This is a genomic window from Evansella vedderi, from assembly GCF_030813435.1.
GTDB lineage: Bacteria > Bacillota > Bacilli > Bacillales > Salisediminibacteriaceae > Evansella > Evansella vedderi.
The window spans coordinates 1-57671 of sequence record NZ_JAUSUG010000002.1 but is presented as its reverse complement, the minus strand read 5'-3'; the positions used below and the strand labels follow the sequence as shown (position 1 = coordinate 57671).

Below are 57671 nucleotides of genomic sequence, written 5' to 3'. Positions count from 1 at the left end.
TTCTCCATCTCTTCACATGCACAAGAAAAGGAAGCGGCGGCACTTTTCATTGATTTCTTTACAAATAGCTTAGAAGCTAATGAAATTTTAATGGCAGACCGAGGCGTTCCAGTTTCTCAGGCGGTTCGTGATCATTTAGCTCCACTAGTTGATGGACCTGTTCTAGAGACATTTGAATTCCTGGAGCTTGTTGCTGAATATTCACGTGAAGCAGACCCACTTTCTCCTCCAGGGGAAACGGAAGTTCGAGGTTCCTTCCTGCGAGTTGTTGAAATGCTTAAATACGATAGACTTACACCAGAAGAAGCAGCGCAGCAATTTATCCAGGAAGCTTCAGCAGTATTAAACTAAATAAAATTAAACATAACAGGCCATTTTCTAAAAATGGCCTGTTATAAAAAATAGGAGGCATACTCTTATGGCGAAACTAGAGGAAGTGGATAGCTCAACAAATTTACAAGCAATTCACGATAGAAATTTAAAGAAAAAAAGGATGAAAGAAAACTTAACAGGTTATGCTATCATTTCCCCTTGGTTAATTGGTTTTTTAGCTTTAGTTATTGGCCCTATGATAGCGTCATTTTATTTATCCTTTACGAACTATAACTTGCTTTCAAGTGCCCAATGGACTGGTATAGATAACTATGTTAATATCCTAACAAATGATGGACGTTTTCGTCAGGCGTTAACGGTAACCTTAATCTTTGTGTTCGTTTCTACACCGTTGAAGCTACTATTTGCCCTGTTTTTAGCAATGCTATTTAACACCGGACGAAAGGGTACTTCTGTATTTACAACTATATATTACATTCCATCAATTATTGGAGGAAGTGTAGCCATTGCTGTTGTTTGGAGAATATTATTTGGACGAAATGGAGCAGTTAATGAGTTTGTCCAGGCACTGGGATTTTCAGGTGTAAACTGGATTGGAAACCCTGATACAGCTTTATCCGTCTTAATCCTCCTTGTTGTATGGCAATTTGGCTCGCCTATGATCATCTTCTTAGCTGGGTTAAGACAAATACCACAAGAATTATATGAAGCTGCAGCAGTGGACGGTGCTTCTGCATTCACTAAATTTATGAAAATTACAATTCCACTATTAACACCAGTTATTTTCTTTAACTTAGTAATGCAAACGATTGGTGCATTCATGACGTTTACACAGGCCTATTTAATAACAGGTGGAGGACCGATGGACTCGACTCTATTCTATGCCCTGTATTTATACGAGGTAGCCTTCGAATATTTACGAATGGGCTATGCTTCTGCAATGGCTTGGATCCTTCTCGTATTGATTGCCGGTATTACACTCGTGTTTTTCCTATCTTCAAAATATTGGGTTTACTATGAATCTGAAGGAGGGCGTTAACAAATGAATAAGAATAATCAACGTCTTCTAAGAGATGTAATCTATTATGTTTTTGTTACTGCATTTGGGTTTCTGATGATTTATCCTATTTTATGGATGTTTGCTAGCTCAGTTAAGCCTGCAACAGAAATCTTCAATAATGCAATCTCGTTAATTCCAAGTGTAGTCATGTGGGAAAACTATCCCATTGGCTGGCAAGGATTCGGTCGAACAGGTTTCGATGTTTTCTTTAGAAACTCCGCAATTGTAACAACATTAGTTGTAATTGGTACAGTCTTTTCTGCAAGTATTGTTGCTTACGGCTTTGCAAGAATCAATTTCAAATTTAAAAAAATATTGTTTGCGTGTTTAATGGCTACGGTTATGTTACCCGTTCAAATTACACTTATCCCACAATACATTTTGTTTCATAACATAGGTTGGGTGAACACGTTTTATCCACTAATTGTTCCCGCCTTTTTAGGTGGAGCACCATTCTTCGTCTTTCTATTAATACAGTTTATCCGTGGGATACCAAGAGAGTTGGATGAAGCAGCGATTGTTGATGGCTGTTCTACTATTGGAGTATTTTGGAGAATTATTTTACCTTTACTAAAGCCTGCTTTAGTTACTGTGGCATTGTTTTCTTTTATGTGGACTTGGGATGACTTTCTTGGCCCACTCATTTATTTAAATAGTGCCAATCTCCATACAGTAACCATTGGATTAAGAAACTTTATGGATGCAGATGGTGGAACTAATTGGGGACCATTACTTGCTATGTCATCGTTGTCACTAGTACCGCAATTTATCCTATTTGCCTTCTTCCAAAAGTACTTAGTACAAGGAATCGCAACAACCGGTTTAAAATAATATCAAAAGCGACGAATGGACTGCCTATCCAATCTTAGGCAGTCACCTTGCTAATTTAAATTTGTGCGTTGTCTTCGCCTATTGCTTTTCCCGCTGGAGTCACCGCCATCCACTCCTTCGAGAGTGCAAACGACAACACGGAATTTGTATTTTAAGGGTAGACCTCCATGGAAATGATAAATCCCACCATGGAAAATGAAAATTTTAGTCTTCATTGGAATGAGCGAAGGTCCACGACACTCCTGCGGAAGAACGAGCAAGCCAAGACCACACAGGGCAAATCCCGTGGGGGCTTGACAGGTCGTCCGCGGAAAGGGAGTGAAAGCATTTTGCGACGAGTAATCGCAGGAGCAGACCGTAGCGAATGGCACTAGATTCGTATTTTCATAGTTATATGGGAAAAATGTGTGAGATAGCTTGAACTATTTTTATGATATAATAAAGTAATGAATTTTTAGAAAATTTCATTGGAGTTGACAACAATGAATGCTAACAGCTTTTCAGGTTTTATTTATAACGGTACTTCATGGTTAATGAATCTAGCATTTTATAATATACTATGGTTTTTGTTTACCATTGTTGGACTCGGTATTTTTGGTTGGGGACCAGCCACAGCAGCATTATTTGCTGTAATTAGAAAGAAATTAACAACCGACAAAGAGTTTTCAGCATTTAAAGAATTCCTTTCTTTTTATAAAAAAAGTTTCATACAGGCAAATATATTTGGTTTACTACTAATCATAGGTGCTAGTTCTATTTTCTATAGTATAAATACGCTTCTCCATCTCGAACAAGGAATGAAGATATTTTTAGGAACGATATTTTTCATGACTTTAATATTATTTACTATCGTTGCTATCTTTATTTTCCCGGTGTATTCCCATTACAACACAACGTTTCAAAACTATATTCGTTACTCGTTAATGATAGGATTAGCAAATTTACATTATGGACTGTATATTATCATTCTTCTTAGCTTGGGTGTATTTTTAATTAATATTTTTCCAGGACTATTACTGTTTTATTCCGTCAGCATCCCCGCTTTTTTAATCATGCAAATATCCCTTAAGATATTTGACTCTCTTCCGGACAATACAAATGCTACGGAAAGGACATCTTTTAGTTCTTAACCGAAATACTTTAACAATGGAGGCTCTAAAATGAATGTTTTTAAGAAATATAAAATAAAACATATCTTTTTTGGAGCTTTTTCTATTTTTATGACAGTTGTTTTTCTTGTCATTACACTCGTTACTTATCATATTTCGGCAAATGAAATGGTAAAGACAACAACAGAGTACCAGCAGAGAAGTTTGCAGTTATTAAGTGCTGACTTAAATAGTAGATTAAAATCTATTGAAGATTATTCCATCGTCCTAGCAAGACAACAAAATTTCAGAGAAGTGATAAGGGGAAATGTAGAACATTCACAACAACAATCCTTAACAAATGATTTTTCAAACATCGTTTATAGCGTTCCTGCACTACACTCTATAGAGGTATACACCTGGTACCCACCATTAGATAATATCAATTATCCCGTTCGTTACAATATACTTTCGATGGTAAGAGAAAAAGAATGGTTTCCAAACTTAGACAGTGTTTTATATGAATGGATTGGGGAGAGAAAGGTAGATACCATTGCAGGTGAACAAACAGTAATTAGTTATGGAAGAATTATTAATACCACAAGAGGGAATCTTCAAGCAATCCTTATACTAAATTTAGACCCTGTCATTTTACAAGGGTGGTTATTTCAATATAGTACATCTGCCGATTTAGTACTTTTAGATAGTGAGGGAATCATTCTATCAAGTACTGGTTCTCAAGAAATTGGTGATGATTATTATCAGGATATTTTAGAATTAGTAAGAAATAATGAGACGAATAATTATGTAGAAGACGAAGGAGATTTAATCGTTGCTTCTACCCTTCCAACGAACGACTGGGTAGTCATGGAGATTACACCGTATGAAGATATTATAGAAGGTAGTAGATTGATGGCTGTAACCCTTATCATAATAGGATTAATAGCTTTCATGTTTGCTTTAATTGTTAATTACTTATTAACAAAGCGATTTACTGACCCGATATTACAGCTTGTTCACGCAATGAAAAATTATCGTTTAAATGACAAAAAAGATACATTACCTTCTGATTATAAAAATGAATTTGGACAGCTATTTAAGGGGTATAGAGATTTGATCACAAGAAGTGAGTCTCTGCATAATTCCTTAATGGAACAAAGTAAACGGAAAAGGGAAGCTGAAATAAAAGCCCTGCAAGCTAATATAAATCCGCATTTTTTATATAATACGCTAGATCAATTAAACTGGAGTGCCATTGAACACGGGTATCAAGATATGAGTCATATGCTTGAGCTTTTAGGGAAGATGCTTCGTATCGGCCTGTCAAAAGGAGAGAGTATTATCACTTTAGGTGATGAAATCAAGTATCTACATTATTATTTACAATTACAAAAAATTGAAAAGGGTGAGTTCTTTGAATACGAGATTGATGTACCAGAGCATTTGCTAATCTTTTATATACCAAAGCTCACCTTTCAACCCTTTGTTGAAAACTCTATTATTCATGGTTTCCGGGGGAGAAGAAAAGGAAAGGTACAATTAAAGGTAAGGGATGAAAAAGAACATCTACTAATCGAGATTAATGATAATGGTGTTGGGTTTCAATCATTAACGAAAAATAGTTCGCAGGATACTGGGGGCTATGGTATTACAAATGTAATTGAAAGATTTAATGCATACTTTGGGAATCATGCCAGTATTAACATTACCAATAGAGAAGAAGGGGGAACGGCGGTATTATTAAGAATTCCTAAAGTTCTAGATAGGGAAAATATCGAAAAATATACAGATTAACAAAGGAGAGTTTTACATGAAGCCATTAGAATATAATGAGGAGCAAATCGTAGAAGTAATAGATAAAATCGTAAATAGAACATTTGAAATGGATCATACGTGGGATTGGCCGGCTGGAGTTGCCTTTTATGGTGTGGGAGCTGCTTACCGTGCTACAAAGAACGAAAGATATTTAACTTTACTAAAAGAATGGATTGACGAGTACATAGAGTATGGTTTACCACCTATGTCTGTTAATATCGTATCCATGGGGCATACGTTATTAACCCTCTATCAGGATACAGGAGAAGAGAAATATTTAGAGTTAGCCAAGGAAAAAGCAGATTACTTGATTAATGATGCGCCTAGATTTGCTGAAGGAGTATTGCAGCATACCGTAGGTGGGGGAGTATCTGTTTTCCCTGAGCAGGCTTGGATCGATACCTTGTTTATGGCTGGATACTTTCTCATTCGTATGGGAGACGAATTAGATAATGATGAATATACAAATGATGGGTTAAGACAATTCCATGGACATGAGAAATATTTACAAGATAAAGTAACGAATCTATATTATCACGGTTGGGATAATTTGGCGGGAAATAATATGTCAGGCATCTTTTGGGCACGTGGAAATGCTTGGGCAGCGTATACGATGGCAGCAGTTCTGCGTAAGATTGACGTTCAAGAGCCGTCCTTTATGGAAATTCACGGGTCTTTGCGTGATCAGTTAAGTGCACTCATTCGTCTTCAATCAGAAAATGGATTATGGCATACCGTTTTAACAGATCCTAGCACATACGAAGAAACTTCGGGATCAGCAGGTATTGCGGCAGCACTCGTTTTAAATGGAGCGAATACTCCTAGGTCGCATAAGGCAGTGCAAATGGCTTTAGATGGTCTACTAAAAAAGGTGGACGAAAGAGGGACAGTGCTAGATGTTTCCACTGGAACAGCAGTAATGAATACGGTGGATGGTTATATAAATACATCAAAGAAAAGAATTGAAGGTTGGGGGCAAGGGCTTGCATTAGCATTTTTCTCCCATGTGTTAACTTCCAAGAAATAATAGAAGCCTAAATATAATTTTCCCATGCTCATACTATGTTTTTAAAAATAGTATGGGCTTTTTTTCTTATTATATATATACAAGACTTATGGTAGAATAAAAACTACATCACATTAAATACAGAATTTTTGAATTTGTATGCGCTTTAATAGGGAGAGGTGAATAGTTTTGTGGCAGGTTGTCATTATAGATGATGAGGATAAGGTTTTACGAGGTATGAAAAATGCTATTCCCTGGGATGATTTAAACTGTGAATGGGTCGGAGAAGCGTTAAATGGAGAAGAAGGCTTACAATTAGTTCAAGAGCAAAATCCAGATATTGTTATAACGGATATTTATATGCCAGTAATGAATGGCTTAGAAATGATAGAAAAGCTAAAAAATAATGGTTTTGATGGGAAAGTAATTATACTAAGTGGTTACGAAGATTTTGAATATGCCAGGCGTGCCATGCGGTTGCAAATTGACGATTATTTATCCAAACCAGCATCCCTTGATACGATAAAAACAACATTAACTAATGTAGTGAAAAAACTAGAAGATGAAACTAATGAGAAACTAAAATATGCAGAGCTTATTGATAAAGTTAAGCTCTATGAACCATTTATTATAAAGGAATGGATCAAATCCCTATTAATGGGTACTCCTAGTCTTTCGAGGTTACCAAATGCATCCAAATCAATTATTGAGAAATGGGAAGGTAAGAAACACGTAGTCTTGTCGATTTTATATGATCATTCGATAGAAAGTTCAGCCCTTTATCAATCAGATTGGTATTTATTTAGATTTTCCACAAGTAATGTGATAAAAGAAATGACAAAGAAATATTTCGAAGATTTTAACTACGTGGAATTGCATAGCTATCTAGGTACTCTGTGTATTCATTTTGATGAATTAGATGATGAAAAAACATATAATAAATTGCAGGAATTATGTAACTCCATACAATCAAGCATACAAACGTATTTAGGGGTAAAGGCAATAGTGAATATTGGGAAAATAAAAGAGAATTGGACAGAAATGGCCGATTCCATGAAAGAGGCTATTCAATCCAATGTAAATGATGATAATAATGTAAATTGTAGTATTTTCGGATTGGACAACACGAAAACATTATCATCGGAATCCATTGAAACGAGTCGAAAGTTATCTGAGGCGATTCGCTATGCGGACAATCAAACGGCATGTGATGAGATTGATAAACTATTTTCTATTGTGAGCGGTCATGAATACAATAATGCTATTGGAGTTAAGGTAGGTATTGAGATATGGACAGTCATGACCTATTCGTTATACGACATTGGAATTCGAATTCAAGACATGGTTCCAGAGAATTTTGATTTATACAAAGAACTGTTAACCATCTATTCTTGGGAAGAACTTGCTGAATTCTTGAAAGGGCATATTAAAGAGTTCTGCCATCACCAGCAATGGGATGAAAATTTAAAACACCGTCAACTAGTAGAGCAGTTAATTGATTATGTACAGGAAAATTTAGGTGAGAATGTTACCCTTCAAGATATTGCTAATAAACTATATATTTCAAGAAACTATTTAGGGCGTATTTTTAAAGACGTTACAGGAGAATCTTTTAAAAATTATATTACAAGAGTTCGGGTAGAAAAAGCTAAAAAGATGATACAAGAAGGTAATCATCTGATTTATGAAGTGGCAGAAAAAGTAGGGTTTGGTAATCCTGCATATTTTACAACAACATTCAAAAAATATACTGGTTATCCCCCGACAAATTTAATTAATAAAAGCTTAAATACTACGAATAAATAATTTTGTACTTGATTTTTTAATATATTGTAAGCGTTATCGATATTACTATGAAAGTAGAAGTTGGTTACTTCCAAATGGAGAAACCAGCTTCTTTTATTTTTTCTGAAACTTTATGTGATTTATGCTGATATATATTGGATATTCTTTGTTAATTTATTTCTATAATAGGAAAAAACTGATATTTTATCAAGTTTGTTTTTGGATTTTTCTTAAGATTTGTTATTTTTAGAAGGATATTTAACATTTTTAGTATTAAAAAAATGTGTTTGACTATCTATAATGAACTGTAAATAAACATAAAAACTTCATTTATAAATACGTTCTGCTTATTGTACACCTATTTTTGTAACCGCTTTCCTTGTTTTGTCTAGTCTCAAATATAATATGACTTTTTACTTCCTATATAAAAATTTTAACTTACTTATCCTGTTCTTTTCATTTGTATACAAACAGTAAATAGAGTTTTAGCTTATTTTCGTTTCTATTTATTGTTTTTTGTATAATAACTATTTTGTTTGGAGGCGGTAGTTGAATAATATGAAGCAATTATGTAAGCGTTGTCGTGGTAAAGGGTATGAATAAAAAGCATAGGAGGAGTTTTATGGTGCGGAAGAAGTTATCCATATTTATGGTCTTTGTAATGATATTTTCATTGTTTTCTACTAGTGGTGCTTTAGCGATTACTAATTCAACAGAGGACAAGGATGAATCACTCCATTTGAAATTTGATTTTGGTAGTGCATCGAGTCCAGTTGCGGATGGATATTTACAAGTAACGAATACGATGGTTTATAACGAAGATAGGGGTTATGGGCTTGATAGAGAAGTGGATTCTCGTAATCGCACAGGCCCAGACGATGTAAGAAGAGATTTTACGATTTCAGGTAGCAACTACGAATTTAAAGTAGACCTTCCAAATGGTAATTATGAATTATTGATTATTTCAGGCGACGATATAGCACAAAATCGTACTGGCTTTATTATTGAAGGTGAAGATAAAGGAAATTTCCATGTAGGATCAGGAGATTTCATTGAATACAAAGAAATAGTTACAGTGGAAGATGAGCAACTAAATATCGTTGTTACAAATGATAGAAGGATCAATGGAATTGAAATTGTTCAAGTGACTGACGGTGGAACGGAACCAACAGAACCAGATGCACCTCCTTTTCTATTGTTTGACTTTGGTAATGGTCCTGTAGCAGAAGGCTATTTACAAGTTACAAATAATATGATCTATAATTCAGAGAGAGGCTATGGGATTAATAAAACAGTAGCGGAAAGGGACCGTGGAGCTCCGGATGATTTAAGAAGAGACTTCCTTATAGATGGTAATTTTGAGTTTATGGTAGACCTTCCTAATGGTGATTACTTTATACGAATTTTTGCTGGGGACAATATTGCCTTTAACCGCTCTAGTTTTATTGTAGAAGGAGAGCATCTTGGAAGCTTTACTTCTAACTCTGGTCAATTTGCTACTATCACTCATACTACGACGGTTTCCGATGGACAGTTAAACATTCGAATGGGTGACAATGGACGAATTAACGGATTACAAATTATGCCTGTAGCACAGATAGATAGTTTAGAAGTGTCAAAATTATCTTTTTCCCCGGAGACATATGTTGGATTGAGTTGGGATCCTGAAAAGTCTGCTGTAAGCTATAATGTGCACCGAAAAGAGGAAGGACAGGGTAGTTTTACTCTTCTAGGTAATACTTCTGAAACTAGCTTTATCGATGATACAGTGGAATTAGGTACTACGTACACATATGTAGTAACATTTCTAACTGACCTTGGTATCGAATCAGCTTTTAGCAATGAAGTAGTGGTATCTGTGAGTGATGATACCGTTCCTGCTCCGGTTAGCCCAAGTGAGTTAACAATTGAAGAGTTATTAGTAGAAGAGCAAGTAACATTTTCATGGAATGAAAGCGATGATGCCTTACTTTACTATGTCTATCGAACTCGCTATAACCCAGAACACTTTTCAAATGGGGAAGTTTTCGAAAGGGTAGGCGTAACAAGAGAAACAACGTTTACAGATGAAGATATTTTCTCTACTAATCCTTACTATTATATTGTAAGAGCGGTGAATGAAGGTGGAATTTCGGAAGCATCAGAAGTTTTAGTAGTGCAAGAAAGGGAGAAGTCAGAGAAATTTTATGGTAAAGGTCCATTTCATGCACAAGTCCTCCAAACTGGTGATAAGTGGAGAGTGATTAACCGTGGGGTTGTGTATGTTGGTGACAATATGCTTGATGCCATGCAAGCAGCGGTGGACAGCTTAACGCCTGGACGTACGACACAAGAGAAAGTAATTGTTCGTGGTTCTGGTACTATTCCAGCCAATAGATCACTTGATCTACCGAGCCATACTTCGTTCGAAGTAGATGGAACGATTCATGTAGAAGGAAATGATGAATCTTTCAGTTATGGTAATCATAATGCTGCGGTACGTATAAGGCATGCAAAGAATGTATCTATTCCAAAATTAAATGTAACAGGGAGCCCGAACTTTGGTGTTTTCGTACGTACTTCGGAAAATATCCATTTAGGTCAGATTGATCTTCGATTAGACGCAGGGCTAGGAATTCGTATTGACAGCCGTGATAATGACAATGTTTACGGTGTTCGTAATGTTCGAATCGATGATGTATATGTATCTGGAACGAGTGCACATGGTGTGGAAACGTATGGCGTAGACGGTATTAGTATTGGTACGGTTACCGCTGTAAATACTGGATATTCAGGTGTACTGTTGAATGATACGATTAATGCGAGCGTTGACATCGTTTATGGATATGGAGCTGGAACTGGTACCGGTTATGCAACCTTCCGTATGGCAAATAGAAATGGTCATATCGATGATGACTATTCTCACAATATTTTTGTAGGGGAAGTAATTGCCCGTGGAGGCGGTCGAGGAATCTTCAGTGTATCTCGAAGTGGTGGTGCCGTTATTGAGCGCGTGGACCTTGCGAGAACTGGTGGCAACGCTATGCTCATCGAGAACAGCTACAACATTTCCATTAATGGTGGTGTAGTGGAGGGGCCAAGTGGAATTCGTATTGCAGCCCGTAATGATATGCCTAACACTAGAGACATTCTCATGAAGAATTTAACTTTGAGAAATTCAGAAATTGTCGAATCACCTTGTGGGGATAATGTTGTGTTCGAGAATATTACGTTAGAGAATAATAGTACGATGAATGTCTGCAGGCCTTAAGAAGTTTAGTAGATTAACATAGTTGTATTTGCTTCGCTCGTCACAAATACTTCGAGGGTGACTCAAAAGGTTGAAAACAACACCTTTTGAGTTACCCTCTTCTCTTTTGTATTGTATAACGTATTTGTAGATAGAATTTTATGTTGAAAAGTGCTATTTATAGAATTTTCAGAAAAGAGTGTTATTTTTGGAAGGTTATTTAACATTTTTTATATACCTAAAATGAAGTTGCCTAACTATAATTTATTTATAAAATTTCTTCTATAACTTACTCCACTGATACATTTTAGCTTTATGTAATTCTCTTGTTTTTTTGTATACAAACAATAAGTAGAGCTATATTCTCCTTACTTTTCTATTTATTGTTTTTGTATAAATAATTTTTAGGTTAGGAGGCGGTATATTAATTTATTTAAGAGAACATTTGAAAGCGCTACCGAAGTAGGGGGGGAATGGTTACATAAGTAGCAAAAGATTTCCAAAAATTATGTTAACGCTTTCTAGTTTCCTGTGCAGAAAAGTCAAACTACTATTAGGAGGTTTTCTATGGTGCGAAAAAAACTATCAATTTTTATGGTGTTAGTAATGATATTCTCATTGTTTTCAACTAGCGGGTTATCAGTTAATACAGTTTCGGCAGAACAAGATCGTCCCCATTTACGATTTGATTTCGGTACAGAGTCAAGTGTTGTACAAAGTGGCTGGACGAAGGTATCTGATTTAACTGGATACACAAGTGAAAGAGGATTTGGGTTTGCGGAAGTAAGAGAAGGGTACTCTGAGGACCAAATTGATGATTTACGTAGAGATTTTGTATTAACAAGTGGACATACGTTCTATGTAGATCTAGCGAATGGGGAATATGATGTTGTCATCCGTTCAGGGTCTAATAATGATTTTGATACCACATTCTATAGAATTAATGGTGGAGAGGACAAAGGTGGTTTTCCTACACAGGGAGGAAGTTTCAGGACTTATGAGGAAACAGTTACTGTGACGGAGGGACAATTATTTATTGAATTTTGGGGTGCATGGGGGCGAGTAAATGGGATAGAAATTTATGAAGCAGGTTCTGACGAAGCACTTCATAAATTTGACTTTGGAACACCAACTAGCCCTGTAGCGGAAGGATATACGAAAGTTTCCCATACAATGGTATATGATAGTGAAAGAGGATATGGATTTGATAGAACAGCGGGTTCACGAGACCAAGCGCATAACTTAACAAGAGATTTTGTCATCGCAGGTGGAAATAGCTTCAAGGCTGATGTTCCGAATGGGCATTATCGAGTTGCAATAACTACTGGTGCGGAGCGAGATGAAAATGTTACAAGCTATTCCATCCTAGGTGGAGAGATAAAAGGTGGAGTTGTTACAGCTCCAAGACAATATAGAACATATCAGGACATAGTAGAAGTAACAGATGGACAATTAGTTATTGAATTCTTTGATGATTCCCGTATTAATGCAGTAGAAATTGTTCCTGTAATAATGATAACTAGCTTAGAAATTTCAGAAGTAACACTAGGATTAGATTCTTCTGTAAGCTTAAGCTGGGATAGCATGGATGCTGCTAATTCTTATAATGTGTACCGTATAGCAGAAGGAGAGGACCGATTTACTCGTGTCGGTAATACTTCTGAATCAAGCTATACAGATGAAACAACGGAACTAGGCTACACTTACACATATGCCGTAACTCCAGTACCTAGTTTTACTATTGAATCAGTGAGAAGTAATGAAGTAACGGTATCAATGATTGATGAGACTGTTAAAGCTCCGCGTAATCCAGTTGGAGTAAAGCTTGATAATGTAGTGGTAGAAGAGGAAGTAACAATTTCATGGAACAAAGTGAATAATGCGGATCTTTACTATGTATATCGAACTCGCTTCCATGAAGATCAGCTTCCTAATGTGGAAGAATCATTCGAGAAAATTGGGGTAACAAATGAACTAACTTTTACAGATGAAAATATTTATTCCTCTAACCCTTACTATTATGCTGTAAGGGCAGTAAATGCAGGTGGAATGTCAAAAGCATCTAAGATGATCGGAGCGCAAGAAAGAGAGGAATCGAAGGAAAAAACGTATGGCGTTGGTCCATTTGATGCACAAGTAATTCAAACAGGAAATGGGTGGAGAGCGATTAACGATGGAGTCGTGTATTCAGGCGACGATATGCTTGAAGCGATGCAAGCAGCTGTGGACAGCCTGACTCCTGGGCGTACTACACAAGAGAAAGTAATTGTTCGTGGCTCTGGAACAATACCTGGCGATAAGTCTCTTGATATACCGAGTCATACTTCTTTTGAGATCGATGGAACGATCCATGTAGAAGGAACAGGTGAGTCTTTCAGTTATGGAAATCATAACGCTGCAGTACGTATTATGCATGCAGAAAATGTATCGATTCCAAAATTAAATGTAACTGGTACTCCGAACTTTGGTATTTTCGTACGCACATCAGAAGATATTCATTTAGGGGAGATTGACCTTCGTTTAGATGGTGGTCTTGGAATTCGTATCGATAGCCGTGATGATGACAGCGTTTACGGTGTCCGAAATGTACGAATTGATAATGTGTACGTTTCTGGAACGAGTGACCATGGTGTGGAAACGTATGGAGTAGACGGTATTACGATAGGTAAAGTTACAGCGGTAGATACTGGATACTCTGGAATCTTGCTAAACGATACGATCAACGCAGAAGTAGATAGAGTTTACGGATTTGGAGCAGGAACTGGCACAGGTTATGCTGCCTTCCGTATGGCCAATCGAAACGGGAACATTGATGATGAATATTCTAAAAATATCTTTGTAGGGGAAGTTATTGCCCGTAAAGGTGGAAGAGGAATCTTCAGTGTTTCTCGAAGTGGTGGAGCAGTGATTGATCGTGTTGACATTGCTAATACAGGAAACAACGCTATGCTCATTGAGAACAGCTTTAACATTACGATTAATGGCGGTGTAGTTGTGGGACCAAGCGGTATCCGTCTTGCAGCACGAGCAGATATGCCTTTAACAAGAGATATTCTTATGAAGAATCTAACGTTAATTAATTCTTCCATCCTTGAACAACCTTGTGGACCAAACAATGTGTTCGAAAATATTAATTTAGTAAATAGTACGATGAACGTGTGCGGTCAGTAAAATTCTAGTAGAGTTACAACGTAACATATAAAGATAAGAATTGAAGGAGAAGCTCGTTTTTTTAAAGGGAAACTAGCTTCTCTTTTTTATTTGTTTAAGAAACTATATTTTTTTGAAAGTGGATAACTGTGACTGGATAATCGCCTAGCTTCAGCGACGAGCAAAACTTCACTGAGTAGACTGCGAGTTGTCTGGACGGATACGCTACGAAGCGAAGCTTGACACTTGGTCGATTGAATCGAATTGAAGTGTCAAAGGACAAGTGAAGTATTGACACTTGGTTGATTGAATCGAATTGAAGTGTCAAAGGATAAGTAGAGTATTGACACTTGGTCGATCGAAGCGTATTGAAGTGTCAAAGGATAAGCGGAGTATTGACACTTCGTTGATTGAATCGAATTGAAGTGTCAAAGGATAAGCGGAGTATTGACACTTCGTTGATTGAATCGAATCGAAGTGTCAAAGGATAAGTGAAGTATTGACACTTCGTTGATTGAATCGAATTGAAGTGTCAAAGGATAAGTAGAGTATTGACACTTCGTTGATTGAATTGAATCGAAGTGTCAAAGGATAAGCGGAGTATTGACACTTCGTTGATCGAAGCGAGCAGAAGTGTCAAAGGCTAAGTGGAGTATTGACACTTGATCGTTCGAACGGTGCGGAATGTAAGCTGAAAATAGTCCCCACCTATTATTATGGTGAGATTATTTTAAAAGCTAAGAAAGTATAAAATTTGAAAGTTGTCTTGCTTCAAGCGTCATTGTCGAGAAAAGGTGTTTTCTCACACACTATTACGAAATGAAGGGAAAGGAGTCTATTCTTGGAAAATACAGTTTATGTAATTTTCGAAAGATTGTTATTTTTAAAAGGATATTTAACATTTTTTCTATATGAAAAATTGAGTTGTCTACCTATAATGTACTTATGCAAAAAACTATCTCTACGTTAGAAAATATGGAAAGCCTCATATAAAAACAACTATTTCTCCTAAAACTTTATAGGTAGCTCTATTACACCAAGAAAAATCATACAACTATTTTTCCATCAAATAACTTGCTTGTAGGTGAAAATGACCTTTCACTTCCTACATTTTCGTTACTCTATGGTTATACAAACAGTAAATAGAGTTTTAATCTCCTTACTTTTTCTATTTATTGTTTTATGTATAAAAAATTTTTGTTTGGAGGCGGTAAATTATTTATTAGTTTATCTAGCAATTTGAAAGCGTTGTCTTATTGTTGTACAAATGAATAAAAAAGAAAAAGTTTGAACAAACAATTATGTTAACGCTTTCTAGTTTCTTGTGAAGAAAGTCAACTACTATTAGGAGGGTTTCGATGGTACGAAAAAAGCTTTCAATTTTTATGGTGTTAGTAATGGTATTTTCATTGTTTTCAACTAGTGGGATATCAGCAAATACGGCTTCAACGGAAGATGAACGTCCACATTTGAGATTTGACTTCGGAACAGAGTCAAGTTCTGTACAAGGAGGATGGACGAAAGTATCCGATTTAACGGAATACACAAGTGAAAGAGGATTTGGGTTTGCTGAAGTTAATGAAGGGAAATCTGATGACCAAATTGATGATTTACGTAGAGATTTCGTATTAGCATTCCAACACACTTTTACGGCTGATCTACCGAATGGGGAATATGACATTGTCATCATTACCGGATCTAATTGGGATTTTGATACGACAACTTATTTCCTCCAAGGTGAAGAGGAGGAACGAGGCGGATATCCAACACAAGCAGGGAATTTTAATGCTTACGAGGAGTCAGTAACGGTGACAGATGGGCAACTATCTATTTACTTTGAGGGTGCCTGGGCACGAGTGAATGGGATAGAAATTTATGAAAGCGGATCTGATGAAGCGCTTCATAAATTTGACTTAGGAACAGAGGATAGTCCTGTAGCGGAAGGATATACAAAAGTATCCGAATTCACTGTCTATGATAGTGAAAAAGGATTTGGGCTTGATAGTGTAGCGGGTTCTCGCGATCAAGCGAATAACTTAACGAGAGACTTCGTAATCGCCGGTGATAATACTTTCAAGGCAGATGTACCAAATGGACATTATCGAGTAGTAATTACTTCTGGTGCGGAGCGGGATGAAAACATCACAAGCTATTCCATCCAAGGTGGAGAGACAAAAGGTGGAGATGTTACAAGTCCACGACAATATAGAACATATGAGGATATAGTAGATGTGACAGATGGACAATTAGTTATTGATTTCTTCGATGATTCACGTATTAATGCAGTAGAAATAGTACCAGTTTTAAAGATAACTAGCTTAGAAGTTTCAGAAGTAGCTCTAGGACTAGATTCTTCCGTTAGCTTAAACTGGGATAACATGGATGCTGCTACTTCCTATAATGTGTACCGAATAGCAGAAGGAGAGGACCGCTTTACTCATATTGGTAATACTTCTGAAACAAGCTTTACAGATGAAGTACCGGAAATAGGCTATACGTATACTTATGCGGTGTCTCCAGTACCTAGTTTTGATATTGAGTCAGTAAGAAGTAATGAAGTAACGGTTTCCATGATCGATGAAAATGTTAACGCTCCACGTAATCCGGTTGGAGTAAAACTTGATAATGTAGTAGTAGAAGAGGAAGTAACGTTCTCATGGAATAAAGTGAACGATGCAGACCTTTACTACGTATATCGAACTCGCTTCCATGAAGATCAAATCCCGAATGTGGAAGAATCATTTGAGAAGATTGGAGTAACGGATGAACTAACTTTCACGGATGAAAATATTTACTCTTCTAATCCATACTATTATGCTGTAAGGGCAGTTAATGCAGGTGGAATGTCGGAAGCATCTAAGATGATAGGAGCACAAGAAAGAGAAGAATCAACGGAAAAAACGTATGGTGTTGGACCATTTGATGCACAAGTAATCCAAACTGGTAATGGGTGGAGAGCAGTTAACGATGGAGTCGTGTATTCTGGTGACGACATGCTTGAAGCGATGGAAGCAGCCGTAGACAGTTTAACTCCTGGTCGTACAACCCAAGAGAAGGTTATTGTTCGTGGATCTGGAACAATTCCAGCGGATAAGTCCCTGGATATACCAAGCCATACTTCATTTGAGATCGACGGAACGATCCATGTAGAAGAAACTGGAGATGATTTTAGTTATGGTGTTCATAACGCTGCGGTACGAATTATGCATGCGGAGAATGTATCTATTCCGAAATTAAATGTAACAGGTACACCAAACTTCGGAATATTCGTTCGCACTTCAGAAAATATTCACTTTGGAGAGATTGACCTTCGCTTAGATGGTGGTCTTGGAATGCGTATCGATAGCCGTGATGATGATACCGTTTACGGTGTTCGAGATGTTCGCATTGATAATGTTTACGTTTCTGGTACTAGTGCTCACGGTGTGGAAACGTATGGAGTTGATGGTATTAGCATTGGAAAAGTGACAGCGGTAGATACTGGATATGCTGGTATATTGCTAAACGATACGATCAACGCAGAAGTAGATAGAGTTTATGGATTTGGAGCAGGAACTGGTACAGGTTATGCTGCCTTCCGTATGGCGAATCGAAACGGGAACATTGATGATGAATATTCTAAAAATATCTTTGTAGGAGAAGTTATTGCCCGTGGAGGGGGTCGAGGAATCTTCAGTGTATCACGAAGTGGTGGTGCCGTTATCGATCGCGTTGATATTAAAAATACAGGAAACAACGCGATGCTCATCGAGAACAGCTTCAACATTACATTTAATGGCGGTATCGTTGAAGGGCCTACAGGAATCCGACTTGCACAGCGTGCAGATATGCCTGAAACAAGAGATATTCTCATGAAGAATCTGACAGTGATTGATTCTTATATTCTTGAGAGACCATGTGGAAGCAACAATCAGTTTGAAAATATTAATTTAGTGAATAGTACAATGGACTATTGTGGTCAGTAGAATTCTAGTAGATTCACAACGAAGTATGTAAAAGATAATGGTTGAAGGAGAAGCTGGTTACCTCAAAAGAGAAACCGGCTTCTCCTACGTATTCCTTGAGCATTTTTGGTATGGAAAGAATTCTCCACTAAACTTAGTACATAAAGGAAGGGTTCTAATGAGGAATTATAGCATTGAAGTAAAAAATGAGAAAAAAGAAATTTATCCAGCGCAACTGAAGGTTGATGAAGTAAGTCCCAGTGGTAAGCGTATAAGCTTAACGAATTATTATTTAGAAATGGATGGAGAACCTTTTTTTGGGATAAGCGGCGAATTTCATTTTAGTCGGTATAACAGTAACCGGTGGGACGATGAAATCATCAAAATGAAGATGGCTGGTATTAATATTATCTCCACCTATATTTTTTGGAATCATCATGAAGAAGAGCAAGGTGTTTTTGACTGGGGTGGAAATAAAGATTTAAGGCATTTTATTGAGCTTTGTGGGCAGCATGGCATGTATGTCATTATTCGAATTGGTCCTTTTGCCCACGGGGAGGCAAGAAATGGAGGCTTACCTGATTGGCTGTTTGGACGGCCGTTTGATTTACGATCTAATGATGAAGCCTACTTAAATTACGTTAAAAATCTATTTAGTGAAATCGGTAAGCAAGTAAAAGGGCTGTTATTTCAAGATGGCGGACCAATTATTGGCACTCAGCTAGAAAATGAATATGAACATGCGGGCGCTCCTTGGGAAATGACAACAGGTACGGGGAATGAATGGCTGCAAGCAGGAAGAGATGGCGATGAGCATATAAGAAAACTCAAGGGAATAGCGAGCGATGTAGGAATTCAAACACCTCTATATACATGTACAGGTTGGGGAGGTGCCTCTGCACCAGAAGAGGAGGTTCTTCCTTTATGGGGAGGCTATGCGTTTTGGCCGTGGATTTTTTATGGAGATGTAGAGGAGCATCCACCAACTCCGGAGTATATTTTCAGAGATTTTCATAATAACAAGAAAGTTGATTATGGGTTCACGCCGAATTATGAAGCAGAAAGTTTGCCATTTGCTTGTTGTGAAATGGGTGGTGGTATGACCGTTTTTTACAAATATCGGTTTGCCCTTCCTTTTGAAAGTGTGGATGCAATGGCCAGTATAAAAGTAGCAGGGGGCTGTAATTTTGTTGGATATTATGTGTTTCACGGCGGTTCGAATCCTATGGGGAAAAAAACTCCCTTTCTTAATGAAACTGCCACACCAAAAATTTCCTACGATTATCAAGCACCCATTGGAGAATTTGGTCAAATAAGAGATTCCTATAAACGCTTAAAACGCCAGCATTATTTTTATAAAGAGCAGGAAAAGACGTTTAATAAAATGAAAACAGTTTTACCAGTAAACGCTGACACTATCGAACCGACGGATATAAATACATTACGATATGCCCTTCGAACAGATGGGGAAAGTGGGTTTATTTTTATTAACAATTATCAAGACCATATGGAAACGAAGGACCAAGAGAATTTTTCCATAACAGTAGAGCTAGAGAACGAACAAATACGAGTACCGAATAGGGGTGGTCTGTCTTTAGGAAAAAATGAATCTTGCATTTTACCATTTAACCTTGATCTAGGGGATTGTACGTTAACGTATGCAACAACGCAGTTCATGACAAGCTTAGAGTACAATGGGGAACCCTACTATTACTTCTTTGCTCCAGAAGGAATGTATCCTCACTATTCCTTTAGTAATAGGGGAATAGAAGCGGTTCAAGTGGAAGCTGGAATGACAGAAACGGAAGGAGATCAACTTCTCGTTTCGCTGAACGAAAAGGATTGCAATATGATAGATATAAAGCTTAAGGATGGGAAGGTAATTCATATTTGTACACTGTCTTCTCAAGAATCCATGAACTTTTGGAAGTTTACCATCAAGGGAAAGGATAGAGTAATGATTACGGATGCTGCTTTACTCGTAGATGATAAACGGGTTAGGTTGGAGACTGTGGATCAATCGAGGGTGACATTAAACGTCTTTCCTAAATGGAAGGATGGGGAGGTCGTATTACAAGGGTGTGCGGTAAAGAAAAGGAAGAGTGAAGGGCATTTCCAACAATATGAGTTAAATGTAAATGTCCACAACAAGGAAGATTTAGCTGTTCGTAAGGTAAGTGATGCAAAAGCAGAAATCCAGATGTCAGCAGAGGTGTTCCGTGGAGTGAAGGAACTTCTATTAGAAGTTGATTACGATGGCGATATTGGTTATGCCTTTATTGATGGTGAGTTAATCCATGATAACTTTAGCAATGGTAGGAGTTGGGAGATCGGTTTAATGGCACACCAGGCCAAATTAATAGAAAAGGGCATGTATTTATATATTTCTCCCCTGAAAGAGGGAAGTTACGTTAAAAGTGATTCTCCCAGGGCAGCGAGGAGTGAAGTCGCAGGTAAAGAGATCGCAGATATAAAATCTATAAAGGTTAAATCGGTTCGAGAATGTAGTCTTTTGTTCTCAGATTAATAGAATGATAGGGAAGTAGTATGTCTTTGCTTTCATTTAGATTGTATGGGACTAATTATTGTCAGATAACTAAATCAATGATACAATCGGATGGAATCAAACAATAATAAACCTAAACAAACTTTTACAATACCCGTTTGTTTGTGGAATTGGTACTTTATTTCTAAAAGTTAGGCAATGTTAAAGGTAGTTGTTGATTTTTAAATAGCGTTGCCTGCGGAAAGCGAGCGTTCTGAAGCGAAAATCAACATCAAAGTTTAACAGGGCTAAAAGTTAAAAAGAGAGGTAGTGCAAAAAAAAATGAATCGAATCGTCATTTGCGGATTAAGTAACAGAGCGTTAGGTATGTTCATTCAGCCAATAATACAAAAATTTTCCGAAACAAATGAGGTTGTGGGATTACTAGATAATGACCCTAGGCGAATTGATATTTGCCATGAACGATTTCCAGAATTAACTCCAGTACCGAGCTATAACGAAAGTCAGTTCCAACAAATGATAGAGGAAACAAACCCAACCAGGGTTATTGTGGCTGGGAGGGATGACACACATATTACCTACATTTTAAAGGGCTTACAAAATGATCTAACCGTAGTGACAGAAAAACCGATGGTAACAACTGCCGATGATACACGTAAAGTTATGGCGGCAGAAGCAGCAAGTAAAGGGAAGGTAATCGTTACTTTCAATTACCGTTATAATCCCTACCACCGAAAAATAAAAGAGCTTATATTGGAAGGGAAAATTGGTCGAGTAACTTCTGTCGATTTAAACTGGTACATTGATACCTATCATGGAGCAAGTTATTTTAAACGGTGGAATCGGAAACGGGAACATTCTGGAGGACTTTCCATACATAAATCTAGCCATCACTTTGATTTAGTTAACTGGTGGATTGACCAAAAACCAGAGGAGGTCTTTGCCTACGGTGCTTTGAATTATTACGGGAAAGACGGGGAACTAAACCCGAGCCCAACGAACAACCGATACTGTGGCACTTGTGAGGAACAATTAGACTGTGCCTATTATATGCGTTGGCATAATAGAAGTAATTCTTCTTCAGGTGTGAAAGATGATCATATCAAAGACGAAGGTATCGAAAAGTCTAGTAAAAACTATACAAATTACCGACCAGATGCTTGTATTTTTGATCACGAAATTGATATTGAGGATACCTATGTGGCGACAGTGAAGTACAATAAAGGTGCTTTTTTAAGCTATTCTGTTAATTTCTCTGTCCCTTTTGAAGGCTATCGTCTGGCCATTAACGGAACAAAGGGAAGAATAGAAACCCAAGAGTTTGATGAACCAAGTCGTGTTCCTTTTCCAATACCGGAGCAGACAATTGATTATTATCCGATGTTTGGATCAAAGGAAGTAATCCACGTGGTCAAGAGGGAGGGGACTCACGGAGGAGGAGACCCAATACTGCAAGAGGATTTATTTCTAGGAATGGATCCAACTCGTCCTTATGAGATTCTTGCAGGAGCGGAGGCAGGTGCCTACTCCATCGCCCTTGGAGAAGGAGTATGGCGCTCCAGTAAGGAAAACCAACCTGTTAGAATAGAAGAATTATTGGGAAAAACAGTGGTTGTGGATTAAATGTTATGAAAATCATGATTAGATTTAGTACATAGCTATCAAAAGACATAAAAATGACTATGGAGATTTTTTCTAATACAATTACTGCTTAAAAATAGAAATGGGGGTGTTTCGAATAATCGCTGAATAGCGGTATTTTGGAACAGCCCTTTTTCTCTTTAAGTCCTTTCTTCGTTCGTACTTGAATAGGTTTTCGTAGTTTGTAGAAACTAATATAAATTTCGAACTGCCCGAATTGAAGTATTTTAGGGGAGAGTCCATGAGTTATGAAGAAAACAAGACATTGGTTTAAAGTTAATCCATTTTTAATCCTTGGCATTATTCATTTTGTAATGTTGTTGTATACATTTTATAAACAAAGGAATAGGAAAAAGTTGTTTGTCTTATTATTATCCAATATTGGATTAGCCTATGTTTTTGATTATATTGCTGTAGGTAATTTAAAAGCATATAGGTATAAACCAAAACTAATGAAGGAACCTTATCTCGATCATATTATAGGTGCAATTTTCTCTCAGTCTTTCTACGTTCCTATAACTGCTGTATTTATTACGGCCTTTCAATTGGGGTGGAAGGTAAAGCTTTTCTTTTCTGTTTATTTTTGCTTCATTGAAAAGCTTTTTCTCAAATGGAAAATTCATAAAAATCATTGGTGGAAAGTGCAATATACGTTTGTGCTAATTAACTTTTACTTCTGGTTAAGTGATAAATGGAATGAGAAATTAAAAGAGAGACATCCCATCATCCTATTCTTCTCCCTTTTTCATATGATTGAGGTGACATGGAAAACCATTTGGTTCCCCTTAGCACTTTCCAAAAAAGCAAGACTAGGCGTAGGGGAATATTATTCCTGGAAAGAGCATTTTTATTTTTCCCCAACCTACTTTTATTCATTATCATTTATTTTCACTCTGTTTAGAAAAGTAGGATGGAAGTCATATTTTGTTCGCCTAGGATTAATTACCTTAACAGATACTATTTTAATGAGGCTTAACTATCTTAAAGTGAGGACATATTTCCCTTTATTAATTATCCACATTACAACACTTTCATTTGCCAATATATATCGACGTTGGGTGTACGAATAGACTGGCTTTACGTTTTGTACAAAGCCAGTCCCAGCAGTCTCTATATAATGCAACGAACCGACCACATGCTTTAGGCATAAATTAGATATTAATGTGATTTTTGAGAGGTGAGCAGTAAGTGGAATACCGTTACGAATACAGAGCAGTAAATCTCCCTGTCCAATTCCCTCCGCAACATCAGCCGTTTCATCCTGGACTTGAATGGATGATGAGGCCGAGGCCAATTTCTGAAAGCCCTGATTATAAAGCAACAGGAAAGCTCCAGGGGAAAGTGGCCATTATTTCCGGGGGAGATAGTGGAATTGGGAGGGCCGTTGCCTATGCCTTTGCTAAGGAAGGGGCAACTATTGTGATTGTGTATTTAAACGAACATGCAGATGCCCAAGAAACAAAACAGCGTGTAGAGCAGTTAGGTCAGCAGTGCCTAGCTATCGCTGGGGATTTAGGTCAAGAACAAACGAGCCATCAAGTGGTTGAACAAACCGTTCGGTTGTTTGGAAGGATCGACATTATTGTTAATAATTGTGCCGAGTCCTATCCGCAAGATCAAATAACGGATATTACTTCTGAACAGTTAATAAGAGTTTTTCAATCCAATGTTTTTTCTTATTTTTACTTAACAAAAGCAGCCCTTCCTTATTTAAAGGAAGGAAGTTCTATTATCAATACGACATCGGCCTCCGCCTATGAGGGACAACGTGGTAACCTTGATTATTCAACAACAAAAGGGGCAAATGTTACCTTTACCCGTTCCCTTGCACTTGATTTAGTGGATAAAGGAATTCGCGTAAATGGAGTGTCACCAGGACCGATTTGGACACCGATTATTCCTTCCAGTTTTTCGGCAGAGGTTGTTCAAAATTTTGGTACAGGAACACCAATGAAGCGAGCAGGTCAACCTTTCGAACTTGCTCCTGCATATGTGTACTTAGCCAGCGATGAATCAAGCTACGTTACAGGGCAAATGATTCACGTGAATGGAGGCATGAAAACAAGCAGTTAAAAACAAAAAAATGTTAGAAGCCATTCAAAGGACCGACTCTAAGTCTAACATCCTATTTGAATGGCTATTTATTTGCTTCTATTTGACGACAGGATATTTCAAATTACGATTAATCTCCGCAATTAATGTTAGCGCTAACATATAATTATGTTATAGTAAAGATAGGAACGTTTAATACTAAAAGACATATAAGAACTTCAAAGTATCTATGAGATTTATATCTATTTTAGGCAGCACTAACATTATTTTGGAAAGAAAATGTTAAGTTGTCTTCCATTAGATGTGTAATTTACCGAATATTCAAGAAATTTATTGAGTATCTGTATTAAGAATAGTAAATGCAACAATATTATCAGGATGTAAGGAGTAATAAATCAATGAAAAAAACACCTATATTATTATTCGTGTTACTCCATTTAATACTGTTAATGGCATGTGAAAATATATTTTCAAGGAATGATAAAACAGTTGATTCTCCTTCAGATATCTTAAATGGTCCTAGTAAACAAAAAGTTGAACTTCGATTTACTTGGTGGGGAGGAGAAGAGCGACATAATCGTACATTGCGTGCCATTGAGTTATTTGAAGAAAGACATCCCCATATTAAAATAGACCCATCATATGGGAATTTTGAAGGCTATTTTGAAAATCTTACAACACAATTTAATGCAGGTAACACTCCTGATATCATTCAATTTGGTGGGAATTTAAATGATTATGTGTACAGGGGTGTTGTACTACCATTAGATACCTTTATTGGTAATGAATTAGATATCACTTTACATGATCAAAGTATGATTGATGCAGCAACATTCGATGGACAGTTTTACGGTGTATCTTTAGGGATAAATACTTGGGGTTTACTATTGAATAAGTCAATGTTTGAAGAGGCAGGAATTCCTTTACCTCATATTACTTGGACATGGGAAGATTTTATTGAAATCTCCATTCAATTAAGCGATTCTTTAGAAGGAGTTTATGGAACGGAGTATTTTGATCATAATGGGTTCGGAATTTTCATTGATCAACGGGGAAAAACCTTACATGAAAATGGTATTCTTGGTATTACCTATGATGATGTTGTTGATTGGTTTCAGTTATGGAGTGATTTAAGGGAGAAAGGCGGAGCGTTACCGGCTGATTTACAAGTAACATCAACCTTAACCCCTGAACAATCATTATTTGTTAGGGGAAAAGTTGCTATGACGCTTATTCCTAGTAATCTAGTTGAAGCATATAGTAATTATTCAGAAGACGAAGTAATTTTTCATCCTCATCCTAACAATGAAATTGGCAGAAGTGGAGTTTCCTTGAGGCCAAGCCAATTTTTAGCAGGAAATAAATATACAAGGTATCCCAATGAGGTTGCTCTATTTTTAGATTTTATAGTTAATGATAAAGAAGCTGCTACTATATTAGGAAATGAACGGGGAACTCCTGTCAATTCGGAGATAAGGGAGTTCTTGTTAACTAACTCGAGCGAAATGGAAAGGGAAATTTTTAAATTTATAGATTGGGTTAGTATTACATCAGATGCTCCGTACGTACCTAATTTACCTGGTTATAATGAAACAAGTGCATTATTTTTAAGAATAAGTGAAGAAATTGCATTTGGAAAAAAAACGGTGGAAGATGGGGCTAGGGAATATTGGAACGAACTTGAAAAAGTACTAACACAATATAATAAGTAGTTTGGGAAGGTAATCATACATGTTTAAAAAACTAAAAACGATTATAGTTATTAGTTATGTTGTAGTTACTGTCTTATTTTTTACTAGCTTTAGTTTTATTACGTACAAAGTCTTTTTCGATTATACTACACGGGAAATTAGTGAGGCGAGATTAACTGGGGTAAACGAGAGCATGAGCAGAATCTCTTCGTTTATTACTAGTGTAAAAGATTCCGGAATTTACTTTGTTACTAACAGGAATGCTATTAGAATTTTATCAAATAATGACTTAACTACCTATGAGTCAATCGTAGAGCAGCGTACTTTAACAGAATTAATGAATAATATAGCAAGCTTTAAAAAAGGAATTCATTCTATTGAACTCTTTACGGATAGGTACGATGATTCCCCTGCTGTTGCTGGTGCTCAAATTTTTTCTACTAAATTATTATACGAGGAACCTTGGTTTCACTTAATGGAGCATAATCAAAATGGTTGGATCCCGAAACATGAATCTCCTACTTCAAGTCATAACTTCGTTAGTTATTTTCATCAATTGAGGAATCAGCGAGGGGATATGGTGGGTTACATTAAAGTCAATGTATTAGCAGATAGATTTTTTGAAAGTATGTACGATGTAAACTTTGCTGGTAGCATGGATGAACCACTCATTTTAATTGATTCCAACTACCGAATCATTGGTCAAACGAATACGAAGGAAGCCCATGGAATCTTAGATAAAGTCATTATATATGAAGAAGATGAAAAATATGGGAGGCTTCATGAATCGTATAGTCAATACTTTAATTATTATGATATGTTGGAAGAAGGTAACAAAAATTATATGTTAGTTATTTCTAAGCCTAATGAGGATTATTGGCGCTTAGTTCATTTAGTTCCTATTGATTCTTTATATAGTGAAACCAAAAAATTAGGGATGTATATTTTTCTGTTAGGAATTGTTTTTCTAATTTTGTTAATTCCTATCGCCTATTTAGTAGGAAAAAGCTTATTAAACCCCATTAATAAGTTAATTTATGGAATGCAGCAAGTGGAAAATGGTAATTTTGAAGTCCGCGTAGAGCCTCATTATATAGAAGAGTATAAAACAATGGCTACGAATTTTAACAATATGACTTATCAACTAGACAAGTCATTAAAAGATTTAAAAAGAGAAAATAGAGCAAAAAGAGAAGCGGAAATTCGTACGTTACAAAATCAAATTGTTCCTCACTTTTTATATAATACCCTTGATATGATTCATTGGAGGGCATTGGATTATCAAGCTGAGGACATAAGCTCAATGGTAATTCAATTAAGTAAAATGTATCGAATTGGCCTTAGTGGAGGGCAATCATTTATTCCCCTTCGTGACGAACTGGAACATGTAAAATGTTATGTTCAACTCCAAGAGGCTAGGCTAAAAACGGAAATTAAATACGAAGTAAGAGTTCCAGCAACCATTAAGGATGTATTTGTTCCAAAGATTATTTTACAGCCATTTGTGGAAAATAGCTTGAAGCATGGCTATCCAAGGGATTGCAGAGAAGCTATTTATATTTGTATATCTGCTCGACGTGAGGAAAATAATTTATTAATTGAGGTAGTTGATCATGGTGTAGGGTTACCTGCAAATTGGAATGATGAAAGGAAATTAGGTATCGGCATTAAAAATATTCAAGAACGAATTATGCTTTATTGTGGTACAGAATATGGAGTCATCCTGAAGGGGGATGAAGGGAAGGGGACGATCGTTGAAATGAAACTTCCCATTATTGAAAATAGGGATGGACTCAAGAATATATAAAGATAGAAAAGTGGGTGTGTTAAAGGGTCAACAAAGACTCTATGGCACACCACTTTTTTATTTCAATAGCTACAATTATAAAAAATTCTTTGTTTTTCTATAATTCTTACTTTTCTTATGATAATCCTTACTTTCCTTTATTCTTATGTAAGTGCTTACATTATAGAATTTAGTTAAGAAATGAGATAGTACTTTCACACACCTATTTGCTAGTAAAAGTACTGTTTTATTTTAAAAACTAAAGGAGGGTCTAAAAAATGAAGAAGTTTTTATCCGTATTTTTACTACTGTCATTCATTTTTGTACTTGTGGCATGTGGAGGTTCTGATGATGCTTCAAGTGAAACCGATGGAGGAAATAACGAAGAATCAGGATCAGGGGATCAAGGAAACGATACCGGTAATGTTAGTGATGATCAAATAGAATTACGTTTTGCGTGGTGGGGCGGACAAGAGAGACATGACCGTACATTAGAAGTAATTGAACTTTATGAATCTAAAAATCCTCATATTAAAATAACAGCGGAATACTCAGGATTTGACGGATATTTTGACCGTTTAAGTACCCAATTTGCTGCTGGAAATGCACCAGACATTATCCAATATGGTGGTAACTTAAATGATTATGTATCAAGAGATGTGGTGTTACCTTTAGATCAATTCGTAGGTAATGAACTGGACATCAGCTTGCATGATGAAACGATGCTCGAAGCAGGATCCTTTAATGGAAGTTTATACGGAGTAACGTTAGGAACAAACGCATGGGGATTATTATTAAATAAAACGTTATTCGAAGAAGCTGGAGTAGATTTACCAAGTGAAGATTGGACATGGGAAGACTTCACTGAGATTGCTGTTCAATTAACAGAAAATCTTGATGGAATTGCTGGAACAGAATACTTTGACCATAATGGTTTCGGAATCTTTATTGACCAAAAAGGTAAAGTGCTTCACGAAGATGGAGTATTAGGTATTGATGAGCAAGACGTTGTCGATTGGTTTACTTTATGGCAAGACATTAGGGATACAGGGGCAGTTGTTTTACCTGAAATTCAAGCAGCTTCTTCTACAACTCCGGAACAATCCATGATTGTAGCTCGTGAAGTAGCAATGCAGTTAATTCCTAGTAACCAATTAGGGGCATATAGAAATGCAACACAAGATGAGTTAGTTTTCCACGTGCATCCATTAATGGATGGTAGAAGTGGAATTGCATTACGACCAAGTCAATTTTTAGCAGGTTACTCTGAAACAGAACATCCCGAAGAAGTTGCTAAATTCCTAGACTTCTTTGTAAATGACTTAGAGGCAACAGCGATTTTAGGAAATGACCGCGGTGCACCAGTGAACTCGGAGGTTCGTGAAAACCTAATCGCAATTGCAAATGAAACAGATTCCGATATCTTTGCTTACATTGACTTTATTTCTAGAACTTCAGATTCACCATACGTACCAAATCTACCTGGTTATAACGAAACGGAAGCTCTATTCAAAACTACAAGTGAAGAAATAGCCTTCGGTCAAATTTCCGTAACGGATGGTGCATCACAATATTTTACAGAGTTAGTAGAAGTGTTGGAAAGAAATAGATAACAATATTTTATGAGAGGATTGGATATTACAATCCTCTCAACCTATTATTTTGAAGGAGAGTGAAAGTAGTGCTCCAAAAAAGAAAAAATTACTTAATAGCATATATGTTTTTGTTACCTTGGTTCATCGGTTTTTTCGGGCTCGTAGTAGGTCCGATGATTAGTTCTCTTTACTTATCCTTTACACAGTACGATCTATTAACAGCACCGCAATGGGTGGGAGCGCAAAATTACGTTGAAATGTTCAATGATAGAAAGTTTATAGCTTCTGTTAAGGTAACAACTACCTTTGTAGTAATTGGTGTACCTTTGCAATTGATTGCCGCACTATTTATAGCGATGCTGCTAAATAAAGGTTTAAGTGGTATAGGGTTTTATCGTACCGTGTATTACATTCCTTCTTTACTTGGTGGAAGTGTTGCCATTGCCCTGTTATGGAAAAATATTTTTGGTATGAACGGAATTTTCAATGATTTCTTGGGGATTTTCGGTATCGCTGGAAGAGGGTGGGTATCTCATCCTGATTATGCAATCTACACACTTATTGCCTTAGCTACATGGCAGTTTGGATCATCCATGGTAATTTTCTTAGCTGGACTAAAGCAAATTCCTGGGGAGCTCTATGAGGCTGCATCGGTTGATGGAGCTAATCCGTTTATGAAATTTAAGGCTATTACACTTCCATTATTAAGCCCTGTTATTTTATTTAATCTAGTAATGGTATCCATTAGTTCACTACAAGTGTTTACATCCGCCTATATTGTAAGTGAAGGAAGCGGAGGACCAGCAAACTCTACTTTATTCTATACATTATATTTATACCAAAAAGGTTTCTCCTTTTTTGAAATGGGATATGCTTCTGCCATGGCATGGTTATTATTAATAGTAATCGCTTTGTTAACTGCCATCATATTTTTCTCATCAAAATATTGGGTTCATTACGAATATGGAGGGAAATCATAATGGCTAAATCATTTAGTGTAAAAAAATTAATCATACACGTCTTTATATTAAGCTTTGGTTTAGTAATGCTTTATCCAGTAATCTGGATGGTTTCCAGTTCGTTAAAGCCTGAGTATTTAATTTTTTCACAACCGGGTTTATGGCCAAGTGAAATTACATTTGACAACTATATTAATGGCTGGAATATTGTTCGAAACATGACCTTTGGTGTTTTCTTTCAAAACTCCTTTATCATCGCTACCATTGCTGTTATAGGAAATCTTATAACGTGTTCTATGGCAGCCTACGCATTTGCAAGAATGAACTTTCCTTTAAAAAGAGTATTCTTCGCACTTATGTTAGTTACGATTATGCTTCCATCTCACGTAACATTAGTGCCTCAATATGCAATTTTTCATAGCTTTGGCTGGATCGATACCTTTTTACCTTTAACAGTACCAAAGTTATTAGCTACTGATGCTTTCTTTATTTTCTTAATGGTTCAGTTCTTTAGAGGTATCCCAAAGGAACTGGATGAAAGTGCAACCATTGATGGGTGTGGTCCTATTCAAATATACTATAAAATTATCTTACCACTAGCATCGCCGGCACTACTTACGACAGCTATTTTTACTTTCATTTGGACATGGGATGACTTTTTCAGTCAACTATTATACTTAAATACGGTTAGTAATTTCACTGTACCGCTAGGGTTAAGACTTTTTCTAGATTCTCAAGGTCAATCTGCTTGGGGTGGGCTGTTAGCAATGTCCGTTCTTTCCCTATTACCAATTATGATTCTATTCTTCTTCTTCCAACGACAAATTGTGGAAGGTATTGCAACAACAGGGGTAAAGGGATGATGTATCATAAATTATAGTTATAATGAAATAAGGGGGATAACTCTCTTATTTCATTGTAGTCCCCACTGTGTGTTGAAAGGAGAATTTCCATGAAGACTATATTAATTGTTGACGACGACCATACAGTTACTAAAGGTTTGCTTGATCATGTTCCGTGGTCTAAATTGAATATAGAAGTACAAGATACGGCCAACGATGGTACCGAAGCATTAGAAAAAGTTAGAAAAATTCAACCTGATATCGTGATAACAGATATATACATGCCGAACATGAACGGATTAGAGCTTATAAAAAAACTTCATGATGAGTTCCCAACAATTACCATTATTATACACAGTGGTTATGATGATTTTGATAATGCGAGGGAAGCGATGAAATATGGTGTAAAGCATTTCTTGTTGAAACCTGCTGTCGTTTCTGAAATACAGTCTGTATTAAATGAAGTTGTGAAAGAGTTAGTGGTAAAAGAGAAGCAAAAGGATTTAATACATCAATATAATATACAAATGAATGAATATATTCCCCATTTAAGGGAATCGTTTTTTCGAGAAATTTTATCAACCAATGATAAGGAGGTAGATATCCCCGCTGAAAAATTAAAATTATTAAATTTAGAGCAATGTTCCAATCTCGTAGTAATCAGCCTAGATTTAATTCGATCTCCTTATTTAACAAAATCTAAAGAGGAAGAGTGGCAGTTGAATAAGTTTGCTGCTGGGAATATTATTCGGGAGACAATCAAAGAACAAAGTTTGATTGACGAGGTAGAAATTTATGTAGTTGATTATTCCGATTCGATGTTTTTACTTATTTGTATAGAAAAACAAGGATACGGAGATTTGAATTCAATAAGTAGGTCTATCTCTCAAAAATTAGTAGAACATATTTTACTCTATTTAGAGATTTCCCTCGTTGTGGGAATAGGAAATGTAAAACAAAGAATCGACGAACTTTCGGAATCCTATATAGAAAGTCAGAAAGCCCTTGAAGCGGCAGAATATGAAGCGATTAATCAAGTATATACTTATTCTCAAGTTCATAAGGAAGAAAAAGCTCCTGACTTTCAATATCCATTAGATATTTTGAAGGAAATAAATGATGCTGTTACCTTTAAAGACTATGATCAAATGAAGGAATCTTGGTTGAAAATAGAAAAGTATATAAAGGAAGATAAAAAGATAGTTTCATTTATGGTGCAAAATATTTGCATAAGCATTGTTAGTACGATAATGATGCATGATCATTCTGATAATAGTGACTCAGAAGAAAAGAAGGGTATATCCGATTATATATCTGAGATATACGAAAAGTATTCTTCGAAGGAATTAATGGTTTGGATGAACGAATTTTTGAAAGGGTGGATAGAGAAGAAAACGGAAGAGGTTAATGGGAAGAAGAGTAACCGACTTATAAACGAAGTCAAGAAGCATGTACACAACTATTATGACCAAGAAATAAGCTTAGGGGAAATCGCTGAAAATCTCTTTGTAAATCGTAATTATTTATCGCAACTATTCAAAAAGGTAACAGGGGAGTCATTCGTCACCTATTTAAATAAGTACCGAATAGAAAAGGCAAAAGAGAAGCTGAGGGAAAAGAACTACTTAGTCTATGAAATTAGTGAAATGGTAGGTTATCAAAACCCTACCTATTTCAGTCAAGTATTTAAGTCTATTACTGGGTATAGTCCATCAGACTATTATAAATAAGGAGAGGAGAGGGAGAAAATGATGCTAAAGAATGAAAACATACAAATACGCGACCCATTTGTTTTTACGAATAAAAAGGATGGTAAATATTATTTATTTGGAAGTACCGACAAAAATATTTGGGGTCCAGGTACTGGGTTTGATGTGTATGTGGGAGAGGATTTAGAAAACTGGGACGGACCTTATCCTGTTTTTCGCCCTGATGAGGATTTTTATTCTGAAGAAAATTTTTGGGCACCGGAAGTCCATGAATATAATGGACGTTATTTTATGTTTGCTACTTTTTTTAGAAAGGACAATCAACACCGGGGTACGGGAATTCTAGTTTCCGATAGTTTAATGGGACCCTTTAAACCTCACAGTGCTGGTCCAGTTACACCGAAGAATTGGTTTTCTTTAGACGGAACACTTTTTATTGACGAAGAAGGCTTACCATGGATGGTATTTTGCCATGAATGGGTACAGGTGGAAGATGGAGAAATCTGTGCAGTTAGACTGAGTGAAGATCTAAAAGAAAGTGTCGGTGAACCTATTGTTTTATTTCGTGCTTCGGAAGCGCCTTGGCCTACTTCCTTTAAGCATAAGACGAGAAAATCCCCAAATAATTATGTGACGGACGGAACTTTTATGTTCAGAGCATCTAACGGAGAGTTGTTAATGTTATGGGCCAGCTTTGTTAACAATGTCTATGCACAAGGAATTTCTCGCTCCAGTTCAGGGGAAATAACCGGTCCATGGATTCATGATGAAAAACCAATCTATCATGATGATGGAGGTCATGGCATGGTTTTTAAAACCTTTGAAGGGAACCTAATGCTAACCTTACATTCACCAAATAAGACACCGTTGGAGCGTCCAATCTTCATCCCAATTGAAGAGAAAGACGGAAAAATTCAAGTAGTTGACTAGTTTACTAGTAAAGGAGCGACAATCCTGATGATAGATCGAAAAGCATTAGTTACGAGACATAATCCAATAATAAAAAAAGTGGAGCCCCTTTCCCCTTTATCCGTTGGGAATAGTGAGTTTGCCTTTACTGCCGATATTACCGGATTACAATCATTTCCCGAAAGCTACTCTGTTCCTTTAGGTACACAGTCCCATTGGGGATGGCACTCTACAAAGGAACCTAATTTATATGATTTTAATGATATTAGACTTCAATCTCTAGATACCTATGGACGAGGAGTTCCCTATCCACTTTATCCTGAAGATAAGGAAGAAGCTTATCATTGGCTGCGACAAAACCCCCATCGTATCCATTTAGGTCAGCTGTCCTTTTTATTTAAGAAGGATAATGGGGATCGAGTGGAAATAACAGATATCTACAATACGAAGCAAGTTTTAAACCTTTGGGAAGGCTGCTTACATAGTGAATTTGAAATAGAAGGAAAAACGGTTCATGTTACCACTATTGTTCATCCGGGTCATGATGAGATCAGTGTAAAAGTAGTTTCTGAATTGATGGAGGCGAACCAGCTACAGGTTGTATTAAAGTTCTCTGCACCTGATATGTATTCTAATAACTGGGATGAGTGTGGTGATCTTGATTGGGATAACGCCCATCGACATGGCACAGAGATCGTTTCCAAAACAGAAAACACAGCAATATTGTTGAGAACAATGGATAAGGAAAGTTATGAGGTAGTTTGGTCCTGGAATCAAGGAGAGTTTACAACGGTAGGGAAACATGAATACGTCCTTACACCATTACAGCAGTCGGAGTTCCTTTTTTCTGTCTCCTTTGCTCAAAAAGCACCGAAGATAACGGACTTTAATGAAGCGATGAAACGAAGTAAGGAGTATTGGGAAAACTTCTGGTTGTCAGGTGCTGCCATCGATTTTTCTGGAAGTAAAGATGACCGGGCTTACGAATTGGAACGGAGGGTTATCCTATCTCAGTTTCTAACGGCCATTCATAGTGGCGGTTCTTTACCACCTCAAGAAACGGGGTTAATGTATAACAGCTGGTTTGGAAAGTTTCATTTGGAGATGCATTGGTGGCATGGAGCACACTTTCCATTGTGGGGACGTACGGAAATATTAGAAAAGAGCCTGCAGTGGTATAAATCGATTCTCCCATTGGCAAAGGAGTTAGCAACTTCCCAAGGCTATGAAGGAGCCCGTTGGCCGAAGCAGGTTGGCCCCGATGGGAAGCAAAGTCCCTCCATTATTGCGCCAGTTCTTATTTGGCAACAACCCCATCCAATTGGCATGGCAGAATTATGCTATCAATCTCATCCAGATGTGAAAACCTTGGAAGAGTGGAGGGAAATGGTTTTTGATTCAGCTGAATTTATGGCATCTTTTACTGTATGGAATGAACAAAAAAATGCCTATGTACTAGGGCCGCCGTTAATTCCGGCACAGGAAAATCATAAGCCAGAGGAAGCGATAAATCCGACCTTTGAATTGGAGTATTGGAAGTACGGACTAGAACTTGCCATTCAATGGGTGGAGCGACTGGGAATAGAAGCACCTGCAAAATGGAAGGAAGTTGCAAAGCACTTAGCAAAGCCACCTCATGATGATGGTGTTTATTTAGCCCATGAAAACTGTCCAGACACCTTTACAAAGTACAATCATGATCATCCTTCTATGGTAGCTGCATTTGGTATTTTACCTGGGGCTTTAATAGATAAAGAGATGATGCGAAATACACTTCGGAAAGTGATGACTGATTGGCAATGGGAGACGGCATGGGGATGGGATTTCCCCATGTGTGCCATGACTGCTGCTAGGTTAGGAGAAGCTCAAATGGCAGTGGACTTTTTATTAATGGATGCTACAAAAAATACGTATTTACCGAACGGACATAATTATCAACGGCAAGGCTTAACTGCTTATTTACCAGGCAATGGGGGACTGTTAATTGCCGTTTCCATGATGGCCTGCGGCTGGCAAGGAGCTACTAGTTCAAAGGCACCTGGCTTCCCGAACGATGGCAGTTGGTCAGTGAAGTGGGAAGGCTTACGTTCCTTTTTGTAGAGGTAATCGAGAAGATAAACTAAAAAACACAACCGAATAACAACGTTGTTAACCGAAGTGAATAATGGTGAGGAGAGACGGAGATGAAAAAAAGATTCTTACGGAAAAGCCAGATTATGTAATTGTAACAACCGTGGACAGGACACATCATACCTATATTATTAAAGCGCTAGAGCTAGGATGCAATGTAATAACGGAAAAACCAATGACGGTGGATACGGAAAAATGCCAAGAAATTATTGATGTCGTAAACCGAACTGGTAAAGAAGTTAGGGTAACGTTTAACTACCGTTATGCCCCTCATAATACAAAAGTACGTGAGCTGATCCGGGAGGGGGTAATTGGAGAAGTGTTCTCAGTAAACTTTGAATGGGCACTGGACACCCAGCACGGTGCTGACTATTTTAGAAGATGGCATCGTGATAAACGAAATAGTGGGGGGCTATTAGTTCATAAATCCACCCACCACTTTGACCTCGTCAACTTCTGGCTCGGTACGGAACCGGAAAAGGTGTATGCTAACGGCGGTTCGTTTTTATGGTAAAGAGAACGCAGAAGCTCGTGGTGTGACAAAGTTTTATCAACGTGCTCACGGAAATGAAAATGCCATAGGAGATCCATTTGCCATTCAGCTAGGAGAAAATGAACACCTGAAAGCCATGTACTTAGATGCTGAAAAGGAAGATGGATATCAACGGGATCAAAGTGTATTTGGTGATGGAATTAGTATTGAAGATACTTTAGGTGTTATGGTCCAATACAAAAACAAAGCCATCTTAAATTACTCTTTAAATGCTTACTTACCTTGGGAAGGCTTCATCATCTCTTTCAACGGATGTAAAGGAAGAATAGAAGTAAAGGTAATAGAACAATCGTATATAAATTCCGGTGGTGAAAAATCCGATGAAGGAGCCTTAGAAGAAAAAACCATTCGAGTAATGCCAATGTTCGGCAAACCGTATGAAGTGGAAATAGGGGAAGGAGAAGGTGGCCACGGTGGCGGTGATCCATTATTACTGGAAGATCTCTTTGGTACTCCTAGAGAAGATGAGTTCCGTCGTGCAGCCACTCACATAGACGGTACCAAGTCTATTTTAACAGGGATTGCTGGAAATATTTCGTTACGTACAGGGCAGGCAGTATATGTGGATGAATTAGTTAAATTATAAGACTAAAGTTTATTCTTAATTTATAAATTCTCTAGCGTTTCATTTAACTAGACTTCTAATCAAAGTGATCGAGCGTCTATTGCTCGGTCTTTTGCCATTGTATAGTAAACATGGAAGCTGGTGGCTAAATATTAATTAAGGGTTAAAATGGTTTTCTTGATTAAACATTGAAACAGGCTCCCTGGTTCCCGTAAATTTGCTATACTTAAAGAGTCTGTTCAAAAAGGGGGTGTTTTTTCCCCGTTTGAACAGACTTGAAGCAATGAGCGGAGCCGCTGTTGTATTTTGAAGCCAGCTAGGAGTGGGTTTCTCCTAGCTGGCGCGCAGCGAGTGGAGCCATTGCAACACACTTTTTGAACACGCTCTTATAGAAACTGTTTAAAAAGATCGGTTCATTTGGGCAATTTTTTCTTTAGTAAGGTTGGAAACTAGGAGAAACCAGCATTTGGAGGGGGATGAAATGACAAATACCGGTTTAATGGGATTTCTTTATCGGGTTTCTGAGTGGATTATGCGTTTAGCATATATCAATTTATTATGGGGTTTATTTACTATTATAGGTTTAATCATTTTTGGATTTGCACCAGCAACAGCAGCTAGTTTTGCTGTAATTAGGAAATGGTTCATGGGAGATACGGATATACCTATTTTTAGAACCTTTTTTAAAGTATATAAAGAAGAGTTTATAAAGGTTAATTTATTAGGTGCTATTTTAGGAATTGTCACTTTTATTCTTTATGTAGACTTCTTATTTGTTAATACTATTGATGGAATTTTTCGAACTATTATGTCTATAGGATTAATCACGGTCAGTATACTATTTTTAATTATCTTGTTATATATCTTTCCAGTGTATGTCCATTATAAATTGAAACTATTTGAGTATCTTAAATTTTCCCTAATGATTGGTATAATAAATCCTTTATCTACCATTATGATGATTATAGGATTATTAGCTTTATATCTAGTGTATATCTTTATACCAGGAGTAATTCCATTTTTTGGTGCCAGTTTAATTTTTATAGGGATAATGGGGCCTGCATACAGTAGTTTCAAAAAAATGGAACAGCGAAAAAATGACATGGAACAATTAAATTAAAAATTTCTAAAAGAAGATGGGTGTCCACTGATAGTTGTGACCGTTGGAGATAAACAACAATCAGAGAGAGTAAGGCGGTTGATCAATATGAATAAGAGAATCCTTTTTAACGAAGGGTGGGAATTTGCAAAAAGCAGTTTAGAAGTTTCAGATGTGGATGTATTGGAATTCGAACCTGTAGATTTACCACATGACTGGCTAATTTATAATACATTAGATCTTTACGAAAATAGTATTGGATGGTATCGCAAGCAATTTAAATGGGATAATGAAGCAGATCAGGTTCTCCTGTATTTTGATGGAGTTTATATGGATTCTTCCCTCTACGTAAATAAACAATTAATAGGGGAGTGGAAAAATGGTTATTCCTCTTTTGAACACGAGATCACAGAGGCACTTGTAGAAGGGGAAAATGAAATCCTTGTGAAGGTAGTTCATCAAAGCCCTAATTTGTACCAGTAAAAATGGTAGTGATAAAACCAAACTTATTTCAGAGCTTGAATTTAAGGCGGTTGGTCTTGGTACAGCTTATAAAGATCCCTATGGATTTATCTCTGCAGGATTATATGATTATAGTAAAGGTGAAGTAACAAATGGAAATGAGCGGGGAGTAGCCACTAGTCGAGACGGGGAAACACAAGTAGGATTCCGTGATATTGACTTTGGACCTTATGGCTCCGACAAGATTACGATTCCTATATTTGCTTTATCAAGTGAAGAGTATCCTCTACAAATATGGGAGGGTATGCCGGAGGAAGAGGGGAGTTCCTTACTGGCGGATGTTATCTATCAAAAGGAGTCGAAGTGGAACGTATATCAAGAAGAAACATATCACTTATCAAAAAGACTTCGAGGTATTACATCTATATGTTTTGTCCTGAACAAGAAGGTCCATATAAAAGGATTTTCCTTTGAAAAGAGCAACCGGGCCTTTAAGCAAAATCTCGCTACAGAAAGTGATCACATATATGGAGATACGTTTACAATTAGTGGAAATTGCGTTGAAGGTATAGGAAATAATGTTTCCCTAGAGTTTAAAGAGATGGATTTTACAAATGAGGGAGCTACGAAACTAGTGGTTTATGGAAAATCACCTATTGATAAAAATACCATTCATATTCGTTTCGCAAATGAGGAAGGGGAAACGAATCAACTCGTAGAATTTACACAATCTGATGAATACGAAGAACGAGTATTTGAATTGGACAAAGTAACTGGGATTCATAAAGTAACCTTTATATTCCTTCCCGGATCCAATTTTGATTTTGGTTGGTTCCGGTTTATGTAAGAAAACGTAGCAATAAGTTTCCTATTATATTTAGTTCATCATATAGGGAGGATGCATACTCTTGCTAACGTTTTACTAGGCGTATGCATCTTTAAGTTTGATAGTACTTTTTTTGGTGTATCTAAAAGTTGTATAATACTAAGTGAACCTTTCAAATTACTTCGAAAAGGATTGGTCTTATGGAAATAAGATATTCTGATAAAAGTATAACGAACATACGTGATATGACAATTAAAAATAGTTTTAATGAATATATTTTTCCAGATATGGAACTAGAGTTTGAGCTTAGAAGCATGCATTTAAGAAGTGTTAAACGTTCCTGGCATTACCCTGCGCATGAACACCCTTTATATGAGATTAATTTAGTAACTAGTGGTCAACAGGTTTTTATTGTAAAAGGAGAGGAGTATGTTCTGAGTGAAGGGGACATGGTCCTTATTCGGCCGGGAGATCTCCATTCTAGTTCTAGTAACGGAAAAGGTAATGATGGGTTCAGCTACTTTTGTATTCATTTTAATATAGATGATAAATTAATTCTGCCTTACTTCAAAGATACGACAGAGGTTTATTATGATGCTAACTCTATGCTGACACGTAGTATTAGACCGTTATTAGATCGTTTAATTAATTTTTCCAAAATTCCGAAGGTTGGTTTTAAAGAAAAAATGATTATCCATTCTGTTATGTTTGAACTTTTGGGAATGCTTGTTTCATGTCTAGAGGAAAAAGATAATAATCTTGAGAATATTTCTGATAGAACGATTCGAATTGCCTACAAAATCGCCCAAAAAATTGATGTACTTATAAGACAGCCTGGGAATATGGATAGCTCTCCGGAAAGTAATATTCGGGTTGAGGACATTGCTGATCAGTTGGACTTCAGTGTATCTTATTGTAATAAAGTATTTAAAAAGGTGTTTAATATGTCTCCAAGGCAATATGTTACCTTTAGAAAATTAAATGAATCTAAAAGTCTCTTAACAGAGGATAAGTATTCCATTGAACAAATTGCCTTTATGATGGGCTACCATGATTCCTCCCATTTTAGTCGGCAATTTAAAAGGTGGACTGGTATATCCCCAGGACAATATAGACAAAATCAAACCAATATTTTGGAGAAAAATGAATAGATTTCTTAAAACAAAACGTTATACCTGCTTAAGTTGGTAGCAGGAATAATGTTTTTTATAAACTAAATTTTAATTTTTCTCGGTGGACCTCCATTCAAGTGAATATTTGCACCATGGAGAATGAAAATATTAGTCTGAATAGGAATGAGCGAAGGTCCGTGAGACTCCTGTGGGAGAATGGCCTAGCCGAGACCCCACAGCGACGAAGTCGCGAGGAGGCTTGGCAGGTCACCCACGGAAAGCGAGCGGACCGTAGCGAATGACAACCAGACTCGTATTTTCAGGGTAGCCTATTTATAATAAATTAAATTTGCCCAATTGTAATTCCCGATTTGGACATTTTCATGGTAAAAAGGTACATCGAAAGCTTCCAAATTTGTTGTTAAGATAAACGTAGGTATTAAGTAAACTACTTTTTTTAGTAACTGATGTAAGCGGTTTCTATAAAAGGAGTATATCTATTTAACTAACAGAGGTGAATTACGTTGAAAAAGAACATTTTCTTTAATGCCCACCATTCTCCCATGGGAGCATTTGCAAGTTTCACATTAGGATTTAAGGGAGCAAAAGGTGGCTTAGGTCTAGAACTTGATAAGCCAGCAGAGGAAAATATTTTTATCGGTGTAGAAAGAAAAGACAAACCGAGCCAATATGAAGCGTTCCCGTTTTTCGGAAGCTCCGCGGAAGAGCTTGCTAGATTCGGGATTGGAAATGATCAAGCAAAAACGGATGATCAATTAATAAAGTTTTTTAAAGATGAAGAAATTAATCGTGATTTACAACTTGGTACGGACACTTGGACAGCGAAGGATATGACCTTTAAGATATATAACCCAGTTGCACCAGTTCCAGATCCAGAAACAGCGGATGATAAAGATTTAAAGAAAGCTTTACTTCCAGCAGTTTTTGCAAAGGTAACGATTGACAACCGAGGACATGACAAACCAAGAAAGGCCTTCTTCGGTTACCAAGGAAGTGATCGTGTTTACGGAATGCGTCGTCTGAATGACACGAGTAATGGAGAGTTTGTTGGTGTTGGGCAAGGGCCTAATACAGCCATTGTATCGAAGGATGATGGTGTTATTGCTGGTCTTGGATTCTCCATCGATAAGATCCTAACGGTTAAGCACGAAATTAACTATGCGTTCGGCCTAGGCTTAACAGGTGCCATGCTTATGGAAGTCCCTGCTAATGAAGTAAAGGAATTTAATTTTGCCATTTGCTTCTATAGAGGTGGCATTGTAACAAGTGGAATTGATACGGAATATACGTATACCCGCTATTACTCTTCCATTGAAAAAGTAGCAAGTTATGCTTTAGAAAACTTGCAGGCTCTTACAGAAGAATATGAAGCAGCTAATGCTTTAATTGAAAAGGAAAGTTTAAACGAAGATCAAAAGTTTATGCTTGCCCATTCGATTAAGAGTTATTACGGCAACACGCAATTACTTGATGATATGAACGGTAATCCAATCTGGGTGGTTAACGAAGGGGAATATCGAATGATGAATACCTTCGACTTAACCGTTGACCAGCTATTCTATGAATTGAAATTCAACCCATGGACGGTAAAAAATGAGCTAGAGTTGTTTATCGATCGTTACAGCTATGTGGATGAGGTTCGTTTCCCTAAGGAAGAGAAGCTTTATCCAGGTGGAATCAGCTTTACTCATGACATGGGTGTATCTAATGTATTCTCCCGTCCAGGGCACTCTGCTTATGAGGTTGCTGGGATTGAAGGCTGCTTCTCCTATATGACTCATGAAGAGTTAATTAACTGGTTATGCTGCATGACTGTTTATGTGGAGCAGACGAAAGACATGGAATTTGTCCAAAAGCACCTAGGTACTTTAAAGGAGACGTTCCAAAGCATGATCAACCGTGATAATCCAAATCCGGAGCTAAGAAATGGATTGATGGGATTAGACAGTTCCCGTACAGAAGGTGGAGCGGAAATCACGACGTACGATAGCTTAGATGTATCGTTAGGTCAAGCAAGAAACAATATTTACATCGCTGGTAAGTGTTGGGGTGTCTATGTTGCATTAGAAAAATTATTCCGCGAACTTGGAGAGGAAGAGCTATCTCAGCTTGCTGCTAGCCAAGCGGAAAAAGCAGCAGTTACTATCTCCAATGAAATGACAGAAGGTGGCTATATTCCAGCCGTTATTTCGGAAGGAAATGATTCCAAAATCATTCCTGCCATTGAGGGATTAGTATTCCCATACTTTACGGGATGTAAGGAAGCATTAGATGAGAACGGGAAATATGGTTTCTATATTAAAACGTTGAAGGAACATATTACAACTGTTCTAAAACCAGGAACGTGCTTGTTTGAAGATGGTGGTTGGAAGCTTTCCTCCACTAGTGACAACTCATGGTTAAGTAAGATCTATCTTTGCCAATTTGTTTACCGTGAAATTTTAGGTTTCGAGTGGGATGAAACGGGAGCAGCAGCAGATAAAGCCCATGTTGGCTGGTTAACTCATCCAGAGTTATCTTACTGGAGCTGGAGTGACCAAATTATCGCCGGAAGAATCTCCGCAAGCCGTTACTACCCTCGTGGAGTAACAAGCATTTTATGGCTAGGAGAATCTAAATAGAAAACTTAAGAAGCCTTCAAAAACTTTGTAAGTTTGCGAAGGCTTTTTATCAAAAGGCTGTTTTTGCAAACTTTGTTGTCTTTTTTAGAATGCTTTGAGAAGTGAAAGGCGTCGACTTCAGCGACGAGCAAACGGAGTGGCACAGGAGCAAAGCATCTTGAAATCGCTACGAGTTGTCTTGACGATGCCTGAAACGCGAGTGAGAGTGATATGAAGAACTTCGAGTTTCAAAGGTGAGAATTGCGCGAAGCAAGAGAGAAGTGAAGGATTTCGCGTATCAAAGTGTTCCAAAGCAAGCGTAATTGATCCGCCTGTAGCGTATCCAAGCTACATTATATTGTTAGAAAACAATCTTACTAAAAATCGATATAGGGGGGGTTGAAATGAAACCGAACTTGGAATTAATTATGGGTAATAACAATGGAATTATACAGAATATTTCCACAAGTGCACCTGGTCCAAATGGGGAATTGCCATTAACATCCGACATGCTCCTAAATTGGCCAAGTGGGGATTTATTTGGCTTATCTCAAAACGTAGGAATGGGTTGGGACACCAAAAAACTTACTGGTAAACAAATGCTTATTCTTGGGACACAAGGAGGTATCAAGGATGAGGATAGTAAACCAATCGCCCTTGGTTATCATACAGGACATTGGGAAATTAGTAACTTAATGAAAGCTGCGGCCCTTGAAGTGAGTGAGCTTGGGAATATTCCGTTTGCAGGTTTCGTCAGTGATCCTTGTGATGGAAGGTCACAAGGAACGAAGGGGATGTTTGATTCCCTTCCCTATCGTAACGATGCGGCTATGGTATACCGTCGATTAATTCGCTCCTTACCTCAACGAGAAGCGGTAATTGGTGTTGCAACGTGTGATAAAGGACTTCCGGCGATGATGATGGCTGTGGCTTCCATGGGAGATTTACCAGGAGTAGTTGTACCAGGTGGTGTTACCTTACCTCCGGACAATGGGGAGGATGCAGGGAAAATTCAAACGATTGGTGCCCGCTATGCCAACGGAGAGCTGTCTTTAAGGGAAGCCGCGGAGCTTGGCTGTCGTGCATGTGCGACTCCTGGTGGGGGATGTCAATTCTTAGGGACAGCGGCCAGCGCACAAGTAGTTTCTGAGTCTTTAGGAATGTCCATTGTTCATTCCGCTTTAGCCCCATCAGGCCAGCCGGTGTGGGAGGAAATGGCCCGGCAATCTGTAAGGGCGGTGACTATTGCGGCGTCTAATGGAGTGACCATGAAGAATATTATTACGGATGCTGCCATACGTAACGCCATGGTTGTCCATGCCGCTTTTGGTGGGTCTACCAATCTTCTATTACATATTCCAGCCATTGCCCACGCTGCTGGATGTAGAATTCCTGATGTATCCGATTGGGTCGAAGTGAACCGCAAAGTACCCCGTTTAGTAAGTGCGTTACCAAATGGTCCTATTGACCATCCGACTGTAAGGGTGTTTTTAGCTGGTGGTGTTCCAGAGGTAATGCTTCACCTTCGTGAAATGGGATTACTTGATGAAAGTGTCATGACCATTAATGGAGAGACGTTAAAGGACGTTCTTGACTGGTGGGAGCAATCGGAAAGAAGGCAACTGATGAGAAAGCAGCTATGGGAAAAGGATGGTGTTGATCCCGATGACGTTATAATGCCTCCTGAAAAGGCAAAAGCCTATGGTATGACGTCCACTATTACCTTTCCAATGGGGAATATTGCACCGGAGGGAGCAGTAGTAAAGTCCACGTCTATTGATCCAGCGATGCTTGATGAAAATGGTGTCTATCGTCATAAGGGTAACGTTAAGGTTTTTACATCTGAAAAATTGGCCATCCAAGCAATCAAAACAGGGGGAATCGTTGCAGGGGATATTATGGCTTTAATTGGATGTGGTCCATCAGGAACTGGGATGGAGGAAACGTATCAATTAACATCAGCATTAAAGCATTTGTCTTTTGGGAAGTATGTAACTTTAATTACGGATGCACGTTTCTCTGGTGTTTCCACTGGTGCATGTATCGGACATGTGGGGCCTGAAGCCCTTGCAGGTGGGCCTATTAGTAAACTTCGGGATGGGGATACGGTTGAGGTAATAATAGATTGTAACGAATTGAATGCATCCGTTCATTTTGTTGGTGAAGGAGATCGTGAGTTTACTCCTGACGAAGGGGCGGAAATATTAAAGGTTCGAACAATGCACCCTCAGTTAGCACCAAACCCGGATTTACCAGATGATACAAGACTTTGGGCAGCACTTCAAGCAGTCAGTGGTGGTACCTGGAAAGGCAGTATATATGATACAGACCGCATCGTCGAAGTTTTACGGAAAGGGCTTGAGTCAGAAGCTAAATCGACTGCAAATAATTAAAGGGTGGTGAAGGTAATGAAAATTGTACGATTCTTAACGGAAGCGAAGGAAGTAGTTCTTGGGGTTTGGGAAGAAGAGAAGGTTTATGAAATTTCTAGTCTTTTAGAGGATAAAACGAATGACCTCATAGTACTGTTTGAGGTGGCCAAGGGGAGAGGGGAATCCCTTTCACAGTTTATTGGTTCACTAGATTATAAAGGACAATCAGCTGTTTATGATTACGACAGTTTAGAGCTGTTAACACCAGTGAAAGCATTAGAGGTATGGGCAAGTGGCGTCACCTATGAAAATAGTAGATTAGCAAGAAATCTAGAAATGCAAGATAAGGTGGAGGGTGGCTTGTCTGTTTATGATAAGGTATACGATGCTGTCCGTCCGGAAATATTCTTTAAATCTACTAGTGCTCGAACAGTTCCACCGAATAAGCCCGTTTGTATCCGTTCAGATTCCAATTGGCAAATTCCAGAGCCGGAACTTGGATTAGTGTTAAGTAAATCTGGGGAAATTGTTGGCTATACAGTGGGAAATGACATGAGTAGCCGCGATATCGAGGGAGAGAATCCTTTATATTTACCACAAGCAAAGGTTTGGAAAAACTCATGCTCCTTTGGTCCAGCTGTGAGACTGGCTGAAACGGTAAACAATCCTTATGATTTAAATATCTTTTGCCGCATTTATCGAAATGACGAGATGCTCTTTGAAGGGCAGGCAAATACTTCTCAATTGAAAAGAACCTTCGATGAGCTTGTTGAATTTCTAGTAAGGGACAATGAAATTTTTGACGGGACAGTACTATTAACAGGTACTTGTATCATCCCTCCAGATGAATTTACGTTACAAGAAGGAGATACAGTGGAAATCGAGATCCCAGAAGTAGGAGCCTTAGTAAATAACGTGTTAAACACCAGTTCCGTTTTAGGAAAAGGTCTAGTAAAGGAAAATGTTGATTTAAATAGTTGATTGAAGCGAGTATCCTGAAGCGTAAATCAACTTCTAAGTTTAATAGCAAAGAATGGTTTAATAGATAGAGAAGGAGATGTTAGAAAATGGTAACATGCTTAAATTATATTAATGGCGAATGGAAGGAATCCGTAACAGGAGAGGTAAAGGAAATTATAAACCCTGCTAATCAACAGGTGGTAGGCAAGGTTCAGTTATCCACTGCTGAAGATGTGGATGCTGCTGTACAGGCAGCTTTTGAAGCAAAGAACTCTTGGAAAAAGCTATCGGGTGCAGAACGGGGGCAATTACTTTATAAAGTGGCGGATATATTGGAAAGCAGAATAGAGGAAATTGCCCAAGTAATGACAAAGGAAATGGGGAAAACCCTCCCAGAGGCAAAAGGAGAAACAGCACGAGGTGTCGCTATTTTACGTTATTACGCTGGGGAAGGCATGCGTAAAACTGGTGAAGTGATTCCATCCACGGACAGTGCCGCGTTAATGTACACAACGAGAGTCCCATTAGGAGTAGTAGGTGTTATCACTCCTTGGAACTTTCCAGTGGCTATTCCTATTTGGAAAATGGCCCCTGCCTTAATTTACGGTAATACAGTGGTAATCAAACCAGCTACAGAGACGGCAGTAACTGGTACAAAGGTGCTGGAATGCTTCCATGAGGCTGGTTTCCCTAAAGGGGTAGTTAATATGGTTATCGGCTCAGGGTCTACGATAGGCCAACGTATCGTAGATCATCCGAATATTGCTGGAATTACCTTTACAGGTTCTGACACAACAGGGAAAAGGATCGGCCAAGGGGCGTTAGCTAGAGGTGCTAAATACCAGTTAGAAATGGGTGGGAAAAACCCAACTATTGTAGCTGCTGACGCAGACTTGGATAAGGCTGTGGAAGGCACCATCAGTGCAGCCTTTAAATCTACCGGTCAAAAATGTACGGCTACAAGCCGTGTCATCGTCCATAACAGCGTTAAAGAGGCTTTTGTAGATAGGCTCCTTACAGCTATGGAAGGGATTACTGTTGGTGATGGGTTAGGTGAAGGAATTTGGATGGGTCCTTGTGCATCAGAAGGACAAATGAACACAGTATTAAGCTATATAGAAAAAGGCAAGGCAGAAGGTGCGAAGCTTATTTATGGTGGTAATCGTTTAACGGACGGGGACTACGGCAAAGGTTTCTTTATGGAACCAACCATCTTTGATGAGGTAACGAACGATATGACCATTGCTCAGGAAGAGATTTTTGGTCCTGTTCTAGGAATTATCACCTTTGATGAGCTATCTGAAGCATTCCAGTTAGCCAATGATGTGGAATACGGGTTAAGTGCTTCCATCTATACGGAAAACATTGGAGCCATGCTACAGTTTGTGGAAGAAGTAGACGCGGGCTTAGTACGAATTAATGCAGAAACTGCTGGTGTGGAATTACAAGCTCCATTCGGGGGGATGAAGCAATCTAGCTCCCATTCAAGGGAACAAGGTCAAGCGGCAATCGAATTTTTTACTTCTATTAAAACCGTGTTTGTAAAAGGATAAATAACTAACTGCGCGTTCCATAATTGGTTATGGGACGCGCTAGCCTGTCTTTGAGTGCTTAATTAGAAATACTTAAAGGAATGGAGAGGATCAAGGAATGATGAATATGCTCAAGGTTAATAAAAACAAGATTACGGATTCAGAGGGAAATAGTATTCAACTAAGGGGTACGTGTATCGGCGGTTGGATGAACATGGAAGATTTCATCAATGGCTATACAGGCTCAGAGCATGGTTTACGTCATGCTGCCGCTGAAGTTTTAGGTAAAGGAAAAGCGGAATTTCTATTTGAAAGAATGCAGTACTATTTTTTTGGAGAAGAAGACATTAAGTTTATTAAAAGCTGGGGAGCCAATACGGTTCGACTCCCATTAAATTATCGACATTTTGAAGATGATGAAATGCCTTTTACGTATAAGGAATCGGGTTTTCAACATTTAGATAGGATAATCAATCTATGTGAGAAACATGGTTTGTACGTTATTTTAGACCTTCATGCGGTTCAAGGATATCAAAATACCCATTGGCATTCTGATAATGATATAAGGCACAGTTTCTTTTGGCACGATAAAACTTACCAGGATCGATTTGTTGCTTTTTGGGAGGAATTTGCCCGCCGATACAAAGGGAGAGGCGTTGTTGCTGGTTATAACTTAATGAATGAGCCGTGTGTGAATACACCTCATGGAGATTATCCCCATACCTTTTTTTCTAATTACAAGCCAGACTGGGAAAGGATAAACCGTATATACAAAAGAACTGTTGAGGCCATTCGTAGGATTGATCCAGATCATATTATCTTCCTCGAGGGGGACTTGTACTCAAAGCTTTTTGAAGGTTTAGAAGCTCCCTTTGCTGATAACTTAGTTTATAGCAGTCATAATTATACGGCTGCGGGATTTGGCCCTGGACCATACCCTGGAGTAGCTGATGCAAAAACAGCTCGAATCGACAGTGGTGTTTATTGGGATAAAGCAAAACTTTCCCAGGTATTTTACGATCATCAAGGTACAAAGTTTGCAGAGAAGCATAATGTTCCATTATGGGTAGGAGAGTTTGGCTCTGTTTATAACGGACCAGCAGATGAAGTAGGTTATCGTCTGGCAGCGATGGATGACCAACTTAGCGTTTTTGAGGAGTTTGGAGCCCATTGGACTACCTGGACCTATAAAGATGTGGGGGTTATGGGATTAGCAACGTTAGATCTAGAATCGGAGTATATGCAGCGAATTTCTTCTATTATAAGAATGAAACATCGACTTAATACAGATGATTGGATGATTTGGCTTCCTGGATTTGAAGCCAGGGAATCTATTGATAAACTGGCTAGTCACTTAGAAGAAGTTATTGAAGATCCTGACATAGACCATCGCTACAATGTAGCCGCCTTATCTCAGTCTATATTGACAGTTTATACAGGAGCCTTAATACAACCTGCCTATGCCAAAATATTTAAAGATTTGAATGAAGAACAAATTGACAAAGTCATGCAGTCCTTTGCATTTAACAATTGTAAGATTAATGAAGGGTTGCTTAAAATATTAAAAAAACATACAAAGTCACAAATTTAGGCTATAATAAACAAAGTAATTAGGGTAAGAATTTTTAATCCTAGAACCTTTATTGGAAATGGATAGGTGAAGAAAGAGTCATGGTAAAACTATCGTTGTTTTTTTTCTTTTTGTTTTCTTCCTATGCTGCTATGGGGGCTTTAATGCCCCTTTATTTAAAATATCAAGGGTTAACTACGGAACAAATTGGGTTGACCCTTGCATTAGGTGCAGTAATTGCCGTAGCAGGCCAACCTATTTTTGGTTATTTAAGCGATAAGATACAATCTACGAAAAAAGTTCTGATTAGTGTAATGGTAATAACCCTTATATCCAGTTTTGTTTATTTTCATGTACATTCGTTCCTTTGGATTATCACTTTATTTGTTTTTCTTAACTTCTTTCAAAGCCCTACCGGTCCATTAACAGAGAATATAACCATCGCTTATGCGAAAAAACACCAAAAGAACTATGGGGTAATTCGCTTATGGGGGGATGTTGGAGTTGGTACTGCAGCGGTCGTCCTAGGTATATTAATAGGTATTTTTGGAGTTCAGTATTTAGGTTGGATGTATGCCGTCATTATTATTATTGCAATTATACTTGGATTTACTTTGCAAGATGAACGGCGGAAGATTACAACTCCAATTTCAGTAAAATCATTAAAAGTACTCCTCGTTAATAAGGAATACTTATGGTTTTTACTGCTAACATTGTTACTTTTTATTACTCATCGCATGAATGATAGTTTGTTTACCGTCTATTTATCTGAACTAGGTGCTTCTGAATCTCAGGTGGGTCTTGCATGGATGTTAGCTACTTTTGCATCTGCCCCATTGTTTATTATTAGTGCTAGATTATTAAAAAAATATAAGGAGTTAACTTTAATCATTATAGCCGGTGCCCTTTATTCTGTCCGGTGGCTTTTATACGGCTTGTTTGATGATCCTGTAGCTTTGATCTACTTGCAACTATTAAATGGACTTACGTTCCCTATTTTCCTAGTGGCAGGATTATTCTTTGTTACAAAAATTGTTCCTGAAGAAATAACGGCTACAGGCCAGACCATCTTTATTGCTGTCATCGTGGGAATTGCAGGATTAATTGGAAGCGGTGGTGGGGGATGGATAATGGAGCGCTTTGGTGCCCCTTCTACTTATTTATTGGGTGCTGTAATAACCCTTTTTGGTACTCTTTTATGTATTGGTACATACATGTACCAATCTAATAAGCTAGTATCGATTAATAATAAAGTGAAATCAGAGGGTGAATGAGAAGGTTAAAAGGATACCTTTTGATTCACCCTCATTGTTTTAAAATTTTAATTTGTTTCTACAGGAAAAACGATGATTAGCTGATAATGGTTCAGGCTTACTGCAAGAAAACGGAATATATTTCTTTTCCTTCAGCAGCCCATAGTAAGTCTCGACGCCTTATCGTAGTTACCTCAGGCATGGCAACAATATACTCTACGCCTTTGTAGATTTTCATACTGAGTTGTTTGGAGCGTAAGGCATGAGACTCCTCGGGAAAAGTTACTGTCTTTTCTTTTTATATACGAACTTGAATCAATTACCCTTTAACTGCTCCACCAGCTAAGCCTTTTACAACTTTCTCTTGAGCAAAGATATATACTAACAAAATCGGCATACTTGCTAAAGTGAGTGCCGCCATTAAGGCTGGAACATTGACAGAGAACTCGTCATAGAATCTCTGTAATCCAAGGGGCAACGTCATGTTACCAGGACTTGAGATCAACACAAGGGCAAAAATAAATTCTGTCCATATATGTATAAAGTTATAGATTACTATCGTTGAGATTGCCGGAATGGTCATTGGCACCATAATGTTCCAAAAAATTCGTATGTGTCCGCAACCATCAATCATTGCCGCTTCTTCCAATTCTTTAGGAACTTCCTGCATAAACTGGGTTAAGATGAAGATGGAAATCGGCAAAGCAAAGGCAATATACGGTCCTAATAAAGCAAGCAAAGAGTCATAAATCCCTAAATTCTGGGTTAACACAAATATTGGTATTAATGTAGCGTGGATCGGCAGCATCATCCCTGCAATGAATAACAAAAATAACGGACGATTCATTTTGAATTTCAAACGGCTTATCGGATAACTTGCTAATGCTGCTACTAAAACTACTAGTGTTACCGCCGTTACAGAAATGATGATACTATTCATAAAGTAGCGGCCTAACCCCATAGTAAATACTTCCGTATAGTTACTGAAATTAAGCGGCCACGAGAGAATAGCAAAGGGTTCTATAAAAAAACTTTCTAAGCTCTTAAATGATGTTGAGATCATGTACAAGAACGGATACCCCATAAATACGAATAAAAGCAGCGCTACTACATATGTTAGTAAATGCTTTAAATGTTTGCTCATGAGAATACCCCTTTCTTCCTACGGTAATACTCCAACACTTGGATAATGACAGTTACAATGAAAGCGATTAAGAACATCGTAAATGCAATTGTACTCGCATAGCCCATATTGAAGCTGAGAAAAGCATTTTTATACATATATGTTCCCATCAATTCCGTAGCATTGCTCGGCCCGCCACCCGTCATAATGTAGAACAAGTCAAACTGTTTTAATGACCCTACAATTGCAAGAATCGATGATGTAACCATTGTTGGGATTAATAATGGCAATGTAATATAAATAAATTTCTTTACTCCAGTCGCACCATCGATGGATGCGGATTCGTAAAGTTCATCTGGGATCCCAACCATAGCCGCTTTAAATAAAATCATATAAAATGGTGCAAACTGCCACACAATAACAAGTAACACGGAGAACATGGCTGTATCTGGACTACCTAACCAGGCTACCGGTTTCATACCTAAAGTTTGAATGAACTTATTTAACGGTCCATTAATCGGATCAAAAATAAAGATCCACAATAAGCCAATCGCTACCGTAGACATTAAGAACGGCATAAAGTAAACGGTGCTAAATACTCGCAAGCCTTTTAGTGGTGCAAAAAGGAGTAATGCTAAAATTAAACCTAAAGGTATCTGTATAAATACGGATGTTAAAACGACCAGTATGTTATTCCTTAACGCTTTAAAGAAGATTGGATCTGATAATAAACGAATATAATTGTCTAAACCTATGAAAGTAGGTCCTGCTGGATTCCCATCCCATGATGATAAGCTTAATTGAAATGTAGAGAGTATAGGATATAAGACATATAACCCATAAATAAAAAGTGCAGGTGCGATAAACATACAAATCGTAAAAGTATGCTTCCACTTTTTTTTCTTTTTCTTAATTTCTAGATGCTTGCTCGTTTTTACAGGACTTACCGTTTGCATAGTAGACCTCCCTCGTTAAAACTTGGAGGGGATGAAATCCCCTCCGTTTCTATTAATCTAATTGTTCTTTTGCTAACTCTTCCATTTGACGGGCCGCTTCTTCCGGCGTGATCTCCAATCCAAATAAAGCTTGTGTTGTATCTAAGTGTAATTGAGCTAAATCTGGAGGAAGAGTTTGGTCATATGGCCAAGATATGTCTGGTGCATTTAATGCATCTTGGAACATTCGGTTTAAAACTTCATCTGTGTATTCTACTCCGTTAATAGCTGTTAACCCTCGGCTTCGATCAGCAAATGCTTGCGCTGATTCTAATGAAGTTAATTCTTTTAATAATTCTGCCACTAAATCCGGATGCTCCGTTCCTGACCATCCTGAGAATACTGGTGATAGTACGCCGTCCATATTTAGTGGATCACCCTCACCGTCCGGCAAACTTGGGAATTTAAAGAAACCTAATTTTTCAGCAAACTCTGGAGCTTCATTTAAAGCGTCATTAAGGAATGAGTTCCCTATTAGCATCATCGCTGCTTGCCCTGAATATAATAACTGTCTTCCTTGACCTGCGTCATAAGGGATTCCATTAAAACCAACATTAAATGCGTCCCTTTGTACTAGATCTTGAATATATTCACCAGCACGTATAAAAGATGGATCATCAAAGCCTGCTCCTGTTCTAGCAAAAGCACTGTTAAATATATCTGGACCTGCTAAACGATCCGCAAAATACATTAAGTAGAAAGCACCGGGCCATTTCGTTTGATTTGCCAAAGCGATTGGAATGACATTATTTTCGTTTAACACATCAATAATGTGAAGTAGTTCATCATAGGTTTCCGGCTCTTCTAAGCCATACTCTTCAAAAATTTCTGTGTTATAGAAGAAATAGTGTAATCCTAAACCTAATGGTGCACCGTAAATTCCATCACCGAAAGAAACGTTGTCAATTGCTGTTTCTAAATAGTGGTCCACATCGATATAAGCTGTTAAATCGAGAACTTGTCCAGAATCAACAAATTGCTTTAACCATCCGCCGCCCCAGTTATGGAAAATATCTGGAGGATTGCCCCCTGACATGGAAACGATTAGACGTTGTTTGAAATTATCGTTTGCAATACGCTGTACATTCACCTTAACTCCTGGGTTATTTTCTTCAAAACGAGCGACTGCTTCTAAGAAAACTTCTTCTCTTGCTCCAGGATGGATATGCCAGAACTCAATTTCTATCTCGTCTACAGAACCACCGGCTTGTTCATTATTTGCAGATTCTTGATTTGATTCACCTTCTTGAGAACTTCCTGTACTTGGAGTATCTGCGTTGCTGCAGGCAGCCATGAACATAAGAACTAAAAGTAACAAGAGTGCGACTAACTTTCTCATTTCTTTTCCTCCTAAATATTTTTTATTTTGTATTTGTATTTCACTAAATTCCCAATTCGCTCTTGTCCATTCACCTTGCTCAAACATTTACGCTGCTGTTATTTATACCGATTAGAGCTCGAGATTAATCGGTATAGCTTTATGTAAGTTTTGTCATTTGTTTTTAACAAAAGGTAAAAATCAAAGGCGATTTTGAAATTTAGTAAAAGAATACATTTCCCCAAGTGAATCGTTACTGCAATCAAAATAGTTGCTGTTAAGTAAATATAATTTAGCAGGAAAAAAATAGCTTTTCCGAAAATGTAATCGTTTACTTAATGGACATTTTAGAATTTTAAATTAAATCTGTCAATTACGAATTTTAAGAAGTGATTCATTTTTGTTATAGTTTTAGATAAATTATTGTCGAAAAAATTTACAGAGATATTTTCAATGAAAGCAAAGTTAAACTACCGAAACGGGTTTGTGTAGTTCTGATTTCGTGTAAGTGTATAATAATGGTAATCTGTTGTGGTATGTAAAATTTGTCGAAAGCTTTTTACTACAAGAATCCACAGAGCTTAAAATCAAGGAATACTTTTGTAGTAGGTACCTAGGCAGAAAGATCCGCCAAATATCAAAGCGGTTCATAGCTAAATATTGAGCATTTCTACTCTACTAAATTACATTAATAGTATTCTGTTTATAATAAATTTATTGAATTTTTTAAAGAATCAATTATAATAAAATGAAAATGAAATCGATTACAAACAAAAACACACTGTTAATTAAGGTGATATATGATGACAAAAATGATCGATGTTGCAAATTTCGCTGGAGTTTCTACGGCAACCGTATCAAGGGTGCTGGCAAATGATCCTAAAGTGAAAGAAAAAACAAAACAAAAAGTGCTGAAAGCTGTTGATGAACTAAACTATATTCCTAATTCTTTAGCGAGAAATTTCAGAAAAAGATCGTCTAAAAACATATTAGTAGTCGTTCCCACCATTGCGAATCCCCTCTACCCCACTATTATCAGCGGGATCCAAAGTGTGGCACGTGAGCATAACTACCAGGTTATTTTAGGGGATATTTCTCGAAACTTTGAAACTGAATTAGCATATCTTGAACTTATTAGGGACAAGGCAGCGGATGGGGTTATACTATTAGCTGCTGAATTACCGACGGAAGAATTTATCGAGGCTATTAAGGGTTTACCGGTAGTTTTAGGGTATAGGAACACTGTAAAGGAAGAAAATCTACATTCCACGGAAGATAAACGAGGGGAAAATAAAAGGATCAACATTTTTCCTACAGTAAATATTAATAATGTCAAAAGTGTGGAGTGTGTAATCGATCATTTAGTTCAATTAGGACATAAGAAGATAGCTTTTTTTAACGGTCCGAAGAATTCTATTGTTTCTATTGATCGACTAAAAGGATATAAGCAAGGTTTGGTGAAAAATGGCTGTAGCTTTGAACCTGAACTTATTTATTATGGTGATTGGACCATGAATGCTGGCTATGAATTAGCTTTGGAATTGCTGCAAAGTGGCAATGATCCTACTGCAATTTTTACAGTAAATGATGAAACGGCGGTGGGAGCTATAAAGGCATTGAAGGAGAATGGCCTTCGTATTCCTGAAGATATAGCTATAGTGGGCTTTGACAATATTGAGCTTGCTAAATTTGTGGATCCTCCATTAACAACCATTGCACAGCCAAAATTCGAATTTGGCGTTCACGCTATGGAGTTACTACTTAAAGTAATGAACGGAGAAACCATTTCACAAGAGAACATCGTACTTGAGAGCCATTTGATTATTCGAGAATCATGCGGCTCCAAAATAAAAGGGGATTAGGGGAGGAAGGCAATGGCAAAGAAACAGTTAGGAATTCAGTTATACACGTTAAGGGAAGCCTGCCAGGAGGATTTCGTTGGAACTCTCAGGAAGGTAGCAGAGCTTGGCTATGATGGTGTAGAATTTGCGGGATATTGGGGAGGATTTGAAGCTCAGGAGCTAAAAAAAATATTAGGTGAGCTTAATTTAGCTGCAACTGGAAGTCATGTGCCATTTGTCCGCCTAGAGGAAGATTTAGATGAAATTATTGAATTTCATAGGGGGATAAACAGTAACCATATTATTTGTCCAAACTTACCAATGGAAATGAGAGAAGATGCAGAAAATTTTATAAATGTAGCAAAAAGATTGAATGCAATTGGAGAGAAAACAGCTGCTAACGGAATCATGTTCAGCTACCATAACCATGACTGGGAGTTAAAGGACCATAATGGCAAGAGAGCATTGGACATCTTCCTTAATGAAACAAATCCAGAATGGGTGAAGGCGGAGCTGGATGTTTACTGGCTGGCAAAAGCGGAGAACAACCCTGTAGAATGGCTGGAACGCTATAAAGGCCGTACTCCGTTAATTCATTTGAAGGATATGACTACCGACGGGGAACAATTTTTTGCGGAATTAGGAGCTGGAGGGATTGACCTTCAAGGGATTACCAAAATCGGTGCTGAGACTGGGGTAAAATGGTGGATTGTAGAACAGGATCAATCAAGACGTAATCCATTAGAAAGCGTGGAAACAAGTATTAATTATTTCAGAAGGAATTTGTGGTATGTCAACACTAAACTGAACAATTCTTTTAAGGAACATAAACTTGTTAAAGCTCACATATAACATAAACGCTTTTTGAGTGCTTTTTTGGTAGGTAGTGCATACAGTTTGTCACTTTACTTGGAGCCTCTGCGGGCATGGTGATCAGCCAGGAAGCCAGATTTATCAATACATCTGGCTCAGCCACCAAGGCTATCATGCCCGCCACTCCAAATAAAGTGCACGTCTTTCTACTAAATATTGTTCACTCCTACTTAGTGCTTATGCTTGTATTCATTAGGTGTTAAATAGTTTAAAGATCCATGTATTCGAATGTTATTAAACCAATTTACATAATCAAACAGTTCAAGGTCAAGTTCTTGTTGGCTATTGAAAACTCTTCCACTTACAAATTCCGTTTTGATGATTTTGAACGTTGCTTCGGCAACGGCGTTGTCATAGGGTGTTCCTTTTGCACTCAATGACCTTTCAATATCAAACGTTTTTAATGCTTGATCAATTAGTTGTTTTTTAAACTCGCTGCCTCGATCTGTGTGGAATAATTCGAGGCGATTTAAATTGTATTTCACAGTTGAAAAGGCACGCTGAACTAACTCAGCACTCTTTTGAGGACCAGCGC

General features: G+C 37.6%; 37 protein-coding genes and 2 pseudogenes (1 of these 39 running past the window's edge). 35 read left to right on the top strand and 4 right to left on the bottom strand.

The window, feature by feature from the left end; all coding sequences use genetic code 11:
* The 33 genes and pseudogenes from J2S74_RS02740 to J2S74_RS02580 all read left to right on the top strand — a co-directional run.
* Positions 1-351: the final stretch of an ABC transporter substrate-binding protein gene (locus tag J2S74_RS02740; protein WP_307321541.1), read on the top strand. It extends 999 nt beyond the left edge of the window; 351 of the gene's 1350 nt are visible here — the last part of the coding sequence; its start codon lies off the left edge, out of view; it ends in the stop codon at positions 349-351.
* A 142-nt stretch (positions 352-493) separates the two neighbouring features.
* Entirely contained in the window at positions 494-1372 is an 879-nt protein-coding gene (locus J2S74_RS02735; protein ID WP_370875948.1) for a carbohydrate ABC transporter permease, read from the top strand.
* A gap of 3 nt (positions 1373-1375) precedes the next feature.
* Positions 1376-2224 carry a carbohydrate ABC transporter permease gene (locus tag J2S74_RS02730; protein WP_307321537.1) on the top strand — a complete coding sequence of 283 codons (849 nt, stop codon included), beginning with the start codon at positions 1376-1378 and terminating at the stop codon, positions 2222-2224.
* Between the two features lie 482 nt (positions 2225-2706).
* Positions 2707-3354 carry a YesL family protein gene (locus tag J2S74_RS02725; protein ID WP_307321534.1) on the top strand — a complete coding sequence of 216 codons (648 nt, stop codon included), beginning with the start codon at positions 2707-2709 and terminating at the stop codon, positions 3352-3354.
* A gap of 30 nt (positions 3355-3384) precedes the next feature.
* The gene (locus J2S74_RS02720) at positions 3385-5106 is read left to right on the top strand and encodes a sensor histidine kinase (protein WP_307321531.1); all 1722 of its coding nucleotides are present in this window, start codon (positions 3385-3387) and stop codon (positions 5104-5106) included.
* A gap of 16 nt (positions 5107-5122) precedes the next feature.
* Positions 5123-6154 carry a glycoside hydrolase family 88/105 protein gene (locus J2S74_RS02715; protein WP_307321528.1) on the top strand — a complete coding sequence of 344 codons (1032 nt, stop codon included), beginning with the start codon at positions 5123-5125 and terminating at the stop codon, positions 6152-6154.
* Positions 6155-6322: 168 nt separating this feature from the next.
* Entirely contained in the window at positions 6323-7939 is a 1617-nt protein-coding gene (locus tag J2S74_RS02710) for a response regulator transcription factor (protein WP_307321525.1), read from the top strand.
* 601 nt (positions 7940-8540) lie between these two features.
* Complete coding sequence (locus J2S74_RS02705) at positions 8541-11168, top strand: fibronectin type III domain-containing protein (protein WP_307321523.1); 2628 nt, start codon at positions 8541-8543, stop codon at positions 11166-11168.
* A 546-nt stretch (positions 11169-11714) separates the two neighbouring features.
* Complete coding sequence (locus tag J2S74_RS02700) at positions 11715-14318, top strand: hypothetical protein (protein WP_307321521.1); 2604 nt, start codon at positions 11715-11717, stop codon at positions 14316-14318.
* Positions 14319-15655: 1337 nt separating this feature from the next.
* Complete coding sequence (locus tag J2S74_RS02695; protein ID WP_307321518.1) at positions 15656-18262, top strand: fibronectin type III domain-containing protein; 2607 nt, start codon at positions 15656-15658, stop codon at positions 18260-18262.
* Between the two features lie 157 nt (positions 18263-18419).
* Positions 18420-20768 carry a beta-galactosidase gene (locus tag J2S74_RS02690; protein WP_307321515.1) on the top strand — a complete coding sequence of 783 codons (2349 nt, stop codon included), beginning with the start codon at positions 18420-18422 and terminating at the stop codon, positions 20766-20768.
* A gap of 300 nt (positions 20769-21068) precedes the next feature.
* Positions 21069-22370: a Gfo/Idh/MocA family protein gene (locus J2S74_RS02685; RefSeq protein ID WP_307321513.1), complete on the top strand. Its 1302-nt coding sequence runs from the start codon at positions 21069-21071 to the stop codon at positions 22368-22370.
* A 266-nt stretch (positions 22371-22636) separates the two neighbouring features.
* A complete protein-coding gene (locus J2S74_RS02680) occupies positions 22637-23458 on the top strand; it encodes a hypothetical protein (RefSeq protein ID WP_307321510.1) in 822 nt (273 codons plus the stop codon).
* 118 nt (positions 23459-23576) lie between these two features.
* On the top strand, positions 23577-24461 hold the full coding sequence (locus J2S74_RS02675; protein WP_307321508.1) for an SDR family oxidoreductase: 885 nt from the start codon (positions 23577-23579) through the stop codon (positions 24459-24461).
* 377 nt (positions 24462-24838) lie between these two features.
* On the top strand, positions 24839-26152 hold the full coding sequence (locus J2S74_RS02670; RefSeq protein WP_307321505.1) for an ABC transporter substrate-binding protein: 1314 nt from the start codon (positions 24839-24841) through the stop codon (positions 26150-26152).
* 19 nt (positions 26153-26171) lie between these two features.
* Positions 26172-27938, top strand: a complete 1767-nt coding sequence (locus tag J2S74_RS02665; protein ID WP_307321503.1) for a sensor histidine kinase — start codon at positions 26172-26174, stop codon at positions 27936-27938.
* Between the two features lie 257 nt (positions 27939-28195).
* Positions 28196-29530, top strand: coding sequence for an ABC transporter substrate-binding protein (locus J2S74_RS02660; protein WP_307321500.1), 1335 nt, complete (start codon positions 28196-28198; stop codon positions 29528-29530).
* Between the two features lie 104 nt (positions 29531-29634).
* Positions 29635-30492, top strand: a complete 858-nt coding sequence (locus J2S74_RS02655) for a carbohydrate ABC transporter permease (RefSeq protein WP_307322283.1) — start codon at positions 29635-29637, stop codon at positions 30490-30492.
* A complete protein-coding gene (locus J2S74_RS02650; protein ID WP_307321499.1) occupies positions 30492-31334 on the top strand; it encodes a carbohydrate ABC transporter permease in 843 nt (280 codons plus the stop codon). Before J2S74_RS02655 ends, J2S74_RS02650 begins: the two co-directional genes overlap by 1 nt.
* A gap of 89 nt (positions 31335-31423) precedes the next feature.
* Positions 31424-33043: a response regulator gene (locus J2S74_RS02645; RefSeq protein WP_307321497.1), complete on the top strand. Its 1620-nt coding sequence runs from the start codon at positions 31424-31426 to the stop codon at positions 33041-33043.
* Between the two features lie 21 nt (positions 33044-33064).
* The gene (locus J2S74_RS02640; RefSeq protein ID WP_307322280.1) at positions 33065-33952 is read left to right on the top strand and encodes a glycoside hydrolase family 43 protein; all 888 of its coding nucleotides are present in this window, start codon (positions 33065-33067) and stop codon (positions 33950-33952) included.
* Positions 33953-33979: 27 nt separating this feature from the next.
* Positions 33980-36031: a glycoside hydrolase family 65 gene (locus J2S74_RS02635; protein WP_307321494.1), complete on the top strand. Its 2052-nt coding sequence runs from the start codon at positions 33980-33982 to the stop codon at positions 36029-36031.
* A 100-nt stretch (positions 36032-36131) separates the two neighbouring features.
* A pseudogene (locus J2S74_RS02630) lies at positions 36132-37200 on the top strand (Gfo/Idh/MocA family oxidoreductase); the annotation flags it as partial.
* A gap of 460 nt (positions 37201-37660) precedes the next feature.
* Entirely contained in the window at positions 37661-38299 is a 639-nt protein-coding gene (locus tag J2S74_RS02625; protein WP_307321493.1) for a YesL family protein, read from the top strand.
* An 87-nt stretch (positions 38300-38386) separates the two neighbouring features.
* Positions 38387-38761 carry a sugar-binding domain-containing protein gene (locus tag J2S74_RS02620; protein ID WP_307321491.1) on the top strand — a complete coding sequence of 125 codons (375 nt, stop codon included), beginning with the start codon at positions 38387-38389 and terminating at the stop codon, positions 38759-38761.
* Positions 38745-39587 (top strand): annotated as a pseudogene (locus J2S74_RS02615) (carbohydrate-binding protein); the annotation flags it as partial. The gene J2S74_RS02620 and the pseudogene J2S74_RS02615, both read left to right, overlap by 17 nt.
* A 179-nt stretch (positions 39588-39766) precedes the next feature.
* Entirely contained in the window at positions 39767-40717 is a 951-nt protein-coding gene (locus J2S74_RS02610) for an AraC family transcriptional regulator (RefSeq protein WP_307321488.1), read from the top strand.
* A 485-nt stretch (positions 40718-41202) separates the two neighbouring features.
* The gene (locus J2S74_RS02605; RefSeq protein WP_307321485.1) at positions 41203-43320 is read left to right on the top strand and encodes a glycoside hydrolase family 52 protein; all 2118 of its coding nucleotides are present in this window, start codon (positions 41203-41205) and stop codon (positions 43318-43320) included.
* A 383-nt stretch (positions 43321-43703) separates the two neighbouring features.
* On the top strand, positions 43704-45692 hold the full coding sequence (locus tag J2S74_RS02600; protein ID WP_307321483.1) for a YjhG/YagF family D-xylonate dehydratase: 1989 nt from the start codon (positions 43704-43706) through the stop codon (positions 45690-45692).
* A gap of 15 nt (positions 45693-45707) precedes the next feature.
* Positions 45708-46652 (top strand): fumarylacetoacetate hydrolase family protein, encoded by a 945-nt coding sequence (locus J2S74_RS02595; protein WP_307321481.1) that lies wholly within the window; start codon positions 45708-45710, stop codon positions 46650-46652.
* Between the two features lie 86 nt (positions 46653-46738).
* A complete protein-coding gene (gene gucD / locus J2S74_RS02590; protein WP_307321478.1) occupies positions 46739-48184 on the top strand; it encodes an alpha-ketoglutaric semialdehyde dehydrogenase GucD in 1446 nt (481 codons plus the stop codon).
* Positions 48185-48281: 97 nt separating this feature from the next.
* The gene (locus J2S74_RS02585) at positions 48282-49754 is read left to right on the top strand and encodes a glycoside hydrolase family 5 protein (protein ID WP_307321476.1); all 1473 of its coding nucleotides are present in this window, start codon (positions 48282-48284) and stop codon (positions 49752-49754) included.
* Positions 49755-49834: 80 nt separating this feature from the next.
* Positions 49835-51007 (top strand): MFS transporter, encoded by a 1173-nt coding sequence (locus J2S74_RS02580; protein ID WP_307321474.1) that lies wholly within the window; start codon positions 49835-49837, stop codon positions 51005-51007.
* A 298-nt stretch (positions 51008-51305) separates the two neighbouring features.
* On the opposite strand, the gene J2S74_RS02575 is transcribed toward J2S74_RS02580, so the two are convergent.
* The 3 genes from J2S74_RS02575 to J2S74_RS02565 are packed head-to-tail and all read right to left on the bottom strand — an operon-like array spanning position 51306 to position 54443.
* Entirely contained in the window at positions 51306-52130 is an 825-nt protein-coding gene (locus J2S74_RS02575) for a carbohydrate ABC transporter permease (RefSeq protein ID WP_307321472.1), read from the bottom strand.
* On the bottom strand, positions 52127-53065 hold the full coding sequence (locus tag J2S74_RS02570; RefSeq protein ID WP_307321469.1) for a carbohydrate ABC transporter permease: 939 nt from the start codon (positions 53063-53065) through the stop codon (positions 52127-52129). The genes J2S74_RS02575 and J2S74_RS02570 overlap by 4 nt, the downstream gene beginning before the upstream one ends.
* A gap of 52 nt (positions 53066-53117) precedes the next feature.
* Entirely contained in the window at positions 53118-54443 is a 1326-nt protein-coding gene (locus tag J2S74_RS02565) for an extracellular solute-binding protein (protein WP_307321466.1), read from the bottom strand.
* Between the two features lie 782 nt (positions 54444-55225).
* Between J2S74_RS02565 and J2S74_RS02560 the strand changes: the two genes are divergently transcribed.
* On the top strand, positions 55226-56284 hold the full coding sequence (locus J2S74_RS02560; protein WP_307321463.1) for a LacI family DNA-binding transcriptional regulator: 1059 nt from the start codon (positions 55226-55228) through the stop codon (positions 56282-56284).
* Positions 56285-56296: 12 nt separating this feature from the next.
* Positions 56297-57115: a sugar phosphate isomerase/epimerase family protein gene (locus tag J2S74_RS02555; RefSeq protein WP_307321461.1), complete on the top strand. Its 819-nt coding sequence runs from the start codon at positions 56297-56299 to the stop codon at positions 57113-57115.
* Positions 57116-57306: 191 nt separating this feature from the next.
* Here J2S74_RS02555 and J2S74_RS02550 read toward each other — a convergent pair.
* Positions 57307-57671 (bottom strand): IS3 family transposase (locus tag J2S74_RS02550; RefSeq protein ID WP_307321458.1); only part of this gene is annotated, 365 nt, incomplete at its 5' end.

What these genes read in the sequence shown, in the direction of transcription:
- J2S74_RS02735 (WP_370875948.1), top strand. Translation starts at nt 494, where the DNA reads ATGAAAGAAAACTTAACAGGTTATGCTATCATTTCCCCTTGGTTAATT.
- J2S74_RS02730 (WP_307321537.1), top strand. Translation starts at nt 1,376, where the DNA reads ATGAATAAGAATAATCAACGTCTTCTAAGAGATGTAATCTATTATGTT.
- J2S74_RS02725 (WP_307321534.1), top strand. Translation starts at nt 2,707, where the DNA reads ATGAATGCTAACAGCTTTTCAGGTTTTATTTATAACGGTACTTCATGG.
- J2S74_RS02720 (WP_307321531.1), top strand. Translation starts at nt 3,385, where the DNA reads ATGAATGTTTTTAAGAAATATAAAATAAAACATATCTTTTTTGGAGCT.
- J2S74_RS02715 (WP_307321528.1), top strand. Translation starts at nt 5,123, where the DNA reads ATGAAGCCATTAGAATATAATGAGGAGCAAATCGTAGAAGTAATAGAT.
- J2S74_RS02705 (WP_307321523.1), top strand. Translation starts at nt 8,541, where the DNA reads ATGGTGCGGAAGAAGTTATCCATATTTATGGTCTTTGTAATGATATTT.
- J2S74_RS02700 (WP_307321521.1), top strand. Translation starts at nt 11,715, where the DNA reads ATGGTGCGAAAAAAACTATCAATTTTTATGGTGTTAGTAATGATATTC.
- J2S74_RS02695 (WP_307321518.1), top strand. Translation starts at nt 15,656, where the DNA reads ATGGTACGAAAAAAGCTTTCAATTTTTATGGTGTTAGTAATGGTATTT.
- J2S74_RS02690 (WP_307321515.1), top strand. Translation starts at nt 18,420, where the DNA reads ATGAGGAATTATAGCATTGAAGTAAAAAATGAGAAAAAAGAAATTTAT.
- J2S74_RS02685 (WP_307321513.1), top strand. Translation starts at nt 21,069, where the DNA reads ATGAATCGAATCGTCATTTGCGGATTAAGTAACAGAGCGTTAGGTATG.
- J2S74_RS02680 (WP_307321510.1), top strand. Translation starts at nt 22,637, where the DNA reads ATGAAGAAAACAAGACATTGGTTTAAAGTTAATCCATTTTTAATCCTT.
- J2S74_RS02670 (WP_307321505.1), top strand. Translation starts at nt 24,839, where the DNA reads ATGAAAAAAACACCTATATTATTATTCGTGTTACTCCATTTAATACTG.
- J2S74_RS02665 (WP_307321503.1), top strand. Translation starts at nt 26,172, where the DNA reads ATGTTTAAAAAACTAAAAACGATTATAGTTATTAGTTATGTTGTAGTT.
- J2S74_RS02660 (WP_307321500.1), top strand. Translation starts at nt 28,196, where the DNA reads ATGAAGAAGTTTTTATCCGTATTTTTACTACTGTCATTCATTTTTGTA.
- J2S74_RS02655 (WP_307322283.1), top strand. Translation starts at nt 29,635, where the DNA reads ATGTTTTTGTTACCTTGGTTCATCGGTTTTTTCGGGCTCGTAGTAGGT.
- J2S74_RS02650 (WP_307321499.1), top strand. Translation starts at nt 30,492, where the DNA reads ATGGCTAAATCATTTAGTGTAAAAAAATTAATCATACACGTCTTTATA.
- J2S74_RS02645 (WP_307321497.1), top strand. Translation starts at nt 31,424, where the DNA reads ATGAAGACTATATTAATTGTTGACGACGACCATACAGTTACTAAAGGT.
- J2S74_RS02640 (WP_307322280.1), top strand. Translation starts at nt 33,065, where the DNA reads ATGCTAAAGAATGAAAACATACAAATACGCGACCCATTTGTTTTTACG.
- J2S74_RS02635 (WP_307321494.1), top strand. Translation starts at nt 33,980, where the DNA reads ATGATAGATCGAAAAGCATTAGTTACGAGACATAATCCAATAATAAAA.
- J2S74_RS02625 (WP_307321493.1), top strand. Translation starts at nt 37,661, where the DNA reads ATGACAAATACCGGTTTAATGGGATTTCTTTATCGGGTTTCTGAGTGG.
- J2S74_RS02620 (WP_307321491.1), top strand. Translation starts at nt 38,387, where the DNA reads ATGAATAAGAGAATCCTTTTTAACGAAGGGTGGGAATTTGCAAAAAGC.
- J2S74_RS02610 (WP_307321488.1), top strand. Translation starts at nt 39,767, where the DNA reads ATGGAAATAAGATATTCTGATAAAAGTATAACGAACATACGTGATATG.
- J2S74_RS02600 (WP_307321483.1), top strand. Translation starts at nt 43,704, where the DNA reads ATGAAACCGAACTTGGAATTAATTATGGGTAATAACAATGGAATTATA.
- J2S74_RS02595 (WP_307321481.1), top strand. Translation starts at nt 45,708, where the DNA reads ATGAAAATTGTACGATTCTTAACGGAAGCGAAGGAAGTAGTTCTTGGG.
- gucD (WP_307321478.1), top strand. Translation starts at nt 46,739, where the DNA reads ATGGTAACATGCTTAAATTATATTAATGGCGAATGGAAGGAATCCGTA.
- J2S74_RS02585 (WP_307321476.1), top strand. Translation starts at nt 48,282, where the DNA reads ATGATGAATATGCTCAAGGTTAATAAAAACAAGATTACGGATTCAGAG.
- J2S74_RS02580 (WP_307321474.1), top strand. Translation starts at nt 49,835, where the DNA reads ATGGTAAAACTATCGTTGTTTTTTTTCTTTTTGTTTTCTTCCTATGCT.
- J2S74_RS02575 (WP_307321472.1), bottom strand. Translation starts at nt 52,130, where the DNA reads ATGAGCAAACATTTAAAGCATTTACTAACATATGTAGTAGCGCTGCTT.
- J2S74_RS02570 (WP_307321469.1), bottom strand. Translation starts at nt 53,065, where the DNA reads ATGCAAACGGTAAGTCCTGTAAAAACGAGCAAGCATCTAGAAATTAAG.
- J2S74_RS02565 (WP_307321466.1), bottom strand. Translation starts at nt 54,443, where the DNA reads ATGAGAAAGTTAGTCGCACTCTTGTTACTTTTAGTTCTTATGTTCATG.
- J2S74_RS02560 (WP_307321463.1), top strand. Translation starts at nt 55,226, where the DNA reads ATGACAAAAATGATCGATGTTGCAAATTTCGCTGGAGTTTCTACGGCA.
- J2S74_RS02555 (WP_307321461.1), top strand. Translation starts at nt 56,297, where the DNA reads ATGGCAAAGAAACAGTTAGGAATTCAGTTATACACGTTAAGGGAAGCC.